The sequence below is a fragment of the Streptomyces sp. GbtcB7 genome (genome assembly GCF_019091445.1).
Classification (GTDB): Bacteria; Actinomycetota; Actinomycetes; order Streptomycetales; family Streptomycetaceae; genus Streptomyces; species Streptomyces mirabilis.
Genome location: NZ_JAGXJM010000004.1, coordinates 16639 through 73151, shown reverse-complemented (window position 1 = coordinate 73151; position 56513 = coordinate 16639). Strand labels below are relative to the sequence as shown.

Genomic DNA, 56513 nt, shown 5'->3' with positions numbered 1-56513 from the left:
TGACCTGTGTGGTGCCGAGGCCGCCCCACATGTCGTAGCCGTAGTCGAAGCTGATGTGGTCGTCGGAGTCGTCGTTGTCCGAGGTGGTGCGGCCGTAGAAGCCGGCCACCTTCCAGGTGCCGGCGTCCGCCGCGTCGTAGAGGTAGTCCTGGGGCGCGACGGCGATCACCTCGGTGCAGGACTGTGTGACCGTCGTGGCGGTCGTGGACTTCGTGGTGCAGCTCGGGGCGTCGTCCGGCCCCATCTCGTTCCGCAGCTTCGAGAGCGACGTTCCGCGGTACAGAGTGATGCCCGCGGCGCTCGTCTCGCCGTCGATGACGAGGTCGACCGGGTGGGTCAGGGTGTACGTGATCGGGACCTTCACCGTGCTGGTGGTGCCGACAACGATCGCCTTGCAAGGGCCGCTGTTGGGGCGAGATGAGACGGCCGCCGGATGTGGCCGAAATGCGGGGGGCATGTGAATGAGATTGATTTCGAGGGCGCGCTCCGGACGCATCACGACTTCGTCACGATCGGCAGATGCGCAGGTGGGAGGGGGTGCGGAGCTTTGAGGTGATCTGCGACGTTGGGGACGGTGATGCGACGCCGAAGGGGGATGGTGGCGGGGTCGATATCCGGTCACCTTCACAGGTTCTTGTTCATAGGATCCGGCCACATGAGAGTGAACCGTTTGGTGCGGGGTGGGGCGGGGCGGGGGCCTCGCTCATGAAGCTCGTGAAGCTGCTGATGGCTTGCTGGCGCGCGGCCGCGGCCAAGTGCGTGTCGCTGGCGCTCACCATGACGTTCATCGACTTTGTGAACGACGGATTCACGTGGGATTCCGTGAGCGGGGAACTGGTCTTCAGTCCTCTGACATGGGGGATCCTCACGTTCGCGGTGGCGGTCGTCGGGGTGCGGTCGTTGCGGCGGCGGGCCGGTGCGGCCGGCATCCCGCTCTCCGTCGAGGCGCTGGACGACCGGCAGACGCACGTACTGCGCCCGGTGCCGGTCTCGGACGGGTGGCAGGAGCGGGTCCGCGAAAAGCTGGCGGCCTCGGAGCGGGCGTTCCTCGTCGCCGAGAAGGGCCGGGAGGAGATCCACTTCCGGTGGCGTCCCGGGCGGGGGAAGCAGTCCGTCTGGGGATCGATGTCCTTCGACGCGCCCTCGGGGGACGTCGTCCTCGATGTCCGGGACGGTGAGGGACTTCTGGGGGTGGCCGGACTGGGCAAGGGGTCCTCGTTCGCCGCCGTGTGTCAGATAGCCGGGGCGACCGGGCTGGAGTCCGGGACCGCCCGTGGATGAGCAGTCGTGGTACGGCGTTCGGTGTATCTTCCGCCATCGCGAACTGGGCGTCTACGAGGAGCGGGTGACGCTGTGGACCGCCGGTTCCCTGGACGAGGCCATCGGCCGCGCGGAGGCCGAGGCGGGTGAGTACTGCGCGGCGCTGGGGGAGACCGAGTACACCGGCTTCGCCGAGGCGTTCCGGATGGACGGGGTGCCGGGCGTGGGGGCGGAGGTCTTCTCCCTCATGCGGGAGAGTGAGCTGCCTTCCGGCGCCTATGTGGGGAAGTTCTTCGCGACGGGGCGTGAGCGGACCGGCTGACGGCTGAGCGCGGGAGGTCGAGCGGCCGGTCGACGAGATCGCCGTACGTGAGTCGATGGCTGATGCCGGAGCTGTGGGCTTGCGCCTACGCGCGAGGGGGCGGCGCCCGGAACACCCGGGTGCCGCCCCCTCGCGCGTACGGCCTGGGCCTACTTCGGTGTGCTCGACGCGGCCGGGGCCGAGGCGGGGGCCGGGATGGGGGCCGTCGCCTCCGACTGGGGGGAGGCGGGGTTGCCGAGGACCGACGGGGCCGACACCGCGGCGGTCGGGTCGACGGGCTCCTCCTCCGGGGGCACCGTGGGGCCCCCGACGATGCGGATGTCCGCGGCGTCGAAGGCGCGCTTGACGCGCCAGCGGAGTTCGCGTTCGACGGAGAGGGACTTGCCGGGCATGGTCTTCGCCGAGAGGCGGACGACCATCGAGTCGAGCAGGACGCTGTCCAGGCCGAGGACCTCGATAGGGCCCCACAGGCGCTCGTTCCAGGGCTCTTCCTTGGTCATAGCCTCGGCGACCTCGTCGAGGGTGCGCTTCACCTTGTCCAGGTCCTCGTTCGAGCGGACCGTGACGTCGACGCCGGCCGTGGCCCAGCCCTGGGAGAGGTTGCCGATGCGCTTGACCTCGCCGTTGCGGACGTACCAGATCTCGCCGTTGTCGCCGCGCAGCTTCGTCACGCGCAGGCCCACCTCTATGACCTCGCCGGAGGCGACCCCCGCGTCGATCGTGTCGCCGACGCCGTACTGGTCCTCAAGGATCATGAAGACGCCGGAGAGGAAGTCCGTGACCAGGTTGCGGGCGCCGAAACCGATCGCCACACCCGCGACACCGGCGGAGGCCAGCAGCGGGGCCAGGTTGATCTGGAACGTGCCCAGGATCATCAGCGCGGCGGTGCCCATGATCAGGAAGGACGCGACCGAGCGGAGGACCGAGCCGATCGCCTGCGAGCGCTGCCGGCGGCGCTCGACGTTCACCAGCAGGCCGCCCAGGGCCGTGCCGTCGACCGCCTGGACCGTGCGGGTCATGCGATCTATCAGCTTGGTGATCGCCCGCCGCACCACCACTCTCAGTACCCCCGCGATCACCAGGATCAACAGGACGCGCAGACCGATCGCCAGCCACGTGGACCAGTTCTGCTCGACCCAGCTGGCGGCGTTGGTCGCGCTCTGCTGGGCGTCCTGAAGCGTGGCGGTCGTCGGGTCCGTCGTCGCCGAGGGGGACGGCGACGGGGTGGACCCCGAAGCCAACAGGGCGGTCAAGAACACGGCAGGTACCTCCAGGCGTAGCGGTCCGCCCGCGGCTCGGGGACATGTGAGGACAGCGGCGGGCAGAACCACCACACTAACGGGGCATCGTGTGTGGATCGTTGCAATGTTCGAGGGAGAGACCCTACTCACCTGGGGATGAAAGAGGGTGTGGTCGAAAACACTCCCAGCCCGTTACCGGGACATGGTGGCGCTTCCACCAGGCAAGAGGGGAGACTGACTGCAGATCGTCCCGGCGCGAGCCACGCGCCGCCGGCGTACAAGGAGGCATCCGTGCCGCACGTCCTGGTCCTCAACGCGTCGTACGAGCCACTCGGCGTCGTACCGCTCCGCCGCGCGCTCGTCCTCGTCCTTGAGAACAAGGCCATCTGCCTCGAGGAATCCGGCGCCTTTATGCACAGCGCAACCGTTACTGTCCCCGCACCCAGCGTGGTCCGGCTGAAGAGGTTCGTACGGGTCCCTTACAGGGGGCCCGTTCCGCTGACCCGTAGGGCACTGTTCGCCCGCGACGGCGGCCGGTGCATGTACTGCGGTGGCGTCGCAACCAGCGTCGACCACGTCATCCCGCGCTCCCGCGGAGGTCAGCACGCCTGGGACAACGTGGTGGCGTCATGCCGCCGCTGCAACCACACCAAGGCCGACCGCCACCTGGTCGAGATCGGCTGGCGCCTGCGCCACAAACCCGCCCCGCCGACGGGGCTCGCCTGGCGCATCATCGGAACGGGGCATAGGGACCCGCGCTGGCTGCCCTACCTGCAGCCGTACGGCGCGGAGGATGCGATGGCCCGGATCGACGGCATTTCCGCCTGACGATCCGGGCCTTTGTGTTCCCTGCGGCTCTCCCGCCGTGTCCCTGTCGTGCCGTTCCGGCTCCCCAGGAGGACCCCCGTGCCTCCCGGGGAGCCGGCCGTGCCCGCGGGGCGGACGCCATGCGGGTCACGTATTTCAGGTGCAGGGCAGCTCAGGTGTGGCGCAGCCCTGGTGGAGCGTGGCTCAGGTGTAGCGCAGCTCCGCCGGGTGCACGGAACGGCGCAGCAGCGGCAGCGACGTGGCCGCGGCGAGCAGACACGCCGCGTAGACGGCTACGGGCACCAGCAGCGGCACGAGCAGCGGTACGGATCCCACGCCCGCGGCGACCGACGCGTACCCGGCGCCGATGCCCAGGCCGCCGACGCCCGCCAGCGCGACCGCCGGGGCCAGCGGCAGGGCCGTCTCCAGGAGCAGCGCCCGGCCCAGTACGGCCGCCGGCACCCCGGCGGCGGCCTGCGCGGCCAGGCCACGGCGGCGGGTGGCCAGGGACTCGGCGGTGCCCACGGCGAGGCCGGAGAGGGTGATCGCGAGGGCGATCAGGACGGCGGCGCCGGTCAGGTTGATGCCGGTGGTGTAGAAGGACATGCTCGCGGCGAGGGAGTCGGGCCCGCGTCCTTCGAGCTCCTGGAGCAGCACCTGACGGATGCCGAGGAAGCCGGTTCCCACGACGGTCACCAGGAGGACGGCGGCGTGGGTGCGGGCGGCGGCCCACGGGTCGTCGCGCAGGCGTTCGGCGGCGATCAGTACCGCCGGGTTCTCGGTACGGGCCGGGAGCCGACGTCCGATGCGCCGGGCCGTGGCGCCGGCCAGCCAGACGGCCCCCATACCGGTGACGATCACCAGGGCGAAGGGCAGCAGCGGGGCCGTACTGAACCCGCCGAAGGTCCTTGGCGCCATCACGATTCCCACGGTCAGCAGGAACAGCGACGCCACCAGGAACGCGCCCCCCGGGCCCGGACCCGTCCGTGGGTGCACGCGGCGCACCCAGCCCAGCGGCGAGGCGACCACGCGGCGCAGGGCGAGCGTGCTCACCAGTGCGCCCAGCACGGGTACGGCGACCGCGATCAGCGCGAACCCGGCCCACACGACGGCGGGCGGACGCTGCCACTGGCTCAGCAGGAGCAGCGCGGAGAAGACCGTGGCGACCGCCGAGCCCACGAGAGCGGCGAGCCCGGCCTCCAGCGCGGCGATCCGCCGCACCTGGGCCGCGGTGGCCCCCGCCAGCCGCAGCCCGGCCAGCCGTCGGTCGCGGTGCACGGCACCGATGCGGGCGCACTGCCCGAGGAAGCCCAGCACCGGGACCAGCAGGAGCAACAGCGCGAGGACGATGCCCGAGCGTTCGCCGGGCTGGTCCAGCAGGCCGTTGCCGAGGGACACACTGTGCTGCCCGTCGAGCGAGGCGACCGCGGCGGCGGCCAGGCCGAAGCCCGTGGCGAGCCCCGCGCCCACCGCCGTGAGCGTGACCCGCCACCACTCCCGCCGGTCGGAACCGCGGGTCAGCAGCAGCGCGAGCCGCAGTTCGGTCCTCACCGGGACACCTCCACGGAGGTCCCGGCGGCGAAGGCTCGCGCCGCGTCGTCGACCACGAGCCCGTCGCGCAGCGCCACCTCGCGGTCCGCGTACGCGGCGACCCGGGCGTCATGGGTGATCAGCAGGACGGCGGTGCCGGACTCCCGGGCGGTGTGGGCGAGGGCGGTCATGACCTGCTCGCCGGCGAGCGAGTCGAGCGCGCCGGTCGGCTCGTCCGCGAAGACGATCCGCGGGCCGGTGACGAGCGCCCGCGCCAGCGACACCCGCTGGGCCTGGCCGCCGCTCATCTCGCCGGGCCGCAACGCCTCCTGCCCCCGTACGCCGAACCGCTCCAGCCACTCACCGGCCTGCTCCCGCGCCGCCGTACGCGCGGTGCCCGCGAGCAGCAGGGGCAGCGCCACGTTGTCGAGGGCGGTCAGCTCCGGGATCAGCTGCCCGAACTGGAAGACCACCCCGAAGTCGGTACGGCGCAGTTCGCTGAGCCGGCTCTCGGGGAGCCGGTCGAGGCGTTCACCGGCGTACTCCACGGTGCCCTCGTCGGGGCGGACGATCCCCGCCAGGCAGTGCAGCAGCGTGGACTTGCCACTGCCGCTGGCCCCGGTGACGGCCAGGATCTCGCCGGTCCGCAGTTCCAGCGTGGCGCCGCGCAGTGCCGGGGTGGAGCCGTGCGTCTTGACGAGGCCTCGGGCCGCCAGCAGTGGAGTGTCCCTGTTGTTGCTCGTACTGCTGCTCATGCTGCGTCGACCTCCGCGGTCAAAGTGGTGAGCCGGGCCGCCGTGGTGTCCATCCAGCGGAGATCGGCGTCGAGGTGGGTGAGGGCGTAGTCGGCGGAGAGCACGGTCGCGAGATCGGCGCCCGGGCTCGTCTTCACCGCGGTCAGCTCGCGCATCCGCGCCATGTGCGCGGCACGCTGCGCCCGCAGATAGCCGGCGGCGTCCGTCGAGGCGAGGATCCCGACGACGACCTTGGCGAAGATCTCGTTCGTCACGAAGGGCGCGGGCGGGGCGATCTCCCCGGCCCAGTGGGCCAGTTCACGGGTCCCGTCCTCGGTGGAGCGGTACATGGTGCGCTCCGGGCCGCCGTCCGAGTCGGTCCCGTCGAGCTCGGCGAGTCCGTCGCGGACCAGGCGCTGCAGGGTCGTGTAGACCTGCCCGTAGGCCAGCGGGCGGGCCTGCGGGAAGCGTTCGTCGTGCCGTCGCTTGAGGTCGTAGCCATGGCTCGGGCCTCCGGCGAGCAGACCCAACAGGATGTGGCGGGTGCTCATGGAGATCAGTATGCACTCGATATATGTACTGAGTGAATAGTGATCGCCGAAAAGTTCTCGGGAGGTACATGGGCTCGGGGGAGCTAGGGAGCTCGGGAGCTCGGGGGCTAAGGGGACTCGAGGAGCTCGGGGAGGTCGGCGGAGTAGCGGCTCCACTCGAACAGAATGTGACCAGACGCACGTTGTCCGTCCGCATACGTCTGCCCCGGCGCCCGCTGGGTAGAGCTGCGGTAACCCGCTTCCCGCCGTACGACGACAAGGAGGCCCCCGTGGCCGCATCGGCACACCTTCTGCTCTCGGCCCTCTCCAAACGCCCGACGGAGCCCTCCGTCGAGCCCCACGTGTGCGTCTTCAGCGCCGAGGGCGCCTCCGTCGAACCGCCGCTGACCAGCGAACCTCCCCTCCCCGACGCCGAGCCGCTGACCAGCGAACCGCCGCTGGCCGATGCCGCGCACCTGACCAGCGAGCCCGTCTCCACCGGCGCCGCCACGGACCTCTCGGGGGTATAGATGGCGCCTCGCCCGCCCGCGGACTCCTCGCCCGTCGGCTCCTCGCCGGCCGGCCCTCCCGACCCGCACGCACCGCTGGCGCGGCTCGCCGCACTGCACGGCGTCGCCACCTCCTACAGCCCCTCCCCGGACCGTACGGTCGCGGCCACGGACACCGCGGTCGTCGCGGCCCTGGCGGCGCTCGGCGTCGACGCGAGCGCCCCGGACGCCGTCCGCGCGGCCCTCGCCGCCCGGGAGGCCGAGACACGGGAGCGGCTGCTGCCGCCGACGGTGGTGTGCTGGGGCGGCAGCCCGCCCGCCGCGCTCGCCGGACTGCCGACCGGCACCCGCCTGCGCGTCACCACCGAACAGGGCGAGACCCGCGCCGCCGCCGAGCAACTCCCGCCCGGCGTCCACACCCTGCACGCCACCGCCCCCGACGGCCGCACCGCCGAGGCCCACCTCGTCGCCGCCCCCGCCCGGCTGCCCGCGCCGCCCGGACGCACGTACGGACTCCTCGTCCAGCTCTACTCCCTCCTCTCCCGGCGCTCCTGGGGCATGGGCGACCTCGGCGACCTCGCCGAGCTCACCGCCTGGGCCGGCCGGGCGCTCGGCGCCGGATTCGTGCAGGTCAACCCCCTGCACGCGGCCGTACCCGGCACCCCCACCGACCCCTCCCCGTACCGGCCCTCCTCCCGCCGCTTCCCCGACCCGGTCCATCTGCGGGTCGAGGACATCCCCGAGTTCGCCTACGTCGACGACCCGGGCCGGGTAGGGGCGCTGCTGGAGCGTGCCGAGCGACTGCGCGAATCCGTGCTCCACAAGGGCGCGTTGATCGACCGCGACGCCGTGTGGGAGCTCAAGCGCGAAGCGCTGGAACTGGTGCACGAAGTGCCGCTCGGGCCCGGCCGACGCGCCGCCTACGTCGACTTCCTCGCCGAGGAGGGCGAGGCGCTGGAGGACCACGCCACCTGGTGCGCGCTCGCCGAGGCGTACGGCCCCGAGTGGCAGCGGTGGCCGGTGGGCCTGCGTGACCCGCGCTCACCCGCGACGGCCCGCGCCCGCGGCGAGTTGATGGACCGCGTCGACTTCCACAGCCGCCTCGCCTGGCTCACCGACGCCCAGCTCGCCACCGCCCAGCGCTCCGCGCGCGACGCCGGGATGGCGGTGGGCCTCGTGCACGACCTCGCGGTCGGAGTGCATCCCGGCGGAGCCGACGCCTGGGCGCAGCAGGAGTACTTCGCGGCGGGCATGTCCGTCGGCGCGCCACCGGACGCCTTCAACGCACGCGGCCAGGACTGGGGCCTGCCGCCCTGGCGCCCGGACCGCCTCGCCGCCTCGGGCTACGCCCCGTACCGCCGCCTCCTGCGCGCCCTCCTCCGGCACACGGGCGCCCTGCGCATCGACCATGTGATGGGCCTGTTCCGGCTCTGGTGGGTGCCGCAGGGACAGCCGCCCACCGAGGGCACGTACGTCCGCTACGACGCCGAGGCGATGCTCGCGATCCTGACCCTGGAGGCCTCGCGGGCCGGGGCCCTGGTGATCGGCGAGGACCTCGGCACGGTCGAACCCGGCGTACGCGAGACGCTGCACGAGCGCGGGGTGCTCGGCACCTCGGTGCTGTGGTTCGAACGGGACTGGGACGGCGACGGGAAGCCCCTGCCCCCCGAGCGCTGGCGCCCCGACTGCCTGGCCACCGCCACCACCCACGACCTGCCGCCCACCGCCTCCCGGCTCACCGGCGACCACGTCGAACTCCGCGACCGGCTCGGCCTGCTCACCGGCTCACTGGAGGACGAGCGGACCGCGGCCGCGGCGGACACGGGGGAGTGGCTGGCGCTGCTCGCCCGACTCGGGCTGCTGCACGGGGCGGGCGACGCGGGTTCGGCGGTGTCGGAGGAGGCCGAGATCCAGGCCGTGCACCGCTTCCTGTTGCGCACCCCGGCCCGCATGATCGGCGTGTGGCTCCCGGACACGGTCGGCGACCGGCGACCGCAGAACCTGCCGGGCACGTGGGACCAGTACCCGAACTGGCGGCTGCCCATCGCCGACGCGGAAGGCCGCCCGGTGACCCTGGAGGAACTGGCGGCCTCGCCCCGGCTGTACGCGCTGATCGACGTGCTGCGGGGACGGTCCGGGCATCGCGGTGGACGTGATGACCGCGGGAGCGATGACCGCTGGAGCGATGACCGGGGTGAGGGTGCGCGTGGGCGTGAGGGTGGGAGTGCGCGTGGGCGTGACGGAGGCGGGTGAGCGGGCGTGACCGAGGCGTGTCAGCGGGGCGTCCGGGCGGGGGTGCGGCCTCCGTACGGCACCCCGGGCGCGCGACTCATTCAGGTGTTCGCTACGTTTGCACCGTGGACAAGAAGAACGCCCTGCGCGCCGGCGCCCTGGCTTCCGGTACGACGCTGATGATGCTGCTCATGTCGTCCCCCGCGCTCGCGCTGACCCGCGACGACGGTGACGACCCCGGCAAGGGCCTGAGCGTGATCGAAACGCTCGGCCTCTACGTCGTGACGCCGATCGTCCTGTTCCTGGTCATCGCGGGCCTCGTGATGGTCCTGGACAAGTCCGACAAGCAGCCGAAGCGGACCTGATTCCGGCTCGCTTCCTGGAGCCCCGGCCACGCGCCGAGGCCTGGATCCTTCTCGATCGAGGGAGTCCGCGCACCCACCGGGTGCGGGGACTCCCTCGACGTGTTTTCGGAGTCCCTCGACGTGTTTTCGGGGAAGCCTTTTCGGGGCCCGTCACGGATGCGGCGCCGTGAGATACCGCTGCACCGTCGGCGCCAGCCACGCCACGACCTCCTCGCGGGGCAGCGCGACGGCGGGCGGGAACCGCAGGACGTAGCGGGCCATCGCCATGCCCAGCACCTGTGAGGCGGTCAGCGCGGCCCGTGCCGGCGCCTGCTCCGGGTCGGGGCACACGCGCAGCGCGACCGGCATGAGCTGGTCCCGGAAGATGCCCTGCATGCGCGCGGCGCCGTCCGGATTGGTCACGCCGACCCGGAGCAGCACGGTGAGGACCTCGTTCTCCTCCCAGAGGTCGAGGAAGTGGCCCACCAGGACGCGGCCCACCTCGTGCGGGTCCAGCCCGTCCGGGCCCGGCAGCCGCAGGTCGACGTCGAGGACCGCGGCGAACAGTCCTTCCTTCGAGCCGTAGTACCGCATCACCATCGACGGGTCGATCCGTGCGTCCTTGGCGATCGAGCGGATCGTGGCGCGCTCGTAGCCGTCGGCGGCGAAGCGTTCGCGCGCGGCGGTGAGGATGGCGGTGCGGGTGGTGTCCGAGCGGCGGGCCGCGGGGGACGCGGCGGGTGCGGGGAGTTCCTTGTCGGGCATGCCAACAACCGTAGGCCAACAGTTGTTGACAGTCCAGAGCGGGCTCTCTATGTTGGTGAACAAGCGTTGGCCAACAAACGTTGACCAACGGGCGTTGGCATCAGGAGGCCGCCATGAACAAGACGAACGGCAAGGTGAACGGCACCACCGCGTCCCGGAACGTGATCGTCGTCGGCTCCGGCCCCACCGGCCTCCTGCTGGCTGGGGACCTCGCCGCCGCCGGTGTCCCCGTGACCCTCGTCGAGAAGCGCCCGCACGGGATCAGCAACCTCTCCCGCGCCTTCGTCCTGCACGCCCGCACCCTGGAGCAGCTCGACGCCCGCGGTCTCGCCGACGAGCTGGAGAGTCACGGCCGGACCGTCGACCGCATCCGCCTCTTCGGCCGGCTCTCCGTCGCCCTCGACACGCTCCCCTCCCGCTTCAACCACCTGCTCGTGATCCCGCAGTACGAGGTGGAGCGGGCGTTGGAGCGGCGGGCGGTCGAGGCCGGGGTGCGGTTCGTGTACGAGACCGAGGTGACCGGACTGCGCCAGGACGCGGCGGGCGTCACGCTCGAAGTCCGGGGCGCGGACGGGGCGGCGCGGGAACTGGCGGCCGCGTACGTCGTCGGGGCGGACGGGATGCGCAGCGCGGTGCGTGAGGCGGTGGGGCTGCCGTTCCCCGGGAAGTCGGTCATCCGGTCCGTCGTCCTCGCCGACGTCCTGCTCGCCGAGGAGCCGGAGTCGATCCTCACCGCCAACGCCGTCGGCGACGCCTTCGCCTTCATGGTGCCCTTCGGCGACGGCTACTACCGCGTGATCGGCTGGCACCGCGGCCGCGACGTCCCCGACAGCGCGCCGCTCGAACTCGACGAGGTCAAGGAGATCGTCCGGCTCTCCCTCGGCCATGACTACGGCATGCACGACGCCCGCTGGATGTCCCGCTTCCACAGTGACGAGCGCCAGGCACCCGCGTACCGGGTCGGGCGGGTCTTCCTCGCCGGTGACGCCGCCCATGTCCACACCCCGGCCGGCGGGCAGGGCATGAACACCGGCCTCCAGGACGCGGCGAACCTCAGTTGGAAGCTCGCGCTGGTCGTCAACGGCCACGCGGGCACGGACCTGTTGGACACCTACCAGGCCGAGCGCCACCCCGTCGGCAAGGCGGTGCTGCGCAGCAGCGGCGGGATCGTCCGGCTCGCGATGGCCAAGCACCCCTGGACGCTGGCGCTGCGCTCCGCGCTCACCACGGTCCTCAACGGCGTCGGTCCCGTGCGCCGGAAGGCGGCGGGCCAGATCACCGGCATCGGCTTCGCCTACCGGGCCCCGCGCGGCTCTCACGCCCTCGTCGGCACCCGGGTCCCCGATCTCGCCCTGAAGGGCGGCCGCCTCTACGAGGCCCTGCGCGGCGGCCGGTTCGTCCTCGTCGCACCGCCGGCGACCGTCCGGGCGTACGGCCTGGACGACCTCAAGGGCCGCAAGGACCGTCTCACCGTGGAGAGCTGGGCGAGCGACCGGCGTACGACCCTGCTGGTGCGGCCCGACGGGTACGTGGCCTGGGCCGCCGAATCCCCCGACGCGGCGGCCGTCGAGCGGGCGTTGGCGGCGGCGCTGGGCGAGGATCCGTCTTCGAACTGATCCTGCCTGGAGCGGGAATGACGGGAGGGTGACCGGCGCTTCGTGGAAGCGCCGGCATCTCAACACCGCGTCGGGTGCGGTATGTCACCGCGTGCGACGTTGAGTTGAACATGACCGATGGTAACGGTTTATGGTGATTGCGACCACGCGTTTGACACGTACGCAACACGAGGGTGGCCCGACCGCCCGGGGGGAAGCGCGGACCCGCGCCGTCGAACGACGCCTTGGGGTCCGCGCCCTGAGGAACACATGTACCTGCACGTAAAACAGAAGATCGTCACGCTCGCGACCGCACCGGGGACGGTGGGCCGACGCCCGCGACCTCAACTCCGGTGACACCCTCCGCGCCCCCGACGGCACCGGGGTCCGGATCGACAAGGTCACGCACTGGAAGGAGCCGCGGGGCGCCTACAACCTGACCGTCAACGACCTTCACACCTACTACGTGCTGGCGGGTACGACTCCCGTCCTCGTCCACAACGCGTCGTGTGATTTCATCCGGGGGAGAGCTCCCCGACGCTGCGGCCATCGATCGCGGCTCCCTGGTCAAGATCAAGGAGAAGCAGCTCGAAAAGGCGCTGAAGAGCGTCGGCGAGGACCCGCACGCCTTCAAGGCCGACTGGGTGGGGAAGAACAACGTGTCGCGGTTCGACGCGATGCGCGACGGCGAGGGCAGGGTCGTCCTCGTGAGCAAGGACGGGAAGGTCTTGGTTCCGACGAATTACAGGAACCGGCCGTGAGCGCGTTCCGGATGTACCTGAGAGTGGTCAGCGAGTCCCTGCAACCGGAGGAGATCTCCGCGCGGCTGGGGACCGGGCCCGACGAAGCGACCGCGATCGGCAGCCGCAGGCGCCCCCAGTCGCCGCCGCGCGCGCATGCGACCTGGATCCGGCACGCCTCGGCCGCGGGCGGGCCCGGGCGGCCGGAGGATCTCGAACCGGTGGTCCTCGGCTGGGGGCCGGAGTTCGCCGCGGCCCTGGGGCGGCTGGCCGGCTCCGGGGACGCCGACGTCTCCCTGGTGATCGTCCAGGAGCTCACCGATCCCGAGGACCCGCGGCAGAAGGGCATCTTCCTGGGCGCGGCCCTGCTGGCCTGGCTGGCCCAGGCCGGGGCGTCGCTGGACATCGATCAGTACGTGTACTACGACTGCGACGACCAGCGGGGCGACGGCGACCCCGGCCAGTAGCGCTTCGTCAGGTTTCCTACTGGTCGGCGTCTGGGCATTCGGGTCGATCTCAACCCGTGGGTTGAGGCGGAAACCCACCCTCGGCTCCACCCTGGAGCCGAGGTGGTTCCGCGTCGTGAAGCGCAAGCTCATGGGCATGACGACGACCGACTACGTGATCTCCGCGTCCCTCATCCTCCTCGTGATCCCGCAGATCCGAGGCGTCCGGCAGACGCTGCACCACACGCTGCTGCCGCTCGTGGCCGTCGCCGCCGCGGCCGCCTACTACCTCAAGTCCTTCCCGACCCAGGGGCACGACCTCGGACTCGACATCGCCGGTGTCGTCGCCGGCGCGGTCCTGGGCGTCGCCTGCGGCGCGGCCACCCGGCTGAGCCGCGCCTCGGACGGGATCGCGTTCGCCCGCGCCGGGGCACTCGCCGCGCTCCTGTGGATCGTCGGCATGGCCTCGCGCGCCGGATTCGAGTACTGGGCCACTCATGGCGGTTCCGGGAGCCTGGTGCGGTTCAGCCAGGACAATCTGATCACCGGTTCCGCCGCCTGGACCGCCGCGCTGCTGCTGATGGCACTGGCTCAGGTCCTGGGCCGGCTCGCCGTGATACGCGTCAGGTCGAGCCGGGTCGCCACGGCGGGCTGAGGCCCTCAGGGCCGGGCTCGGTCGGCCCGGCCGAGACCCTAGGCGCCGGTGCCGATCAGCAACTCGCGCAACAGGGCGGCCAGTTGACCGGATCGTTCCTCGTCGAGGTGGGCCAGGGCCTCCGTCTGGACGGCGAGCCCCGCGCCGACGGCCTCGTCGATGAGCCGCAGCCCCTTGTCCGTGAGCGTCACCTGGAGTCCGCGCCGGTCGTGCGGGTCGGGGGAGCGCCGTAGCAGCCCCGCGCGTTCCAGCTTGTCCAGGCGCCCGGTCATTCCGCCGGTGGTGAGCATGAGCGTCGCCGAGAGCTGCCGGGGCGAGAGGGTGTACGGGGCGTCCGAGCGACGCAGGGTCGCGAGCACGTCGAACTCCCCGCGCGAGATCCCGTAGGGCGCGTACGCCTTCTCCATCCGGTCGCCCATCGTGCGGGCGAGCCGGAAGACGCGGCCGAAGACCTCCATCGCGGCGGTGTCGAGGTCCGGCCGGGCGGTGGCCCACTGCTCGATGATCGCGTCGACCGGGTCCTGGGGCGTCTTCATGGGGGCGAGTATCCGCCGAGGGGTCGATTGCCCGCAAGAAAGTAGCTGACGAGGAAGTAGCTGGCAAGGGAGTTGCTTGGTGGTGAGTTGCTTGAAGATGAGTTGTTCAGTGCAAAGTAGCTTGACCCGAAGTCGCTTAGAGCTAAGCTGCTTTTCACTGACCTACTTCGGAATCGGGTGCCACCATGGCCGCGAACGCGAACCGTCCCGCCCTCATAGCCCTGACCGCGCTGGCCCCCATCGCCTGGGGCAGCACCTACGCCGTCACCACGGAGTTCCTCCCCGCCGACCGCCCCCTGTTCACCGGGGTGATGCGAGCCCTGCCCGCCGGGCTGCTGCTCCTCGCGTCGGCCCGGGTGCTGCCGCGCGGCGCCTGGTGGGGGAAGGCTGTGGTACTGGGCGCGCTGAACATCGGCGCCTTCTTTCCGCTGCTGTTCCTCTCCGCGTATCGGCTGCCCGGCGGCATGGCGGCGGTCGTCGGCTCGGTCGGGCCGCTGTTCGTCGCGGGCCTCGCGGCGCTGCTGCTCGGTGACCGCCCGACCCTTCGGACGCTCCTCACCGGTGTCGCCGCGGCCCTCGGTGTCAGCCTCGTCGTGCTGAAGGCGGCGGGCGCGCTGGACGCGGTGGGGGTCCTCGCGGCGCTCGCCGCGACCGCGTCGATGTCCACCGGCACGGTGCTCACCAAGCGGTGGGGCCGGCCGGACGGGGTCGGTCCGTTGGCGCTCACCGCCTGGCAGTTGACGGCGGGCGGGCTGCTGATCGTCCCGGTCGCCCTCCTGGTCGAGGGCGCGCCGCCCGCGCTGGACGGCCGGGCGGTCGGCGGATACCTCTACCTCGCGCTGGCGAACACGGCGGTGGCGTACTGGCTCTGGTTCCGGGGCATCGGCCGGCTCAGCGCCACCCAGGTCACCTTCCTCGGCCCGCTGTCGCCGCTGACCGCGGCCGTCATCGGCTGGGCGGCGCTCGGGCAGTCGCTGACGCCGGTGCAAGTGGCGGGGATGGTACTGGCGTTCGGGGCGACGGTGTTCGGTCAGGTCGGGCCGCGTGGCGGGCGGCCGGCTCCCGCCGGAGGCTTTGCGGGAGGCGGCTGCGGGGCTGGGGGAGCGGCGATAACGTCACGTCGTCCGCGCGTGACGTAATTCCCCGATCCCCCGATCCCCCGATCCCCCGGTCCCCCGATTCCCCGATTCCTGGAGGTTCCTGTGGTCGACGGTGTGTGTCCTGGGTGCGGGAAGCCGCTGGCCGGGCGGACCGGGCGCAAGGGGCGGAGTTCCGTGTACTGCTCGGCCGCCTGTCGGCAGAGGGCGTACCGGGAGCGGCGGGCGGCGCCCTCGGACACCGTCCAGGGGCTCATCGAGGAGGTCGGGCGGCAGGTTCGTGAGCTGGTCCCGGCGCCGCCCGCCGTCTTCTACTCCGGGGTGAGCGAGCTGGCCACCTCCGTGGGGCGGTTGCGGCGCATCGCCCGGACGGCCCGCGACACGGCAGGCCCCGGTACGGCGGACCCCGTCACGGAGGAGCCCGTCATGGGCGAGCCCGGCGCGGTGGATCCCGTCACGACCGGCCCCGTTACGGAAGTGGCCCTCGCGGAGAGCGACTTCGCCGCGCTCGTCGAGTCCTACCGGCGCGAACTGCGCGTGCACTGCTACCGGATGTCGGGCTCGTACGACGATGCCGAGGACCTCGTGCAGGAGACGTTCCTGCGGGCCTGGCGGGCCCGGGACGGGTTCGCGGGGCGGGCGAGCGTACGGACGTGGCTGTACCGGATCGCCACCAACGCCTGCCTGGACTTCCAGCGGCGCACGGCGCGCCGCCCACAGCGGTACGAGCCGCTGCCCGGGATGAACCACGGCGGCGCCGAGCCTCCGGCCCGCATCACCTGGCTCCAGCCCTACCCCGACGACGACCTGCCCTCGACCGAAGAGCAGCCCGACGCGCTCGCCGTCTCCCGGGAGACCCTGGAGCTCGTCTTCCTCGCCGCGATCCAGCATCTGCCGCCCCGCCAGCGCGCCGTCCTCGTCCTGCGCGACGTCCTGGGGCTGGCCGCCGCGGAGACCGCCGCGGTACTGGAGATGACCGTCGCCTCGGTCAACAGCGCGCTGCAACGGGCCCGGCCCACCCTGCGCGGCCACCTGCCCCGCCGCCGCGCCGAGTGGACCGCGGAGGCGGACGTCCGTGAGCGCGAGATCCTGGCGCGTTACATGGCCGCCGCCGAACGCCTCGACCTCACCGAGGTCGCCACCCTGCTCAGCGAGGACATCACGCTCACCATGCCGCCGAACCCGTTCTGGTTCGTCGGCCGCGAGGCGCTCGTGGAGTTCCTGTCCGTCAGCCTCGACCCCGCCTCCCCGATGTTCCTCGGTCACTGGCGCCACCTGCCCGCCCGCGCCAACGGACAGCTCGCGGCCGGGGGGTACGTCCGGCGCCCGGGTACGACCGTCTACCGCGCGCAGGTCCTCGACGTCCTCCGTGTCGAGGGCGATCGCATCGTGGAGATCACCTCCTTCGAGCCGCATCTCTTCCCGGTGTTCGGACTGCCGCTGCGGCTGCCCGCCGACCGATGAGTGAGAGACGGCGCGTACGTCTGCATGACCGACTCGTACGGGCCGCTCTTACGACCCACCTCACGGAGGTTCACCATGCTGCTCACCGACAAGACCGCGGTCATCTACGGCGCCGGCGGATCCATCGGCGGCGCCGTCGCCCGTACCTTCGCCCGCGAGGGTGCCCACGTGCACCTCGTGGGGCGTACGGCGGCGACGCTCGACGCGGTGGCCAAGGACATCGAGGCGGAGGGCGGCCACGCCGGGACGGCGGTCGTCGACGCGCTCGACGAGGCGGCGGTCGAGGCGCACATCGCGTCGCTGGACGCCGTCGACATCTCCTTCAACCTCGTCACCCGGGGTGATGTGCAGGGTGCCTCGCTGCTCGACATGCCTGTCGACGACTTCGTACGTCCGGTCGTCACCGGTATCCGCGCCAACGTCGTCACCGCCCGCGCCGCCGCCCGCCGCATGGCCGAGCGGGGCTCCGGCGTGGTCCTCACGCTCAACAGCGGTTCGGCGCACGGCAGTCCGATGATGGGCGGAACGGGCCCGGCCGACGCGGCGATCGACACGCTGGTACGCAACCTGGCGATGGAACTGGGGCCGCGCGGGGTGCGGGCCGTGGGCCTGTGGGCGGCCGGTGTGCCCGAGACGCTGACCCGCGAGAAGCTCGCCGCGGTCGACAGCGCCATGGCCCTCGACGAGAACGCCCTCCAGGGCCTGCTCGCGAACCTGGCCGGAATGCGCATGACCCGCCGCAACCCCACCCTCCCCGAGATCGCCGCGACCGCCGCCTTCCTCGCCTCCGACCACGCGGGCGGCATCACCGGCACCTTCGTCAACGTCACCGGCGGGATGTTCCCGGGCTAGGACGACCGGCTGGCACGACCGGCTAGGACGACCGGCCGGCACGACCGGCTAGGACGACCGACGGCCGCGGCGGTCGCGCCACCACGTGCGGGCCCACAGCACATGCACCCCGCCGAGCGCGACCACGACGGCCGTCGCGTCGAGGCGCACGGCGGGGGAGTGGCCGGGGCCCAGGTGCGCCACCGCGCGGGCGAACAGCGTGATGTCCGCGGGCAGGGTGACGGTCGCGAGGAACGCGAGACACAGCGTGGTGCCGACGACGAGCACCACGCTGTACGCGCGCACCGCCCGCCGTTCGTGGGCGGGGAGTTCGAGGCTGGGATCCGGGGCGGTGGTACGGCGCAGCGCCCGCCGTGCCGCGTACTTCGTGTACGCCACCCCGTCCCCGTACAGATCGCGGCAGCGCGTCAGGTCCTGGAGTACGAAGTACACGTCCGTACGCATGAAGACCATGAGCTGGAAGGGGAGGGGGAGCAGCGCGAGCAGGGCGACGGCGGCCAGGATCCGACGGGGGGTGCCGTGCGTGGCGCCCGCGGCGAGGGCGGCCAGGGAGGCGGCGGTGAGGTTGGTCGCGATCCCGGCGAGGTAGGCGGTCAACCGGTGGCGGCGCGGGGCGAGTTCGATGCCGCTGATGTCCGTCTGCATGACCAGGAACTGCAGGCGCGTGCCGAGGCGCATCCGGCCGGGCACGCCGGTCGCCCGGGCGGTCACCAGGTGCGCGCACTCGTGGAGCAGCAGGAGCGTCCAGCCGAAGCCCGCGCCGAGCGCGATCACCGCGCTGCCGTGCGGGCTCCAGAGGAGGGTGTGGTAGTTGAGGGGAACGGGTGGGCGGGTGAGCAGGGTGGTGGTGATCAGCAGGGCGATGAGGACGGGCAGGGCCGGGCTGAGCACCCAGCGCACATGGCGGGGACTGATCCGGGCGAGCGTCGGCTTCGGCGGGGGCGGCGAGGCCACTTCCCGTCCGTCCACCTCGGCCACGAACCCCAGGTCCACCAGCGCCTCGACGAAATCGGGTACGTCGATGTCGTCGCCGGTGGTCTCCCGCAGCCGTTCCCCGACCTCGGTGGTGCTCAGCCCCTGCCCGAGCAGGTCCAGCGCCTGCTTGCCGACCTCGGGCAGCGCGACGAACCGGCCCGTCGCCAGCCGGCCGACGATCCATTCGTCGCCGTCGGGGCGGGAGTCGAGGGCGTGCAGGCGCACGTGGTTCACGCGCGCTCCCCGGCCGCGCCGGTGGCTCCGCCCGTGCCGGTGGCCCCGTCGGCGGGTCTGTCGCCGCACGCCGGGCAGTCGGGCCGCCGGGGGAATCTCTGCAGCACCGGGTCGCCCGGCAGCATCAGGTTCATCCCGAAACGGAAGCCGGGGTCGAGCGCCGGGACACCGGTCAGCAGGGCCAGGGCCGCGTGGGCGAGCAGTCCGCCGGACAGGCCCGCGGTGACCGCGGTCGCGGGGTTCCACGGCAGGTGCGGGGAGGCGACCCCGTCGTCCTGGCCGGGCGCCAGGCGCAGCTCGCGGCGGGCCACCTCACCGGCCCGCAGACACTCCCAGCAGGCACCCCGGCCGGGTACGTGGACCCCGGCCGTCACCAGGGGGCCGCGGTAGCCGGCGTCGACCCAGGGCAGGTCCGCGGCCAGACAGACCCGGTTCGCCCAGCGGCGGATGTCGTCGGGACGGTCGGCGGCGAGGACGAGAAGGTCGTACGAGCTCCGCGACGAGTACGGGAGTTCGGGTGCCCCGGCCTGTTTCGGTTCGCTCGGGGCTTGGGGCGTCCCGGCCTGTTTCGGTTCGCTCGGGGCTTGGGGCGTCCCGGCCCGTTTCGGTTCGCTCGGGACGTCGGGTGCCCCGGTCCGTATCAGCTCCGCCAGGTCCGCCGGATGTCGTATCTCCCGGCGCTCCCCGGTCACCGTCACGTCCGAGTTCAGCGCCCGCAGGGTGGCGAGCGCGGCCGTCACCTTCGGGCGGCCGAGGTCGGACTCGCGGAAGAGGGGCTGGCGGTTGAGGTTGGACAGCTCCACCACGTCCGGGTCCACGCAGTGCAGACGGCCGACCCCGGAGGCGACCAGGCTCTGCGCGGCGTACCCGCCCGTGCCGCCGACGCCGACCAGCAGCACCCGGGCCCGGCGCAGCCGGAGCTGGGCGTCCCAGGGACTCGTCCGGGGGCCGAGGTCCATCCAGCGCAGCAGCGGCACCCCCCGGCTGTAGCGCAGCCGTTCCCGCTCGGACACCGGCACGGGCGCCGCCGCGTCCTCCACGAACCCGGCGTCGAGCAGGTCCGCCATCGCCTGCCGGGCGTCCTCGGGCGTGAGGTCGGGAAGTTCGGGATGCGCCCTCAGTACCTCGCCGACCACCGCAGACGGCTCCCGCGTTCCGTCCATCGTCTCGACCAGCGTCCAGACCCAGCCCTGCGGGTCCTCGATCTCGGCGCCGATGCCGTGGATGACGCTGCCGATGCGGACGTTGCCGTCGATCGTGCGGTACGGCCGGTGCTCGGGCTTGATCCGGGGCCTGCGGAGCGTGTCGACCGGCACCGTCACCAGGACCCCTTCCCGTTACAGGTACATGCCTTGACACTCTGGTCCCCCGAGTCGAGCCTTGACAAGACGCGGTCGGCGATCGCGCCCGCAACGCTCAACGTCCCTACTGACGAGAGGAGTTGGGGTGCCCACCAAGATTGTGATCCGCCCGTTGGACAAGAAGGAGACCACGGGCGACAGCAGCGGAGGCAACGGCGGCTGATCCGTTTCGCCGGACAGGCACTCGGCCACCGCAGAGCCCACACAGAGAGGGGGCCACATGGCCGCCAAGATCGTGATCCGTCCGCTGGACAAGAAGGAGACCACCGGGGACAGCAACGCGAACGGCACCTGACCGGAGCGCGGCATGCGGGGAACCCCGTATCCCACCCTCGGTGAGCTGCTGCGACGCGCTCGCGCAACGGTGGCGGCACGGCCCGGTGCACTGCGGTTGCGTGCCGTCGGGACCTCGCGTGCCGGCCGGCCGCTGTGGCTGCTGTCGGCCGGACACGGCCCCCGGCACATCCTCACGGTCGCCGGCGCGCACGCCAACGAACCGGTGGGCGGGGTCACCTCGCTCTCCCTGGCCGAGAGGTTCGCGCGGGAGCCCGCGCTGCTCCAGGAGTCCGGCTGCACCTGGAACTTCCTGCTCTGCCTCGACCCCGACGGCGCGAGCCTCGCCGGGCGATGGCTGACCGGGCGGCCCGGCGAGGGGCTGCCCGGCGAGGGACGGGCGGCCGAGGCCTCGCCGACCCTCCGGGGTTACTACCGGCGCTTCTACCGGCCCGCCTTCGCCGCGCAGCCCGAGTTTCCGCCCGTCGCGAGTGACCCGCGTCCGGTGATGCCGGAGTCCGAGGCGCTGGTCCGGCTCATCGACGAACTGCGCCCGGTCGTGCAGTTCTCGCTCCACGGCGTCGAAGTGGGCGGATCCTTTCTGCAGTTGACTCGCGCGGTGCCGGGGGCGGCGGCCGCCTACCGTCGGATCGCGGCGGACCTCGGCATTCCCCTGGAACACCGGCCGTTCGACGGCATGGGATGGCTGGCCGAGAGCCCGGGGGTGCTCGTCCTGCCGGACAGCAGCCCCACCGAGGAACGGGACCCGTCCGGCTTCACCTCACAGGCGACCTGGCTGTACGCGATGCGGCACGGAACCGTGTCGGCGGTCGTCGAGGCGCCCTTCTGGAGCGTGGCGGGCGTCAGCGAGCCACGGCCCGTCGACGAGCCCCGGCGCGAGGTCGCGGAGGCGAGCGAGATCCTGCTCGGCCGGGCCAAGCAACTGGAGGCGGTGGTGGGGGAGCTGGGGCCCAGGTCACCGGAGACCCCCGAGGAGATCGCCCACTTCACCGCCGCCCGCGAGCTCATGGACATCGGCCCCGGAGTCGTTGACACCTGGAACTCCGCCGAACTCGCCACCACCGTGGGCAACGCCGTCTCGCTCGGCGTCGCCGCCCGGCGCATCCCGCTGCGCGCGGCGGCCATGATGCGGCAGGCCCTGGGCGGCGCCCCCGCGCTGGACACCCTCGTGGAGGCCTGGGCACGTGAGCTGGCGAGCACCTTCGACGCCCGCTGGGTCCCCGTGGCCGACCAGACCGAGCTCCAGATCCGCACGATGCTCGCACTCGCCCGCGCCCTGGTGTGACCCCGGGCGCCCCCGCGCACCCACACGCACCCACACGCGCGCTCATGAGAAAGGGGGCTCCCGGCACGACGCCGGGAGCCCCCACTTACGTACGACCGACTACGCGGACGCCGCCGCCGCGTCCGCCGCCTGGGCCTTCAGCGCGCGCTCGACCCCGGAGCGGGACTCCGAGATCAGGCGCCGCAGGGCCGGGGTGGGCTCGGCCGCGGCCAGCCACGCGTCCGTCTTGGCGAGGGTCTCCTCGGAGACCTGGACGGACGGGTAGAGACCGACCACGATCTGCTGGGCGATCTCGTGCGAACGGGCGTCCCAGATGTCCTTCACCACGGAGAAGTACTTGTCCGTGTACGGGGCGAGCAGTTCGCGCTGGTCGGTCTGCGCGAAGCCGCCGATCACCGCTTCCTGCACGGCGTTCGGGAGCTTGTCGGACTCGACGACCGCGGCCCAGGCCTCCGCCTTCGCCTCCTCGGTGGGACGCGAGGCCCGGGCCGTCTCCGCGTGCCGCTCACCGGCCGCCGTCTTGTCGCGCTCCGCCTCGGCGCCGATCTCCGCCTCGTCGTAGCGCCCGACCGCCGCGAGCCGCTGGACGAACGCCCAGCGCAGCTCGGTGTCGACGGCGAGGCCCTCGATGCTCTCCCGGTCCTCCAGCAGGCCCTCCAGGAGGTCCAGCTGCTCCGGCGTACGGGCGGTCGCCGCGAAGGCACGCGCCCAGGCGAGCTGGTGGTCGCTGCCGGGCTCGGCGGCGCGCAGGTGTGCGAGCGTCGCGTCCGTCCAGCGGGTCAGCAGCGCCTCGCGGGCCGTCGGGTCGGCGTACAGCTCGATCGCCAGCTTCACCTGGCGCTGCAGCGACTGCACGACACCGATGTCGGACTCCTTGCCGATGCCCGACAGGACCAGGGACAGGTAGTCGCGGGTGGCGAGCTCACCGTCGCGGGTCATGTCCCAGGCCGAGGCCCAGCACAGGGCGCGGGGCAGGGACGACTCGAAGTCGCCGAGGTGCTCGGTGACGAAGGCGAGCGAGTCCTCGTCGAGGCGGACCTTGGCGTACGACAGGTCGTCGTCGTTGAGCAGGAAGACCGCCGGGCGGCGCTTCCCGACCAGCTCCGGTACGGCCGTCAGCTCGCCGTCGACGTCCAGCTCGACGCGCTGGTCGCGCACCAGCCTGCCGCTGTCGTCGTCGAGGTTGTAGAGGCCGATCGCGATGCGGTGCGGGCGGAGGGTCGGCTCAGCCTTGGCACCCTCCGGGAGCGCCGGAGCCTCCTGACGGATCGCGAAGGAGGTGATGACCCCGTTCGCGTCCGTCTCGACCTCCGGCCGCAGGATGTTGATGCCGGCGGTCTGGAGCCACTTCTCCGACCAGGTCTTCAGGTCGCGCCCGGAGGTCTCCTCCAGGGCGCCCAGCAGATCGCTGAGGCGCGTGTTGCCGTAGGCGTGCCGCTTGAAGTACGCCTGCACGCCCTTGAAGAACTCGTCCATGCCGACGTAGGCGACGAGCTGCTTCAGGACGCTCGCCCCCTTCGCGTAAGTGATGCCGTCGAAGTTGACGAGGACGTCGTCCAGGTCGTTGATCTCGGCCATGATCGGGTGGGTGGAGGGCAGCTGGTCCTGCCGGTACGCCCACGTCTTCATGGAGTTGGCGAAGGTCGTCCAGGAGTGCGGCCAGCGCGACTGGGGGGCGTAGGCCTGGCAGGCCGCCTCGGCGTAGGTGGCGAACGACTCGTTCAGCCACAGGTCGTTCCACCACTCCATGGTGACCAGGTCGCCGAACCACATGTGGGCCAGCTCGTGCAGGATCGTGGCGGCCCGCACCTCGTACGAGGCGTCGGTCACCTTGGACCGGAACACGTACTGGTCGCGGATCGTCACCGCGCCCGCGTTCTCCATCGCGCCGGCGTTGAACTCCGGCACGAAGAGCTGGTCGTACTTCTTGAACGGGTACGCGTAGTCGAACTTCTCCTGGAACCATTCGAAGCCCTGCCGGGTGACCTCGAAGATCGCGTCCGAGTCGAGGAACTCGGCGAGCGAGGGCCGACAGTAGATGCCGAGCGGCACGCTCTGTCCGTCCTTCTCGTACACGCTGTGCACGGAGTGGTACGGCCCGACGATCAGCGCGGTGATGTACGTGGAGATCCGCGGCGTCGGCTCGAAGACCCAGATGTCGTCCTTGGGCTCGGGCGTCGGGGAGTTGGAGATCACGGTCCAGCCGGTGGGCGCCTTCACGGTGAACTGGAAGGTGGCCTTCAGATCGGGCTGCTCGAAGCTCGCGAACACCCGGCGCGCGTCCGGGACCTCGAACTGGGTGTAGAGGTACGCCTGCTGGTCGACGGGGTCGACGAAGCGGTGCAGGCCCTCACCGGTGTTGGTGTACGCGCAGTCGGCCACGACACGCAGGACGTTGCGGCCCTCCAGGAGCCCCGGAAGCGCGATCCGCGAGTCCTCGAAGACCTCGGCGGGGTCGAGAGGGTCCCCGTTCAGGGTCACCTCCTGAACGGCGGGAGCCACCAGGTCGATGAAGGTCTCCGAGCCGCTCTCCTCGACGTCGAAGCGCACCGTGGTAACGGACCGGTAGGTGCCGCCCTCCTGCGCGCCCGAGAGGTCGAGATCGATCTCGTACGAGTCAACGGTGAGCAGCTTCGCGCGCTGCTGCGCCTCTTCGCGGGTCAGGTTTGTGCCAGGCACGCGGTCATCTCCTCGTTATGTGACGGTTGCGCCATCCTTCCATGGGACCTGCACGGATGCGATGTCCGTTTCCCGCCGGTGCCCGGCACGCGCGGGCGCGAGCCTGGAGCCATGACGACGCACACGACGACGGACGCGACGACGGACATGACGACATACGCGACGACGTACACGGCACGTCCCATCGACCCGGCGGTCCTGAAGGATCTCCGCACAGCTGACGATGCGGACCGTCCGATGGTTCCCTTCGCGGACGAGGAGGGCGGCGCGCCGCTGCGCTGCTGTCTGCGGCGCAGCGAACCGGGGGAGCGGATCGCCCTGGTCTCCTACGCGCCGCTGCGCCGCTGGGCCGCCGGGACAGGCGTCGATCCGGGCGCGTACGACGAACAGGGCCCGGTCTTCGTCCACGCCGACGACTGCCCGGGCCCCGACCTGCGCGGCCACCCCTTTCCGGGCGCTCACCGCACGGTCCGCCGCTACTCCGCCGAGGGCCACATCCTGGGCGGCCGTCTGGTCGAGAACCCCGAGGGCTTCGACGAGGCCTTCGCGGAGGCCTTCGCCGACCCGGAGGTGGCGCTCGTCCACGTAAGGGCCGTGGAGTACGGGTGCTTCCTCTACGAGGTGCGGCGGGCGTGAGAAGGGGCGGTCACCGTGCGGTGACCGCCCCCGGGGCACGTGGTGCGGGCGTCAGCCCTTGAGCTCCGCCGCCACCAGCTCCGCGATCTGGACCGCGTTCAGTGCGGCGCCCTTGCGGAGGTTGTCGTTGGAGACGAAGAGGGCGAGACCGTGCTCGGCCGTCTCGTCGGCGCGGATGCGGCCCACGTAGGACGCGTCCTTGCCGGCGGCCTCGAGCGGGTTCGGGATCTCGGAGAGGGTGACGCCCGGGGCGCCGGCCAGCAGCTCGGTCGCGCGCTCCACGCTCAGCGGACGCGCGAAGCGGGCGTTCACCTGGAGGGAGTGGCCGCTGAACACCGGGACGCGGACACAGGTGCCGGAGACCTTGAGGGCGGGGATCTCCAGGATCTTGCGGGACTCGTTGCGGAGCTTCTGCTCCTCGTCCGTCTCGTGCAGACCGTCGTCGACGATCGACCCCGCGAGCGGGAGCACGTTGAAGGCGATGGGGCGCTTGTAGACCCCGGGCTCGGGGAAGTCGACCGCGCCGCCGTCATGGGTCAGCTTGTCGGCGTCCGCGGCGACCTTCAGTACCTGGCCGTGCAGCTCGGCCACGCCCGCGAGGCCGGAACCGGACACCGCCTGGTACGTCGCGACGACCAGCGCCTCGAGCCCCGCCTCCTCGTGCAGCGGCTTCAGGACCGGCATCGCGGCCATCGTCGTGCAGTTCGGGTTGGCGATGATGCCCTTGGGGCGGTCGGCGATCGCGTGCGGGTTCACCTCGGAGACCACGAGGGGCACCTGCGGGTCCTTGCGCCACGCCGAGGAGTTGTCGATCACGACCGCGCCCTGCGCGGCGACCTTCTCGGCCAGCGCCTTGGAAGTTGCGCCGCCCGCGGAGAACAGCACGATGTCCAGGCCGGAGTAGTCCGCCGTCGCCGCGTCCTCCACCGTCACACCGTCGAGCACGGTCCCGGCCGAACGCGCCGAGGCGAACAGCCGCAGCTCCTCGACCGGGAACTTCCGCTCGACGAGGATCCTGCGCATGACTGTGCCGACCTGACCGGTGGCTCCGACGATTCCGACCCTCACGGCGACTCCTTTAGCGTGCGTTTCACGTGGTCCAGCGCTTCCATCATGCGTCTGACCCGTCCCCACGTGTCCAATCCTTTGCCCGTGCCGCCCGAGGAATGGGACACGTCCGCCCTTCGGCATTCCTGCGGCATCCGAAAGAAAACCGTCCGTCGGCCGCCGGGAACCGCAAGCCGTACGGCGTGGGCGTCCTCACCGGCCCCGGCCCGGTGTGACGTACGACTCCTTCGCGTGCGGCCGAACGTTTTGGCCCGCACCGGCGTCGTAGAGGAAACGCGGGAGGGGAGGGGCGGAGTGCTGCGCAGAAAGGCACGCCGGGTCCAGGGGGCGGACGATCCCCTGGACGCGGCCCAGGAACGCCGGGTGCGGGCGGTGCTCGCGCTCGGTGGCGTACCGCAGGCGGACCTGCCGGACGGGGTGCAGCAGGTCCGCCTGCGGTTGCTGGAACGCGCGGCGAAGGGGGACGAGGCGCCGCGTGACGTGTCCGCGTGGGCGGCGGTCGTCGCCTCGAACCTGGCGATGGACTGGCACCGGGCCAAGCGGCGCCAGGAGCGGCTCGGCGAGCGGCTGGCCTCGCTGCGGCAGCCCGCGGACGCCCGTGACGAGGACTCCAGCGTGCTCTCGCTCGCCGTGGCACAGGGTTTGGACGAGCTGCCCGACGCCCAGCGCCAGGTCCTCGTCCTGCGCTTCTACGCCGATCTGTCCGTGCGCGGGATCGCCGAGGAGCTCGGCGTCCCGGAGGGCACGGTCAAGAGCAGGCTGCACTCGGCGGTCCGCGCCCTGCGCGCCCGCCTGCACGAGGACGAGGTGGTGTGACGTGGCCGAGTATGAGGGAGTGGACGCGCTGCTGGCCGCGATCACTGACGAGGCTCTGCCCGAAGGGGCCGGCGACGACCCGGAGTTCATGGCCGAGCACCGGTCGGCGGTGGCCGACGTGGCGCTGCTGCGGGAGCAGTTGGCGGTCATCGGGGACGCGCTGGCGGACCGTGCGGAGGAAGCGAAGCCGGTCCCGGTACGAGCCCCCAGAAAGCGCAGCCGCCGCCCCGAAGGCGCCCCCAGAAATCGCGGGCGCCGTCCCCTAGCCCTCGTCGTGGGCACCCTCGTCGTGGCCACCGTGGCCGCGATGGTCGTCGGCATGGGCTGGATCCTCGCGCACAACGGGGGCGGGGCGATGAGCACGTCGGACAGCAGCGGGGCCAAGGCGGCCGACAGCGGGAGCGCGGGCGACGGGGCCTCGCTCAGCGCCCCCGGCTATCTGGCCTGCGCCCGGCTCGTCGCGGAGGGCACGGTCGCCGACGTCGAGCCGCTCCCCGGCACAGCGGAGAACCGGATCACCCTCCACGTGGACCGCTACTACAAGCCGGAGAAGGGGAAGGCCGAGGTCGTCCTCGTACTGGACGAGGAGGTGGCTCCCCGGCCGCGCGAGGGCGAGCGGGTACTCGTCGCCCTCCAGGCCGATCCGGCGACACCGGCCGGCTGGACGACAGGGGAGAAGGCCATCGCCGACGAACGGGCGTGGATCGTGAAGGCGCTGCCCGAGTCCCGTACCCTCACGTGCCCGTGAAGAAGGCACGTGCCCGTGAAGAAGGGCGGGCGCCCGTTTCCGGACGCCCGCCCCTCGTATGTCAGCCGGTTGCTACGGCGTGACCTTCTCGATCTTCACGCTGCCGAGGCCGGCGGCCGTGCCGCGGGCGTTCACCAGCTGGACCTGGCCGAAGAACTCGCGTCCCTCGGGGGCCGGCGCGGCCGCGGTGACCTCGCCGGACACCGTCGCCGTACCGCCCGTGGCGAGCTTCACCGGCGCCGACTCGTCGACCTTGACCGAGCCGAGCGCGGAGGAGAAGAACACGTCACGGTAGTCGTACGCGGTCGAGCCCGACGGGACCGAGTAGCCCACGACCTCGATGGTGTACGTACCGGCGGCGGGGTTGGGGATGGAGACCGCCTCCTCCGAGTCGCCGTCCGCGGACTGCGCGACCTGCTTGCCTGCGGAGTCGTACACCGTCAGGTCCAGGTCGGCGGCCGTGTCCGAGACGTTGCCGATGGCGACGTCGAGCGACGCGGCGCCGGCCGGCACCTCGACCGTGCTGGTCTGGGTGGCGCCGCCCGCGATGCTCGGCCGGGCCGTCTTCGAGGAGCCGAGCGGGCCGCCCTTCAGGGTGCCGTCGAGCGCCGCGAAACCGTTCGTCACCTTCCAGGAGGCGGTGACCGGCGTGCCGACCTTGGCCTCGGGGACCGTCACCACGGCCGGGTCGAAGGCCGCGCCGAGCACGGTGGCCTCCAGCTTGTACGGGTTGTCGAGCAGCGGCGAGGTACGGCGCGCCTCGACCTCGACCTCCCAGACACCGGGCTGCGGGTCCGCGTACGAACGCACGTCGGGCTTGCAGCCGTTGGTGTTCGGGTAGTTGCTGTAGCAGTACGGCGTGCCGGTGTCCTCGACCGGGACACCGTAGGGGTGGATGGAGATGAACCGGGTCTGGCTCAGGTCCTTCAGCCCGCCGATCGCGACCTCCAGCGCCTTCGCGCCCTCGGGCACGGTCAGGAAGTACGACCGCGTGCTGTTGCGCTGCACCGAACTCGACGCGGAGTAGCTGTACTTGAGCGGCGTGGAGGCCACGACCGTCGTCAGGATCTGCTTGTCGAGGCCCTCGGTCCGCGGGTCGTCGACCTCGAGGATGGCGCTCTTGATGCCGGCCGAGGAGGCCTTCGCGGCGACCTTGACGGTGACCGGCTTGTTCAGTTCGAGCTTGACCTCGTCGGAGCCGACGATCCGGAAGGTGTCACCGGCGTTGTTCTCGAAGTGCAGCTCGTGGCGGATCGCCTTGTCCGGGCCGGACGTACGCGTGATGGTGATGTCGTACGACTTCTTCACGCCGACCTTGAGGCCGCCTTCGCGGTCGTAGAGGCCGGTGCCGAAGCCCGGGGTCTTCAGGGCGTAGTCGATCGCGGTGTCGACGGGGGCCTTGACGGTGTAGTCGTGGGCGGTCACGTCGTCCTTGATCGACTTCCACGCGTCCACGATGTTGATGAGGCCCGCGCCCTCCTCGTACGCCTGCACACCCTTGATGTGGTCGGCGGTCGAGGTGAGGGCCGTGCGCAGCTTGGCGGGCGTCAGGGCGATGCCCTTCTGCTTGGCGGCGCTCAGCAGCAGCGCGGACGCGCCGGCGGCCTGCGGGGAGGCCATCGAGGTGCCCTGGAGCATCGAGTAGCCGGCCGGCAGGGAGTAGCCGGCCTGGGCGACCGGGGAGCCCGGCAGCCAGGTCTGCGTGGTGTTGATCGCGGCGCCGGGCGCGGTCAGCGTCGGCGTGAAGCCGCCGTCCTCACGCGGACCGCGCGAGGAGAACGGCATCATCGCGTACTTCTTCTCCACGACGGAGCCGTAGTTGGCGGCCCAGGTGTCCTTGGAGATGGACGCGCCGACCGAGATGACCTTGTCGGCCAGGCCGGGGTCGCCGATGGTGTTGGCGCCGGGGCCGGAGTTGCCCGCGGAGATCACCAGCTGGACACCGTAGGTGTCGATGAGACGCGTGTAGAGCTCGGAGCGCGCGTTGTTGCCGTCGTTCAGCGCGGGCAGACCGCCGATGGACATGTTCACGATGTCGACGCCGTGGTTGACGACGAGGTCGATCATGCCCTCGGTGAGCGCGACGTTGGTGCAGCTCGGGCCGAACACGCAGGCGCGCGACGAGACGATCTTCGCGCCGGGGGCGGCGCCGTTCATCTTGCCGCCGAACAGGCCGTTCGCGGAGGTGATGCCGGCGACGTGCGTGCCGTGCTCGCTCGCGATCAGACCGATGTTGACGAAGTCGGCCTTCTTGCCGACCCAGTCGCCCCCGTAGGGGTCCATCGGCACGTCCTTGCGGATCTGCACGACGAACGGCTGGCTCTCGACGACGTCGGTGGCCGGGTTGTCGGTCCCGAAGTGACCGATCTGGTAGCCGTCCTTGTACGGCTTCATCGCGGTGTCGTCGCTGAAGTCGTGGTTGTTGTTCACGTCGACGGTGACGGTGCCGGCCGCCGGGTCGTACAGGACGCCCCACGCGTCGGTGGTGTCGCCGTCACGGTTCACGTCGCCCGCGGCGTCGCCGCCCGCGGTCGCGGACTCCCGGAACGTGCTGATCTCGTACGAGCCCGCCGGGGACGTCCAACTCTGGCCGCCGTAGGTGAAGGTGGGCCCGGAGACCGCGCTGACCATGGGCCGCCAGCTCAGGTCGTTGTCGAGGATCGGGTCGGTCGAGGTGACCCAGTCGACGATCTTGCGCTCGCCGGTGGTGGTCTTCTGCAGCGCCGGGTGGCTCAGGTCCACACCGGAGTCGAGGATGCCGATGGTGACGCCCCGGCCGTCCGCCTTCGGGTTCTTCTTCACGAAGTCGACGGCGCCCGTCTCGAAGGACGGGTTGTACGGGTTCTCGGCGGGGGTGTTCTTGTCGGGCGCGGCGTAGGTCTTCGTGGCCTTCGAAGAGGCGCCCTTGACCGTGTCGGCGCTCGGCGTCGGGTCGTCGAGCGCGATGTCCTGGCGCAGGTCGATGCCGTGCACCGAGGTCAGCTTGGTGGCGGCGGCGATGGCCGCGTCGGCCTTGGCGGTCGGGACCGTGGCCCGGACGTAACCGACCTTGTCGTACGTCTGGCCGACGGAGCCGCCCTTGACCGCGTCCATCTCCTGGGCGACCTGCTCGGTCTGCCCGGGAGCGGTGGCGATCATCATCGTGACGTTCTTGGCGCCGTCGGCCTTGGCCTCGGCGAGGAGGTCCGCGTCGTCCGAACCGAGCTTGGCGCTCGCGGACTTGGTGCCCGGGTCGGGCGTGGCGGGTGCGTGGTCCGCGGAGAAGGCCATGGGTATCGGCCCGGCCGCGGAGAGCGCGGCCACCAGGCCTGCGGCCACGGCGATGCGGGCCACGCGTCTCGCGCCCGATATCGGTGCGCGCTGAGGATCGGTCATCAGCATCCCTTGTAGGTAAAGGAACGAGCGTGGAGTGACCGGTCCCGACGTTCCCACGGGACTCGATCACATCAGTCCGGTATGTGGACCCGGATGACCGCTCAGCTTTACCTAAGGGGCAGTTGTTTGGGGAGAGTTGACCGGGGCGGGATGGAACCATGGCGTACTTCCGCCATGCGTCACGACGGTCAAAGTGCAATATGGCGGGACATGGTCAACCGATCCTCGACCGTCCGCCGCCCGCTCCCGGCCGCTCAGGCCTCCCGCGTGCGCGCGTAGTGGCGGGACGCCTTCGCGCGGTTACCGCAGGCCGCCATCGAGCACCAGCGGCGGGTGCCGTTCCGCGAGGTGTCGAAGAAATGCAGGATGCAGGCGTCGTGGGCGCAGCGGCGGATGCGGTCGGGGGCGGTGGTGAGCAGTCCGAGGTAGTCGCGGGCGGCGAGCCAGGCGGGCCCCCAGGACGGGTCGGCGAACTCCGCTTCCTCGCCGGGCCCCTGGCCGGTCAGCGTCAGGCGGACACGGCCGTGCGTGAGGACGGCGTCGATCCGGGCGGCGGCTTCCTCCAGGGTGCCGTCGACGGCCGAGCGCAGGGCGTCACGGGCTTCCCGGGCGTGCAGCAGCACGGCGTCGTCGGCCGGGAAGTCCAGTCCGTTCGCCGCCAGCCACACCGCCAGGCCCTCGGTGTCCGTGAGCAGGTCCTGCGTCACTCCCTCGCGGTTCCAGCGGGTGTTGAGCAGGTCGAGCGAGACGGGCTCCCCGGTGAGTGGGCGGGGATCGGCGGTGGTGGACATGAGGAGCTCCCTTCGGCGCTAACCGCTCAAGAGTAAGTCACTGGTTGACGCTCCCCAATCTAACCCCTAATCTCGATGACAGGGGTTAGCCCTTCCGTGGGGCGGCCAACGACAGACGGGACCGTCATGACCTTGCGCACCGGCCACATCGGCCTGAACGTCACCGACCTCGACCGCTCGCTCGCCTTCTACCGCGACGTCCTCGGTTTCGGAGTGATCGCCGAGGGCAAGGAGGAGGAACGGCGGTACGCGTTCCTCGGCTCCCTCGCCGGAGACGGCCGCCCGGTGCTCACCCTCTGGCAGCAGGCACAGGGGTCGTACGACAAGGTCCGCGCCGGCCTGCACCACCTCGCCCTCGAAGTGGACTCGGTCGACCAGGTCAGGGAGTACGAGACGGCCCTGCGGGACTACGGCGTCGACTTCGCGTACGAGGGCGTGGTCGCCCACCGTGAGGGCTCGGCGTCCGGCGGCATCTTCTTCCACGACCCCGACGGCACCCGCCTCGAGATCTACGCGCCGAGCGGGGCGGAGGGGGCCCCGGTGCCGTCCGCCACCGCTCCCACCTGCGGTTTCTTCTAGGGGCTGTGGAGAGCGGGGCGCGTCATGACGTATCACTCCGGCTCACGGGCCGTACAGGAGCGGGTGGGTGTGCGCGAGGTCGCCGACCATGTGGGGCGGTCCGTCGGACAGGGCATCCGCCCCGTGGCCGCCGCCTTCCTCGAACTCCAGCCGATGCTGGTGGTGGGCGCGGCCGATCCGGTGGGCGGCGCGGTGTGGGCCTCGCTGCTCACCGGCGAGCCCGGGTTCGTACGGGCGACGGGTGTCCGGCAGATCTCGGTCACGGGCGGCGGTCTGCGCGAGAGCGACCCACTGGCGCGGGCGCTCGCCACCCCGGGCACCTCCGTCGGCACGATCGCGCTCGACCCGCGCACCCGCCGCCGCATGCGCCTCAACGGCCGGGCCCGTCCGACCCCCCGCGGCTTCGTCGTCGAGGCCGACCAGGTCTTCTCCAACTGCCCGAAGTACCTGCAGAAGAGGGAGTCGTACGAGAAGGCCGAGCGTCCGCCCGGCACGCCCCGCCGGTCCGCCGGACTCTCCCCCGGGCAGCGGCGGTTCGTCGAGTCCGCCGACACCTTCTTCCTGGCCACCGTCCACTCGCACGGCGCCGACGCCAGCCACCGGGGCGGCAACCCCGGTTTCGTCCACGTCACCTCACCGAATGAACTGCACTGGCGCGACTACCCGGGCAACTCCATGTTCCTGACCCTCGGCAACCTGGAGACGGACCCGCGGGCGGGGCTGCTCTTCCTGGACTGGGCGGCGGGGACGGTGCTGCAACTGACGGGCACGGCGCGCACGGAGTACGCGGCCGACGGAGAGCGCACGGTCGGCTTCACCGTCACCGAGGTCGTTCAGACATCTGCCGCCAGCCCGATCCGCTGGTCGCCGCCGGAGTACTCGCCGGCCAACCCGTCCCTGCCGTAGGCGACTTGTCCTGCCCCCGTGCCGTAACGTCTGGGCATGCCGAAGCAGTTGAGGGTGGCGGCCTACGCCGTATGCGTGCGGGACGGGCGAATGCTGCTGGCCCGCTGGGTCGCGGGTGACGGAAGCAGGCGGTGGACCCTGCCCGGCGGCGGCATGGACCACGGCGAGGACCCCTACGACACCGTCATCCGCGAGGCCGAGGAAGAGACGGGCTACGCCGTCGAGCCCCTCGCGCTGCTCGGCGTCGACTCCGTACTGCGTTCGCACCCGCGCCGACTCGGCTCACCCAACGACTTCCACGCCCTGCGGATCGTCTACGAGGCCCGCGTCACCGGCGGCGAGCTGCGCCACGAGACGAACGGCTCCACCGACATGGCGGCCTGGCACCCGCTCGACGAGGTACCCGCCCTCGACCGGGTCGCGCTGGTCGACGTGGGACTGCGGCTGTGGCGGGAACGACCGCCCCTCGGCCGCGTCGGCTCCGAAGGGGCGGGGAAGTAGCCGCAGCGGAGCAGTGGCGGGGAACTGGTCCCCTACCCCGGAAAATGAACACGGAGTGACCGTGTCCCGGCCGTTCGGAGAGGGGTCGTGGACGCGCAGGGTGTTCCAAGATCCACGTACGGTGATCGGCGTCGGCCGTTGCCGCCTCGTTAACGTCCAGGTCACCCCCGGTGCCAACGATCCAGTATGAGCGGGGAGTTACCGCAACGAGCCCCCCGCGACCACTGCCGACGCGTTCGCACTCGGGGAGATCGCGCCATGTCGCGCATACGCTCTGTCGCCACTTCCGCCGCCATGAACCGCCGTACCCTGCTCGCCGCCACCGGAGCGGTGACCCTCTCCGCGGGCATCGGCTACGCCCTGCGGCCCGACTCCGAGGCGCACGCCGCCACCACCGGCACCGGTGAGTCCGCCGTCGCCGTGTCCCTCCCCCACTCTCGGCTTCGCTCGAGCGGGGGGACCCCCATGGCGCCCGCCGCCCCCCTCGCTCCCTACGAGCGCGGCACCACCCTGGAGAGCGTGGCCGCGCCGCGCTCCGGCTCGGGCGGCTACCGGCGGCTCGGTGACGGCCCCGCCTGGAAGCGGGTCGTACGCGGCGACCTGGCCGCGGCCAAGTCGGGCCGGGCCGACCGGCGCACCGCGCTCGCCGCGTTCGTGCAGTTCACCGACCTGCACCTGATCGACGTCCAGCACCCGCTGCGGCTCGAGTACCTGCGCACCGGCGCCGCGAACGCCTGGCGTCCGCACGAGTCGCTGACCGTGGCCGGCGCCGTGTCGCTCGTCGAGCGGGTCAACGCGCTGCGGGGTGCCCCCGTCACCGGCTCCCCACTGCACTTCGTCATGACCACCGGGGACAACACGGACAACAACTCCAAGACGGAGCTGGACTGGTTCCTGAAGGTCATGAGCGGCGGCCGGATCAGCCCCAACAGCGGCGACCCGCGCCACTACGAGGGCGTCCAGAACAGCGGCCTCAAGCTGTACTGGCAGCCGGACGCGGCCCTGCGCGACGCCGACAAGCAGCGCGGCTTCCCGCACCTGCACGGCTTCCTCGCGGCCGCCATCCGCGAGCTGCGCAGCCCCGGCCTCGGCCTGCCCTGGTACTCCACGGTCGGCAACCACGACGCGCTGCCGCTGGGCTGCTACCGGCACGGCGACTCCTTCCTCGCCGAGTTCGCCGTCGGCGGCAAGAAGCTGATGACGCTGCCCGCCTCGGCGAGCGTCGCCCTGCGCGCCGCCATCAAGAACGACAAGGACCCCAAGGGCACCCAGCTCAGGGACCTCCTCAAAACGCACGCGCGGCAGCTGCGCTCGGTCACCCCGGACGAGTCGCGCGCCCCCTTCACGCCCGCCGATTACCTCAAGGCGCACCTCGACCCCGCGCACACCGGCCCCGGCCCGATCGGCCACGGCTACTCACAGGCCAACCTCGCCGCGGGCACCCAGTACTACGCCTTCCGCATCTCCGACGACATCATCGGCATCAGCATCGACACCACCGACCCGGGCGGCCACTACATGGGCTCCATCGGGACGACCCAGCTGCGCTGGCTGGACAAGACGCTGAGCGACAACAAGGACTCGTACGCCATCGTCTTCAGCCACCACACCAGCAAGTCGATGACCAACCGCCGCACCGACCCCGCGCACCCGAGCGACAAGCGCCACGGCGGCGAGGACGTGGTCGCCACGCTCGCCAAGCACCGCAACGTGCTGGCCTGGGTGAACGGCCACACCCACAAGAACGAGATCATCGCGCACTCCGCGCCGAACCACGGCTCCTTCTGGGAGATCAACACCGCCTCCCACGTCGACTTCCCGCACCTCGCCCGCATCATCGAGGTCGTCGACAACAAGGACGGCACGCTCTCCCTCTTCACCACCCTCATCGAGTCCGCGGCCCCGCACCGCACGGACTTCTCCGACCTCAGCCAGACCGGCCTCGCGGCCCTGTACCGCGAGCTCGCCTTCAACGCCCCGGGTCGCAGCACCGAACTGGCCGGCGCCTCGCGGGACCGCAACACGGAGCTCGTACTGAAGAAGGCCTGAGGAAACCCGAAGAACGGCCGAAATCCACTCAACTGGCGTACAGGCGGGCAACCTTCACTTCGGCCCGCCGAGTCCCTCCCCCCGACCAGGGTTCACCGGTGAAGGGGGAACGACATGTCAGTGCGTACGGGACTGGTGGCGGCGACGGCGGTGGCGCTTGCGGCCGCTCTGGCGGGGCCCGCGGTGGCGGCTCCCGCCGGGGCCGGCCACCACGCCGGAACCCGCGCCGCCATGGACGCCGCGGTGAAGGCCGGGGTGCCGGGCGTGACGGCGACGGCGCGGGACGCCGGCGGCACGTGGTCGGCCACGGCGGGCGTGGGCGACGTGCGGACGCTCGCGCCCCGCGGCACGGCCGACCACTACCGCGTGGGCAGCATCACGAAGACGTTCGTGTCGACGGTGCTGTTGCAGCTGGAGGCGGAGCGGCGGCTGTCGCTGGACGACAGGGTGGAGAAGTGGCTCCCGGGCGTGGTCCGGGGCCATGGCCACGACGGACGCCGGATCACCGTCCGTCAGCTCCTCAACCACACCAGCGGCATCTTCAACTACACGGCGGACGACGACTTCGCCCGCACGTACTTCCTGAAGGACGGCTTCCTCGAACACCGCTACGACACGAAGACACCCGAGCAGCTCGTGGCGATAGCGATGACCCACGAACCGCTCTTCGCGCCGGGCACGTCCTGGAGCTACTCCAACACCAACTACGTGCTGGCCGGGATGGTGATCGAGAAGGTCACCGGCCACTCCTACGCCACGGAGATCCGCCGCCGCGTCATCGAACCGCTCGGCCTGCGCGCCACGTCCGTCCCCGGCACCAGGACGACGCTCCCACGGCCCAGCAGCCACGCGTACTCGAAACTGTCCCGGGCGACGACGGGCCCGACGTACGACGTCACGCGGCTCAACCCCTCCCTGGCCTCCTCCGCCGGGGAGATGATCTCCGACTCCGCCGACCTGAACCGCTTCTACGCGGCCCTGCTGGGCGGCCGGCTCCTTCCGCCGAAGCAGCTGAAGGAGATGAGGACCACGGTGAAGGTCGACGAGATCCCGGGCGCCCGCTACGGCCTGGGTCTCATCGACCGCAAGCTCAGCTGCGGGGTCCATGTGTGGGGCCACGACGGCGGCATCCACGGCTCGACGTCCTCCGCCGTGACGACGGCGGACGGCCGCCACTCCCTGGCCTTCAACTTCAACGGGGACTGGTCGGGGGACAGCGATGCGGTGATCGAGGGGGAGTTCTGCGGCAAATAGGCCCTGAACGGCCCCCTGACGCAGGTCCGAGCCCGAGGTTCCCCGCGGGCGCACGCACGAGGAGGGGCCGCCGGATCACCGACAGCCCCTCCTCTCCCCTCCTGGCACCGCCCCGGTCCGTCACTACCGGGGCAGGACCACGACATACGCCGCCGGATCCCGGTCGTTCGCCGCCATCAGCGCGGTGCGGACCACCGCCGCCTGCTGCTCCATCGCGACGCGCAGCTTCCGCGGGGTGACATGGACGACCGTGATGCCGAGCCGCTCCAGGTGCTCGCGCTTGCGGGCGTACTCCGACCAGAGGGCGTCGTCATCCTGCCGATGTCCCGGCCCGGGCGCCCGGGTGTCCAGCTCCAGGGCCACCGCCTGCTCGGGCCAGTACGCGTCGAGGCCGCCCAGGTGGGGCCCGCCCGGCAGACGCAGGTCGACGTTCCAGACCGGATCGGGCAGGCCGTACTCCCGCACCATCCGATACAGCCGGTCCTCCGCGATCGCCCGGCCCTCCGCCAGCAACGAGTCCACCGCGTCCACCACGTGCGGCCGGCTCAGCAGCCGCGCCTGCGTCAACTCACGCACCACCGTGGCCGGTTCGCAGTGCCCGGCGCGCACCGCCTCCGTCAGCAGCCGCCGTACCGCGCCCGCGTCCGACAACTCCGCCACCGCGTCGGCGAGGGCGCGCGGCACCGGGGCGACCGGGACACCCGTGAGGTACGAGGGGGCGGGCAGCGAAGGCGTACGGACGATGTGGGCGCAGCCGTGCGAGCGCAGCCGGCGCAGCCGGGGGACCAGGACGTCGATCTTGTCGAGGGCGGTCAGCGGGGGCGACGAGGTGAACCCGTGCAGGGTCAGCGCCGCCAGGCCCGTGATCAGCGCGTCCGCGTACGGCCGCGGGGCGTGCGGTTCCTCGGCGCCCGGCTGGACGGGGATGCCCGGCGCCGACTCGCCTGCGGGGGTGCGAGCCGCGAACAGCAGGACGGCGTGCAGGCGTTCCTCGGAGGTGGGCGGCCCCGGGTGGAGGAGGAAGACGCCCGGGAGGATCTGCTGCCAGGGGCCGCCCGGCCGGCACTGCTCGGTGGTGTCGGCGGCCGTGATGCCGTGGGCGCGCAGCTGAGCGGCGGTCAGGACCCGCCGCTGCGTGCGGGACAGGTGACGGAGGGGGCGGGGGGAGAGTGGGGTGTTGTGGTTCATGACCGGGGGTTTCCCGCGTCCGATCCGTCCCCTAACCGCTGTTACACGCCCGTCGACAAATCCGGACAAGCTCGTCCTAAAGTACGGGCGTTCGACTGCCGAAAGACGCTGGTCCGGATCGGGGTTACGGGGCCCGGTGCGCGGGTTCGGTAACGGGGCTCCGGGCGGCCGCATGGGCGACCCGGGGCCCCGTCACTTCCCGGCCGTTGTCGCTACGAGCCCGCCGCCGTGTCGCACGCCTGCCCGCGCAGGGTGCGCGCCAGGTCGTCCCGTGCCTCCAGGACCAGACGGCGCAGGGCCGGTGCCGCGTCCTCGTGGGCGGTGAGCCAGGCGTCCGTCGCGTCCAGGGTCTCCTGGGAGTCCCGCAGGGACGGGAACAGGCCCTTGACCACGTCCATGCCGATCTGGATGGACCGCTCGGCCCAGACGCGCTCGATGGCCGCGAAGTACTTCGCGGCGTAGGGAGCCAGCAGCTCCCGCTGGGAGGGCTGCGTGAAGCCCGCGATGGTCGCCTCGACCAGCGCGTTGGACAGCGCGTCCGACTCGACGACCTGGGCCCAGGCCTGGGCCTTGACCGCCGCCGAGGGGCGGGCGGCGAGGCAGCGGACCTGGTGACGCTTGCCGGAGGCCGTGTCGTCGCGGGCCAGTTCTGCCGCGAGGAGGGACTCGTCGGCGACGCCGTGCGCGGCCAGCGGTTCCAGGAACGCCCAGCGCAGCTCCTGGTCGACGTCCAGGCCGTCGACCTTGGCGGTGCCCTCGAGGAGGTGCAGCAGCAGGTGCAGATCGGCCTGGTCGGAGGCGACCGTCGCGAAGAAACGGGCCCAGGTCAGCTGGTGCTGGCTGCCGGGCTCGGCGAGCCGCAGCTCCTTCAGGGCGCCCTGGGCGAGCAGCCGGCCGCCCTCCGCACGCCAGTCGGGGGCCGCGTAGTGGACGAGCGCCGAGTGCGCCCAGGCGTGCAGCATCTGCAGGACGCCGATGTCGGACTCGCGGCCCGCGAAGCGCAGCACCAGGCCCACGAAGTCCCGGGCCGGCATCAGCGCGTCCCGGGTGAGGTTCCACAGCGCCGACCAGCACAGCGCGCGGGCGAGCGGGTCGGTGATGTCGCCGAGCCTCTCGCGCAGCGTGGCCAGCGAGTTCTCGTCGAAGCGGATCTTGCAGTACGTGAGGTCGTCGTCGTTGACGAGGACCAGCTCGGGGGCGTCCGCGCCGACCAGCTCATCGACCACCGTACGGGGGCCGACGACGTCGACCTCGGCGCGCGCGTACCGCACCAGGGACCCATCGGCGTCCTCACGCCGGTACAGGCCCACCGCGACGCGGTGCGGGCGCAGTTCGGGGTGCGACTCGGGGGCCTCCTGGAGCACGGCCAGCTCCGTGACGCGGCCCTCGGCGCTCAGGATCACCTGCGGGGTGAGGGAGTTCACCCCGGCCGTCTGGAGCCAAGCCCGCGACCAGGTGGCCAGATCGCGCCCGCTGGTCTCCTCCAGCGCCGACAGCAGATCGCCGAGGCGCGTGTTGCCGTACGCGTTCCGCTTGAAGTAGCGGCGCGCGCCCTCCAGGAACGCGTCCTGGCCGACGTAGGCGACGAGCTGCTTGAGCACGCTCGCGCCCTTCGCGTACGTGATCCCGTCGAAGTTGAGCTTGGCGTCCTGGAGGTCGCGGATGTCGGCCGTGATGGGGTGGGTGGAGGGCAGCTGGTCGGCGCGGTACGCCCAGGCCTTGCGGCGGTTGGCGAAGGTGATCCAGCCGTTCTCGAAGCGGGTCGCCCCGACCAGCGCGAACGCGCCCATGAAGTCGGCGAAGGACTCCTTGAGCCACAGGTCGTCCCACCACTCCATGGTGACGAGGTCGCCGAACCACATGTGCGCCATCTCGTGCAGGATGACGTTGGCCCGGCCCTCGTACGACGCCTGCGTCACCTTGCCGCGGAAGATGAACTCCTCGCGGAAGGTGACGAGCCCCGGGTTCTCCATCGCGCCGAGGTTGTACTCGGGCACGAACGCCTGGTCGTACTTCCCGAACGGGTAGGGGAAGTCGAAGTGGTCGTGGAAGAAGTCGAGCCCCTGCTTGGTCACCAGGAACACGTCGTCGGAGTCGAAGTGGGGCGCAAGACCCTTGCGGCACATCGCGCCGAGCGGGATCTCCAGCGTCGTACCGTCGTCGAAGGTGCGCGCGTAGCTGTCCGTGACGTAGTGGTACGGGCCCGCCGCGAACGCGGTGATGTACGTGGAGATCGGCTTGGTCTCGGCGAACCTCCACACACCGTCGACGAGTTCACCGACGCCGTTGCTCCAGACCGTCCATCCTTCCGGGGCCCGCACCTCGCAGCGGAAGGGGGCCTTGAGGTCCGGCTGCTCGAAGTTCGCGAAGACGCGCCGGGAGTCGGCGGGCTCGTACTGGGTGTAGAGGTAGACCTCGCCGTCCTCGGGGTCGACGAAGCGGTGCATGCCCTCGCCGGTGCGGGAGTAGGCGCACTGCGCGTCGACGACCAGCTCGTTGTCGGCCCGGAGGTCCTCCAGCCGGATGCGGGAGCCGTCGAAGACCTCGCCGGGGTCCAGGTCCTTGCCGTTGAGCGACACGGCGGTGACGCTCGGTGCGAGCAGATCGGCGAAGCTCGCGGCGCCGGGCTCCGCGCAGCGGAAGCGGATCGTGGTCACCGAGCGGAACGTGCGCGGCTCGGCCTCGATGTCGCCCAGGGCGGAGCGCAGGTCGAGGGAGACCTCGTACCCGTCCACGGACAGCAGCGCTGCCCGCTCCTGGGCCTCGTCGCGGGTCAGATTCTCACCGGGCACGGGCGGCACTCCCTCGGGGCGTCATGTAATGGGCATGGATACTGCGAAACGGACAGGAGCGATCCTGCCATGTGCCCCTGACGCGGGACACCCGGGAATGAGGCGTGGCACCCGGGAATGAGGCGAGCGGCCTCCGGTGTTGCTGCGGGAAACACCGCTTTCCGAGGAGAACCATGCCCGAGACCGCCTCCACCAAGACCCCCGTCGACTTCTGGTTCGACCCGCTGTGCCCCTGGGCCTGGATGACCTCGCGCTGGGTGCTGGAAGTGGAGAAGGTCCGGGACATCGAGGTCCGCTGGCACATCATGAGCCTCGCGGTCCTCAACGAGGAGAAGCTGGACCAGCTGCCCGAGGAGTACCGGGACATGCTCGCCACCAAGGCCTGGAAGCCGATCCGGGTGGTCACCGCCGCCTGGCAGAAGCACGGCGAGGACGTCCTCGGCCCGCTCTACACCGCGCTCGGCACCCGTATCCACAACCAGGGCGAGGGCGCGACCATCGAGGCGATCGCGGGCGCGCTCGAGGACGTCGGCCTCCCGGCCTCCCTGCTCGACTACGCCGACCAGGAGGACTTCGAGTTCGACGCCGAGCTGCGCGCCTCCCACAAGGAGGGCATCGAGAAGGTCGGCCAGGAGGTCGGCACCCCGGTGATCGCGCTCCCCGGCGACGACGGCGAGCAGATCGCCTTCTTCGGCCCGGTTGTCACGCCCACCCCGCAGGGCGAGGCCGCGGCCAGGCTGTGGGACGGCACGCTGCTGGTCGCCTCGACCCCCGGCTTCTACGAGATCAAGCGGACCCGCACGAAGGGCCCGGACTTCAGCAACCTGTAAGGGCCACCAGGAGTCATTCCGGATTGGGCATCTTCTGGGGCGGGTCGAACGGCTTGACCCTCGACGCCGTACGGATGTTGCGGCAGTCGAAGTCGGTTCGCCCGCAGATCCAGTAGTCGTCCACATACGCGTTCGGCTTCTGGAGGTTCGCCAGCTTGCGGATGATGTCCCGCTCCCGGTCGTCCCGGGGCTGGCGGTGCGGCTGGTAGGAACCACACGTGTAGCAGGGGTACGTCATTTCCCTCGGCATCCCGCAACGATGCCCCGGAAGCCCGCGTACCGTAAGGCCCCGTGAGGCTTCTCTTCGCTCCTCACGGGGCCTTCGTGGTACCGCCGAACAGACCCGGACGGTGGGCTTCCGCCGGAGCGCACCCGCGAGCGCGCCCCGACCGGAATACTGGCGGGTCATGAGTACGACGAGCATGACCCACAGCGCCGTGAGTCCCGCAGCCTCAGTGAGCACGACCCTGCTGCTCGCCCGGCACGGCCGGACCGTCTGGCATGCCGAGAACCGCTACGCCGGAGTGAGCGACGTCCCCCTCGCCGACGAGGGCCACGCCCAGGCCGAGGCGCTCGGCCGCTGGGCCGCCGCGCACCCCGTGGACGCCGTCTGGACGTCGACCCTCTCGCGCGCCGTCGCCACGGCCGAGCCCGCCTGCCGCGCCCTCGGTCTCACCGCGCACCGCGAACCCGCCCTGCGCGAATGCGACTTCGGGGTGGTGGAGGGCCATACCCTCGCCGAGTTCGAGGCCGAGAACCCGGCCCGGGCGAAGGCGTTCCGGGTCGACCCGGTGTCGTACCCCTTCCCGGAGGCGGAGGACCCGCGCACCGCCGCGGCCCGCGGGGCGGCCGTCCTGCGCCGCATCGCGGCCGCGCACCACGGCGAACGCGTCCTGGTCGTCGCCCACAACACCCTGCTCCGGCTGGTGCTCTGCTCGCTGCTGTCCATCCCCCTGGGCGAGTACCGCAGGGTCCTCCCGCGGCTGCGCAACGCCGCGATCACCGAACTCCGCATGACGGACGGGGCCGCCGCGCTGCTGTCGCTCAACGTGCCCTGCGGGTGACGCGGGCCGTGTACACAGGAGGGCCCCCGCGAGTCACGTCCTCGCGGGGGCCCTCCGTTTCTCCGCCTGCCACGTGAAAGGTGAGAAGACGATCACGAGCAGGACGTTTCATACCCGCCTCAGGGGGTCTGCAGCAACACGTTCGCGCGGGACCTGGCCGCCTCGTATCGCCGGGCCACGTCCTGCCAGTCGACGACCTGCCACATCGCGTCGATGAAGTCGACCTTCTGGTTCTTGTACTGGAGGTAGAAGGCGTGCTCCCAGGCGTCGAACACCAGGATCGGCACCGAGCCCTGCCCCACGTTGCCCTGGTGGTCGTAGATCTGCTCGACGACGAGGCGACCGCTGAGCGGCTCGTGGGCGAGGACGCCCCAGCCGGAGCCCTGGGTGGTCGCGGCGGCCTTCGTCAGCTGCGCCTTGAACCCCGCGAAAGAGCCGAACGACTCGGTGATCGCGTCCGCGAGCTCTCCCACACCGTCCACGGCGAGGGGCTCACCGCCGCCGTTCCCGCTCATGTTCGTCCAGTAGATGCTGTGCAGGATGTGGCCGGAGAGATGGAAGGCCAGGTTCTTCTCCAGACCGTTGACCGCTCCCCACGACTCCTCGTCACGCGCCTCCGCGAGTTGCTCCAGCGCGTCGTTGGCCCCCTTCACATACGCCGCGTGGTGCTTGTCGTGGTGCAGCTCGATGATCTCGGGGCTGATCACGGGTGCGAGCGCGGCGTAGTCGTACGGCAGCTCAGGGAGTGTGTAGACGGGCATGGCGGGGTCCCCTCCGGCCTCGTAAGACCTTATTGCACATAGCTTGCAACTGCACGCTAGCAACAAAAAGGCCCTCGTGTGGATCACACGAGGGCCTTTCGGGGGAGTGGGAACGGTCAAAACGGCCGGCCGGCCGGAACGGTCAAACGGTCAGCGGGCCGCGCGTGCCCGCTGCCAGGCGTATCCGACGGCCGCCAGGAACAGCGTCATCCCGCCCGTCGAGTACAGCTGCACCCGGGTGTCGGGCTGCCGGGCCATCAGGACGAAGATCGCGGCCATGCCGGCCAGCGCCACCCAGGTCAGCGCCGGGAACAGCCACATCCGCACGACCAGCTTCTCCGGTGCCTCGCGCTCCACCCGGCGCCGCAGCAGCAGCTGCGAGACCGCGATGAAGATCCACACGACCAGGATCACCGCGCCGATCATGTTCAGCAGCCAGGGGAAGACGTCGTCCGGCCGCCAGTAGCTCAGCAGTACGCACACGAAGCCGAAGACGCAGGAGACGAGCACCGCGACGCGCGGGACCCCGGCCGAGACCCTGCCGAGGGCCTTCGGGCCCTGGCCGCGCTCCACCAGCGAGTAGGCGATGCGCGAGGAGCCGTAGATGTTGGCGTTCATCGCCGAGAGCAGCGCGACGAACACGACCACGTTCATCAGCTGACCGGCGCCGGGGATACCCAGGTGGTCGAGGGCGGCGACGTACGGGCCCTTCTCGACGACCTCCTTCGAGTCCCAGGGGACCAGCGTGACGATGACCGCCATGGAGCCGATGTAGAAGAGCGCGATGCGCCACATCGCCGTACGGACGGCGCGCGCCACGCCCTGGACGGGGTTCTGCGACTCGGCCGCCGCGATGGTGACCGTCTCCAGACCGCCGTACGCGAAGACCGACGCGAGCAGACCGACGACCAGCCCCTCGCTGCCGTGCGGGAGGAAGCCGCCCTGGCCGGTGAGGTTCGAGGCGCCGGGGGAGTCCGTGCCGGGGAGCACGCCCGCGACGGCCAGTACGCCAAGGACCAGGAACAGGCTGATCGCGCCGACCTTCAGCGCGGCGAACCAGAACTCGAACTCGCCGAAGTTCTTCACGGCGGCGAGGTTCGCGACACAGAAGACCACCATGAACAGGGCGACCCAGGCCCACTCGGGCGTACCCGGCAGCCAGCCGGTGACGATCTTCGCCGCCCCGATCCCCTCCAGCCCCACGGCCGTGCAGAGCAGCACCCAGAAGGACCACCCCGCGGTGAAGCCCGCCCACGGTCCGATCGCCCGCTCGGCGTGCGCCGAGAACGAGCCCGAGGACGGATACGCGGCAGACATCTCGCCGAGCATCCGCATCACCAGCATGACCAGCAGACCGGAGACCGCGTACGCGATCACGATCGACGGTCCGGCGGCGGCGATCCCCGCGCCGGACCCCACGAACAGACCGGCGCCGATCACACCGCCGAGGGCGATCATCGACAGATGGCGCTGCTTGAGGCCGTGGGACAGCGGGGCGTGTGCGTCGGGAGCGGTGGGTGGGGTGTCGAGGGTGGTGCGGGACATGAGAGCGGGTGGTCCCTTACGTGCGAGTGGGCAAAAACGCCCACAGTCTGGGCAGCCTCTCCGCTCAGGGGGAGAGGCTGCCCACTATGCGGACACCCGCGGTACGGAGCGTGAGATTTCCTTTACTCGGCTCCTTCACTCGGCCGCGGACGTGCAGTGCGTGTTACTCGGCCACGGACGTGTAGTGCGAGGCGTCGCCCTCGATCGAGTAGCTCTCCTTGCCCTCGATGCCGACCGGCACGTCACCGGCGACGGTCACCCGGTGCAGGCGGCGCGGCCGGCCGTCGTAGTTGTCGACCGCGTAGTGCTGGGTGATCCGGTTGTCGAACAGGACCAGCTGGTTCGGGGACCAGCGCCAGCGCAGGATGTTCTCCGGCCGGGTGACGTACGACTGGAACAGGTCGAGCAGCTTGCGGGACTCGCCCACCGACAGCCCGACGATCCGCTGCGCGAACCCGCCGATGAACAGCCCGCGCTCACCGGTCAGCGGGTGGACCCGGACGACGGGATGGGCGGTACGGAACTTGATGGATGTGAACTGGGCCCGCTGGGCGGCCTGTTCCTCGTCGATCTGCTCGTCCGGCACCGCGTAGTCGTAGTCGTTGGTGTGCTCGGCCCACAGGGTGTCGGCGAGCGCGCGCAGCGGGGCGGGCAGGTCCCGGTAGGCGGCCGCCGAACTGGCGATCAGGGTCTCGCCGCCGTACGGCGGGATCGTGATGCTGCGCAGGGTGCTGGCCTGGGGCGGGTTGAGGACGAAGGTCACGTCGGTGTGCCAGTGGTTGGCGCGCCCGCGCTCGCTGTCGACGGGGAGCACGTTCGGGGCCCCGTCGACGGCGGCCACGGTCGGGTGGGCGGTGGTGAGGTCGCCGAAGTGGCGGGCGAAGGCCTGCTGGCCCTCGTCGTCGAGGTGCACGTCGTCGAAGGCCAGGGCCTTGTGGACGTTGAGGGCCTCGCGGATCGCGGTGACCTGTTCCTCGTCGAGCGGCTTGGAGATGTCTACGCCGGAGACCCGGGCGCCTATGTTCGCGGTGACCTTGCTGATCTCGATGGACATGCGGGGTCCTTTCAGACGAGCGCGGGCTGGAGGTACTGGTTGGCGGGGCGGGGGAGGCCGTAGCGCTCCCGTAGGGTCCGGCGCGGTCCGTACTCCGTGCGGAGCAGGCCGCGGGCGCGCAGGATCGGGACGACGTGGTCGACGAACAGACCGAGGCCGGAGGGAAGTACGGCGGGCATGATGTTGAAGCCGTCGGCGGCGCCGCGCGTGAACCACTCCTCGATCGCGTCGGCGACCTGCTCCGGCGTGCCGGCGAAGGTGAGGTGCCCGCGCCCGCCGCCGAGCCGTCCGATCAGCTGCCGTACGGTGAGCCGTTCGCGGCGGGCGAGTTCGACGACGAGGGTGTAGCGGCTCTTGGCGCCCTCGATGACGTCCTCGGGAGGCAGGTCCGCGGGCAGCTGGGCGTCCAATTCCAGGGTTCCGGGCTCCAGTTGCAGCAGGTGCTCCAAGCGGTCCACGCCGTGCGTGTACACGATGTGGTCCTCCAGGACCTGCTCGTTCGCCCGCGCCTCGGCCTCCGTCGAGCCGAGCACCGGGACGATGCCGGGCAGCACCTTGATGTGCTCGAGGTCCCGGCCGGCCGCCGCCGTACGGGACTTGAGGTCCGCGTAGAAGGCCTGGGCGTCGGCGAGGGTCTGCTGCGCGGTGAACACCGCCTCCGCGTAGCGCGCCGCGAACGTCTTGCCGTCCTCGCTCGACCCCGCCTGCACGAGCAGTGGGTAACCCTGCGGTGAGCGGGGCACGTTGAGGGCGCCCTCGACCCGGAAGTACGTCCCCTGGTGGCGCGGCGGGTGGATCTTGGCGTCGTCACCCCACACGCCGGCCGCCTTGTCGGCGACGATCGCGTCGTCCTCCCAGCTGTCCCAGAGCTTGAGCGAGACGTCCAGGAACTCGGCGGCGCGCGCGTACCGTTCGGCGTGCGCGGGCTCGGCGTCGAGGCCGAAGTTGCGGGCGGCCTCCGCACCGGACGTGGTGACGATGTTCCAGCCCGCCCGACCGCCGCTGATGATGTCGAGGGAGGCGAACTTGCGGGCCAGGTTGTAGGGGGAGTTGTAGGACGTGGACGCCGTGGCGATCAGGCCGATGTGCTCGGTGGCCGTCGCCAGCGCGGTGAGCAGGGTGAGCGGTTCCAGGGCGCCGGCCGGGCGTTGGGCCAGGTTGCTCCACAGCTGCGGTCCGTCGGCCAGGAAGAGGGAGTCGAAGGTGCCGCGTTCGGCGATCCGGGCCAGCTCGACGTAGTGGGCGAGTTCGACGTGGGCGTACGGGTCGCTCTCCGGCAGCCGCCACGATGCCTCGTGATGGCCGGTGTTCATCAAAAAGGCGTTGAGGTGGAGTCGGCGGGTCATGCGTGGTCCTCCGTCACACCGAGGGCGGCAAGGAGGCGCTCCCGGTATTCACCCAGTACCGGCTCCCGGTAGGAGCGCGGATGGGGGCGGTCGATGGTCAGGTCGAGGCCGATCCGGCCCCGGTCGAGCACCAGGACGCGGTCGGCGAGCACGATCGCCTCGTCCACGTCGTGGGTGACGAGCAGCACGGAGGGCCGGTGGCGCTCCCACAGCTCGCGCAGCAGGACATGCATCCGGATCCGGGTCAGCGCGTCCAGCGCGCCGAACGGCTCGTCGGCCAGCAGGAGTTCGGGCTCACGGACGAGCGAGCGGGCCAGGGCGGCGCGCTGGGCCTCGCCGCCGGACAGCTCGTTGGGCCAGGCGCGTGCCCGGCCTTTCAGGCCCACCTCGGCGAGGGCTTCGCGGCCCTTGTCGGCCGCTTCCTTGCCGTTCGTGCCGAGCAGCACGTTGTCGAGGACCCGCCGCCAGGGCAGCAGCCGGGAGTCCTGGAAGACGACCGACACCCGCTCCGGGGCGCTGAGCCGGCCGCTTCCGACGACCTCGTGGTCCAGGCCCGCGATGGCCCGCAGCAGTGTGCTCTTGCCGGAACCGCTGTGCCCGAGCAGGGCCGTGAACTGTCCGGCGGGCAGGTCGAGGTCGATGCCGTCGAGGACGGTGCGGCCGTCGAACGACCTGGTGAGGCCTCGTAGTTGGACGGCCGGGGCTGCGGTCAGCTGCTGAGTGTGCGGCGCCATGACAGCACCCTCCGTTCGACGAGACGGACCGCGCTGTCGGAGACCAGGCCGAAGACGCCGTAGATCAGCAGGCCGACCAGGATGACGTCCGACTGGCCGTAGTTCTGGGCCTGGAACATCATGTAGCCGAGGCCGCTGGTGGCGTTGATCTGCTCCAGGACCACCAGGCTCAGCCAGGAGCCGGTCACCCCGAGGCGCAGTCCGACGAAGAAGCCGGGCAACGCGCCGGGGATCACGATCTGGCGGACGAACTGGAGCCGCGACAGGCCCTGGACCTCCGCGAGTTCGACGTAACGGTGGTCGATACCGGACAGCGCGGCGTGCAGGTTGAGGTAGATCGGGATGTAGACGACGATCGCGATGATGGCGATCTTGAAGGTCTCGCCGATGCCCAGCCAGAGGATGAACAGCGGGATGAGGCCCAGGGTCGGGATCGCCCGGTTGAGCTGCACGGTCCCGTCGATCAGCGCCTCGCCGATCCGACTGAGCCCGGCCGCCAGCGCGAGGACCACACCGGCGGTCAGGCCCAGCGCGAAGCCGTATCCCGCGCGTTCCAGGGAGGTGCGGACGTCGGTGGGGAGGGTGCCGTCCGTCCACAGGTGACCGGCGGTCTTCAGGACCGTCCAGGGCGCCGGGATCGCACCCGGGTCCAGCTGTCCGGCGGCGGAGGCCGCCGCCCACAGGGCGAGGAAGAGGGCGGGGCCGATGAGCCGGGAGGCGGGCAGGCGCTTTCCGGGCGCGAGGCCGCGGCGCCGCCTGCGCCGTACGGCAGGCGGGTCCTCGGCGGCGGTCACCGGCACGGTGGTCGTCGTTGTGGTTGTCGTCATGGCCGTCACTTCCGGTACTCCGCCGGGACGGCCTTCGCCGCGATGCCCTCGAAGCGCCGGTCGAAGAGCGAGCCGACCTTGAACGCCTTCACGAAGCCGCCCTCGGCCAGCAGATCGGCGGTCTCCTGCTCCCACTTCACCGCCTCGTCCCAGCTCGGCGGGAACAGCGGCTTGTTGGCGAGCTCGGTGATCGACCGGGCCTGTGCGAGCGTGAGGTTCTGCGTCTTGACGTAGAACTCCTCGTTCCAGGCGTCCGGGTGTTCGTACGCCCACACCTGCCCCTGCGCCCAGCGCGGGATGTACGCGGCGACGGCCGCCGCCTTCGCCGGGTCGGCCAGCACGGAGGTGGGCGCCCACAGCAGGTTGAGGAGGTCCACGACATCGGTGGTGATGGTGTGGGCGCCCTTGGACCCGTACTGCTTGAGGTAGGCCGGGGCCTGCTGGTTGGCGAGCGGGGCGATGTCCACCTGGCCCGCCTGGAGCGCGGTGAGGAACTGGTTGCTGGTCAGCGGCACCAGGTCGACGTCGTCGTACTTGATCCCGGCCTGCTTCAGGGCGCGCACCAGTACGACCCCCTGCGCCTGGCCCTGGGAGAACGCCAGCTTCTTGCCCTTGAAGTCCGCGACGGTGTGGATGTCGCTGCCGGGCTTGGTCGCGAAGAGGTAGTTGGGCTTGCGGGTGACGTTGATCGCGACGATCTTGGCGTCATAGCCCTGGTAGTGCGCCTGGATGGGCGGGATGCCCGCGTTGTTGGCGAGGTCCAGGGACTTGGCGCGGAAGGCGTTGATGACATCGGGCCCGGCACCGATGTTCACCCAGCTGGAGACGGTGAACGGCAGGTCGGTGAGGCCCGCGAGCTTGAACTGGAGCTGCTGGACGTTCTGGTACGAGGCGATCTTGAGGCTCGTGCCGGAGGGGACCTTGGCGGACAGCGGGGCGGACAGGGACCCCTTGGACTCGCTGTCGGCGGCAGTGGCCCCCGCGCAACCGCTCAGTCCGGCCGCGGCGGCCACGCCGAGCAGGGAGGACAGGAACAGCCGGCGGTCCACACCGGGCGCGAAAGGGGACGACGAAGGAGACAGTGGTGGCATGGGAGGACTCCGGGGATCCAAGTGGCGGAAATGCGCGCGGAATTCCGGGCAGGGGGAATTCACCAGGGGAAGGAAGTGAAAGAAGCGAAATACGCGCGCGTGAGGAGACGGGAGGCGCACGCCGGGGGCGCGGCAGAAGAAACCGGGTGATCGTCAACGCGTCGATGCGTCAACGCGTCAGCAGGTCAAGGCGCCGACGCGGCAGTGACCCGGCGTCAGCAACAACGCGTGCGTGCGACCCGCATAAGGTCGACGACGCGGCACTTGGTCAGCGGAACCTGCACCCGCGAGCTGCTCATGAGGAGGATGCTCCTGTCCTCGTACGACCGCTGTCAACATTCCGAGTTTCTGAATTAATTCGTCCCCGGTGACAGGCTCAGCGGATCCCGGTACACCACGTCGAGTGCCACCGATCCACCCGCCACGGCGAGTACGGATTCCGGGAAACTGGTCGGCAGGACGGAAGCCGCCCGGTCCGCGCCCACTTCCGCGCGCAGCGCCCCGAGGCAGTCCTCCCGATGCACGGTCCCGACCTCCGCGACGACGACCGTGTCCGGGTTGAGCACGTCCAGCAGCAGCCGGGCCGCCCGCCCGACCGTCCGGGCCCGCTCCAGCAGCAGACGTACGGCGACGGGGTCTCCGTCGGCCGCGGCGCCGACCACGTGCATCGGGTCGGCGGTGGTGATGACCCCCGCCTCCCGTGCCCGCCGACACAGCGTCCGCTCGCTCAACTCGGCCTGAAGGCAGCCGGTCCGGCCGCAGTCGCACCGCTCCGAGCCGCCCGGCAACGGCAGATGGGCGATCGCCCCGGCCTGGGAGCGGGGACCGTGGTGCACCTCGTCGTGGGTGGCGAAGGCGGCGTCCACCACGTTGCCGACGAACAGGTGCAGCACGCTGCGGCTGCCGCGCGCCCGCCCGAACAGCCGCTCTCCGTTGACCAACGCCCGTGCGTGCCCGTCCACATGGACCGGCAGCCCGGTCCGCGTGCCGAGCGCGCCCCGCACGTCGACGTCACGCCAGCCGAGCAGCGCGTGCTCCACGATCGTCCCGGAGTCGCGGTCCACCCAGCCGCCGGTCGCGACGCCGACGCCGAGGGGGGTGCGGCCGGGGTGGTCGGTGAGCAGGGCGGCCAGCCAGGCGGCGGCGTTCGCGAGTACGCGGTCGGGCTCCGTGCCGTCGTCGTGGGCGAGCCGTCGCTCCGTGACGACCCGGCCGCGCAGGTCGAGCAGGGCGACGGTGGTGTACGGGACGGCCACGTGGACCCCGCCGACCACGAACCGGGAGTCGTCCAGATGGATGGGGACGTGGGGACGTCCGACGCCGTTCGACTGCCGGGGCGTCGGAGCCTCCCGGATCAGGCCGAGCGCGGTGAACCGGGCGCAGTAGTCGGTCACCGAGGCAGGGGAGAGGCCGGTCAGCCGGGCGACGGTGCTGCGGGCGACCGGGCCGTGTTCCAGGACGGAGCGCAGGATGACGCTGGCGCTGGTGCGGCGGCGGTCGTCGGTGGTGGCGCGGTGGGGTGTCGTGGGAGGGGAGGGGGCCAGGGAGGTACGAGGCATGGCGCTTCCTAGCGAGCGTGTCCGAAACGGTCGCGTCTCGGCGAGCCGGATGCGCTCCGCCCGCCCTACCCGGGGCGACAGGTGGCGGTGCCCTGGCGTCGCAGGTCGACATAGCGACGCGACGCGAAGTTCTCAGCCTGGGCAACCATGCCCTGAAGAGTAGGTCTTACCCCCGATTCCGGCCAGAGGCGCCGTTCTTCGGCCGCCGGCCGACCCGGGGCTTTCAGGGGCGCGGGGAACTGCGCGAACGGCCCCCACCGGGCCGCAGCCGAACGAAGAAGCCCGACGGGGTCCGGGGCGGAGCCCCGGGGGATGGGACGGGTAGGGGCGGCGGGGGCGAATTGGCGGGATCCTACAGGCCGCGCTCGAACCTTCCCGTTGACAAAACCATCCCACCTCAGTGACCAGCATCACGCCCCGATAGGTGTACACGGCCCCCTTTGTAAGGGCTCCACCAAGTCCCGGATCCCCGCTTTGTCGATCGCACACGGTGATCCACCCGCCCCCCTGGGATAGCGTCACCGTGTCCCGACCCGCCCGTCACCCGCCGGAGTCCCCATGAGCACCGCTGCCGCCACCCCCCGCCAAGGCATCCGCCCCGGCGAGGTCCTCGCCGACCTGCTCCCGGCCTCCCGCGTCAGGGACATCGCCCTCGTACTCGGCGGAGCCGCCCTCACCGGTCTCGCCGCCCAGATCTCCCTGCCCGTACCGGGCTCTCCGGTCCCGGTGACCGGCCAGACCTTCGCCGCCCTCCTCGTCGGCACGGCCCTCGGCGCGGGCCGCGGCTTCCTCTCGCTCGCGCTCTACGCCCTCGTCGGCATGGCCGGCATGCCGTGGTTTGCCGACGGCGGCTCCGGCACCGCCGCCCCGTCCCTCGGCTACATCCTCGGCATGATGTTGGCCGCCGCCGCCGTGGGCGCCCTCGCCCGCCGCGGCGCCGACCGCTCGTTCCTGCGCACTGCGGGCACGATGCTGCTGGGCGAGGCGATCATCTACGCGGTCGGCCTCCCGTACCTGGCCGCCGCCACCGGCATGTCGCTGAGCGCGACCCTCGCGGCGGGGTTCACCCCGTTCCTGATCGGCGACGCCCTGAAGGCGGCGCTGGCCATGGGCGTCCTGCCGACCGCCTGGAAGTTCCTCAACCGCTGAGGCCGTAGTCCCCTCGGAAGAGGTTCGCAGTCCCCTCGCAAGAGGCTCGCCGGGTCGTACTCCGACTACGACCCGGCGAGCCTCTTCCGCGTTCCGGGCCCGTACAGCCCCACCGCACTGTCCCCGCAGTACGTGTGCGTGCGCAGAAGCAGAAGCAGAAGCAGAAGGTGGGCCGGGACGCCGCGCACACGGCGTCCCGGCCCACCCGGTCACGACTGCGGCTGCCGGCGGGGCCGCCGCTGGGCCCACCACATTCCCGCCGCCCCGACGGAGACGAGCGCCGCCCCCGCCACGCCGAGCGGCAGCAGGTCGCTCCCGGCGCCGGTCTTCGGCAACTGGTCGCCGCCGGGTGTCACCGGCTTGTTCTCGGTGTCGAGCAGCAGCGGAGTGGCCGGGGCGTTCGGCGACGGGTTCGTCGTACCGAACGGCACCGGGCCCTGCTGCCAGAACGTCTTCTTTCCGTCGCTGTCCTGCACCGGTAGGCAGATCTTTCCGGTCTTGCTGAGATCGAACGTCGCGGCGACGGCGTACGACTGCGACTTTCCGGCCGCGAGATTGCCGACATCGCACACGAATCCACTGTTCGAACCCTTGGGCAGATCCTTGTCCGCCATGGCGGAACAGCCCTTGACGCTCTTGACCTGTAGGCCGTCGAATCCGACCACCAAAAGCCGGATCTTTCCGCTGTCCTTGGTTCCCTCATTCTTCACCGTGGCGGTCAGCGCCGTTTCGTGCGAGCTGTTGTCCACCGAGATCTTCTCGGGCAGCAACGTGGTCAGCTTCACGCCTGCCGGCGCCGGGTCCATGGCCTTTCCCCCCTTGCTGCTCCCCGGTCCCTGGTCGTCCGCGACGGCGGTGAAGGAAAGGATCATCACGGCCGAGAAAGATGCCGTGAGCAGCGATCCCGCGATGGTCGTCGTGTGACGAGAACTCATGTTCGCCCCCCTTGGCTGCGCCTGAATTCGCAGTACTTGAAGAGGTACCACAAGATTTCTCCGCACTATGCTGGTACGGCATGAAGTGTGACTATTGTGTTTCTGCTGTGGCGGACGATTGTGGCGGGTGTTGAGGGGGTGCAGGGGATTGACGGGGAATACGAGTGGCGGTGTTCCGGGATTATTGGTGACGGGTCGATATCGGCTGGCCGAGAGTATTGGCCAGGGGGGAATGGGACGGGTGTGGCGAGCCACCGACGAAATGCTCGACCGGCAGGTCGCCGTCAAGGAAATGCGGATCGACGGACTCGACCCGGAGGACACCCGAACCCGCCGCGAACGCACCCTGCGCGAAGCCAGGGCCACGGCCCGGATCGACCATCCCAATGTCGTGCGCATCTACGACGTCGTGGACCAGGGCGAGCGACTGTGGATCGTCATGGAACTCGTCGCCGGCCGCTCCCTCGAACAACTCGTGGTCGAGGACGGACCGCTCGACCCGCCCACCGCGGCCCGTATCGGGCTCGAACTGGTCGCGGCCCTGCGCCAGGTGCACGCCGGGGGAGTACTCCACCGGGACATCAAGCCGGGCAACGTCCTGGTCGAACGGCGCGGACACCGTGTCGTCCTCACCGACTTCGGCATCGCCGCGCTTCAGGACGCGGAGGCGCTCACCATGGTCGGGATGCTGGTCGGCTCCCCGGACTACATGGCACCCGAGCGTGTCTCCGGACGCCCCCAGGGCCCGCCGTCCGACGTCTGGTCCCTGGGGGCGACGCTCTGTGCGGCCCTCGGCGGCCGCTCCCCGTTCTCCCGTTCGACCACCCTGGCGACGTTGCACGCGGTCCTGTACGAGGAGCCCGAACTGCCGTCCACGGCTGGTGACCTGGGGGAGATTCTGGCCGCCCTGCTGGAGAAGGAACCGTCGACCCGACCGGGTCTGGCGGAGCTCGAGACGGCGTTGCGCCCGATCGCATTCCCCCGACCGGAGGAGACCGAGTCCCCGGAAGCGGGGCTCGTACCCGAACCAGCGGCGGAATCACCGGAATCACCGGAATCACCGGAAGCGGCAGGGACACGGGAACCATCGGAAGCGGCAGAGGCACGGGAGATACCGGAGGCACCGGAGACATCCAAGGCGTCAGAGGCATCCGAGACGTCAGAGGCATCCGAGATGTCAGAGGTGGGAGGGACATCAGGGGTGGGAGGGACGGCTGAGGCTCCGGATGTACCGGGGATGCCGGAGACACCGGAAGCCGCGCCGCCCCCCGTCCCCCCGTTCCACCAGGAGTCGCCCACGCGCGCGCTCCTGGACGTGAGCCTCATACGCGCGGCGCAACACCTCCCGTCCCAGCGGGCCCCCGAACCGACCCCCGAGCCAGCCTCCGAGCCGGACCCCATACAGGACGCCATCCCGGAGCCCGACCCCACACCCGATCCAACCCCCGACCCCTCACCTCCACCCGCGCCCGCCCCTGTACCCACACCCACACCCACACCAGCCCCCACCCCCAAACCAGCCCCCGAGCCCAGCGCACCCCCGCCGCTTCCCGAACCCCCCTCCCTCGCCACGCACACCACGGTCTCCCGCGCGGTGGTCATGCCGCCGGGCGAACTCCCCGGCCCCGCCGTGCCCTCCGTCCCACGGCGGGGCCGGCGCCGGATGGGCCTGGCCGCCGCCGGTGGCGTGGTGATCGTGGGAACCGTCGTCGGGCTCGTCATGACGCAGACGGGCGGCTCCTCCCACGACACGACCGGCGCGTCCACTTCGACCTCGACCTCGACCTCGACCTCGACCTCGCCATCGGCCTCGTCGACATCGCCGAACTCCGCGCAGACCTCATCCACCGACCCCTCCTCCCCACCCCCCACCGTCGACGGCACGTCACGCCCGCCGAGCCTGCCGGCGGGCGCCCGGAAGGAGGCCGGACTGTACGCGTGGGTGCCGCCGCAGGGCTGGCAGCGGGTGGCGCAGAGCGGTTCCGAGGTGCACTACACCTCGCCCGACCGCGCGCAGGAGATCGTGGCCAACGCGACCCCGGCCCGGGGTGACCTGCTCGCGCAGTGGCAGCAGGCGGAGGTGGGCACCAGCAAGGGCCTGAACTACCACCGGATCCGCCTGGAGCGCACCACGTTCCGCGGCGCGCCCGCGGTCGTCTGGGAGTACACCGTCACGGCCAGGGGCCGGCTCTGGCACGTCCGACTGCTCGGCTTCCGCGCCGGCGGCACGTCGTACGAGATCAGCACCTGGTACCACCCCGACATCGAGGCGACCGCGCTCCCCGTCTACGACGCGGTCAAGAAGAGCTTCACGCCCCTGTGAACGGGGAGGGGCATGGCGGGGGCTGCCGCCCGGCCCCCCCCCCCTACCCCCTCCCCCCGGATCCGCGTCCCCGTGGTCCGGGCCCCGCCCGGGGGGGGGCCCCGC

51 protein-coding genes and 1 pseudogene (1 of these 52 running past the window's edge) are annotated in these 56513 nt (G+C 71.3%); 27 read left to right on the top strand and 25 right to left on the bottom strand.

What is annotated here, in order from left to right; translation table 11 throughout:
- A protein-coding gene (locus KVT44_RS08280) for a hypothetical protein (protein ID WP_217566555.1) crosses the window boundary here: on the bottom strand, window positions 1-364 show its 5' portion. It extends 320 nt beyond the left edge of the window; 364 of the gene's 684 nt are visible here — the first part of the coding sequence; the start codon lies at window positions 362-364; the stop codon falls past the left edge of the window.
- Between the two features lie 341 nt (window positions 365-705).
- Between KVT44_RS08280 and KVT44_RS08275 the strand changes: the two genes are divergently transcribed.
- Both KVT44_RS08275 and KVT44_RS08270 read left to right on the top strand, forming a co-directional pair.
- Window positions 706-1281, top strand: a complete 576-nt coding sequence (locus KVT44_RS08275) for a hypothetical protein (protein WP_099922617.1) — start codon at window positions 706-708, stop codon at window positions 1279-1281.
- Window positions 1274-1582: a DUF4288 domain-containing protein gene (locus KVT44_RS08270; RefSeq protein ID WP_217566554.1), complete on the top strand. Its 309-nt coding sequence runs from the start codon at window positions 1274-1276 to the stop codon at window positions 1580-1582. Before KVT44_RS08275 ends, KVT44_RS08270 begins: the two co-directional genes overlap by 8 nt.
- 149 nt (window positions 1583-1731) lie before the next feature.
- Here KVT44_RS08270 and KVT44_RS08265 read toward each other — a convergent pair whose 3' ends face one another.
- Entirely contained in the window at window positions 1732-2841 is a 1110-nt protein-coding gene (locus KVT44_RS08265; RefSeq protein WP_099922619.1) for a mechanosensitive ion channel family protein, read from the bottom strand.
- 273 nt (window positions 2842-3114) lie between these two features.
- Here KVT44_RS08265 and KVT44_RS08260 point away from each other — a divergent pair, with 273 nt between their 5' ends.
- Window positions 3115-3651, top strand: coding sequence for an HNH endonuclease (locus tag KVT44_RS08260; protein ID WP_067370302.1), 537 nt, complete (start codon window positions 3115-3117; stop codon window positions 3649-3651).
- Between the two features lie 183 nt (window positions 3652-3834).
- Here the strand turns inward: KVT44_RS08260 and KVT44_RS08255 are convergent, their stop codons facing one another.
- Genes KVT44_RS08255 through KVT44_RS08245 form a run of 3 tightly spaced genes read right to left on the bottom strand, consistent with a single transcriptional unit; the run spans window position 3835 to window position 6445 of the window.
- Window positions 3835-5181: an FtsX-like permease family protein gene (locus tag KVT44_RS08255; protein WP_217566553.1), complete on the bottom strand. Its 1347-nt coding sequence runs from the start codon at window positions 5179-5181 to the stop codon at window positions 3835-3837.
- Complete coding sequence (locus tag KVT44_RS08250; protein ID WP_217566552.1) at window positions 5178-5915, bottom strand: ABC transporter ATP-binding protein; 738 nt, start codon at window positions 5913-5915, stop codon at window positions 5178-5180. Before KVT44_RS08250 ends, KVT44_RS08255 begins: the two co-directional genes overlap by 4 nt.
- Window positions 5912-6445, bottom strand: a complete 534-nt coding sequence (locus KVT44_RS08245) for a PadR family transcriptional regulator (protein ID WP_190168912.1) — start codon at window positions 6443-6445, stop codon at window positions 5912-5914. The genes KVT44_RS08250 and KVT44_RS08245 overlap by 4 nt, the downstream gene beginning before the upstream one ends.
- A 269-nt stretch (window positions 6446-6714) precedes the next feature.
- On the opposite strand from KVT44_RS08245, the gene KVT44_RS08240 reads away from it, so the two are divergent.
- The 3 genes from KVT44_RS08240 to KVT44_RS08230 all read left to right on the top strand — a co-directional run bounded on the left by KVT44_RS08240 (window position 6715) and on the right by KVT44_RS08230 (window position 9530).
- Entirely contained in the window at window positions 6715-6954 is a 240-nt protein-coding gene (locus tag KVT44_RS08240) for a hypothetical protein (protein WP_190168911.1), read from the top strand.
- Window positions 6955-9186, top strand: coding sequence for a 4-alpha-glucanotransferase (gene malQ / locus KVT44_RS08235; protein ID WP_217566551.1), 2232 nt, complete (start codon window positions 6955-6957; stop codon window positions 9184-9186).
- Between the two features lie 104 nt (window positions 9187-9290).
- Complete coding sequence (locus KVT44_RS08230; protein ID WP_054231770.1) at window positions 9291-9530, top strand: hypothetical protein; 240 nt, start codon at window positions 9291-9293, stop codon at window positions 9528-9530.
- A 150-nt stretch (window positions 9531-9680) separates the two neighbouring features.
- Here KVT44_RS08230 and KVT44_RS08225 read toward each other — a convergent pair whose 3' ends face one another.
- Window positions 9681-10274 (bottom strand): TetR family transcriptional regulator, encoded by a 594-nt coding sequence (locus tag KVT44_RS08225; protein WP_099922624.1) that lies wholly within the window; start codon window positions 10272-10274, stop codon window positions 9681-9683.
- 113 nt (window positions 10275-10387) lie between these two features.
- Here KVT44_RS08225 and KVT44_RS08220 point away from each other — a divergent pair, with 113 nt between their 5' ends.
- From KVT44_RS08220 to KVT44_RS08200, 5 genes and pseudogenes are all read left to right on the top strand, one after another.
- Window positions 10388-11890 carry an FAD-dependent monooxygenase gene (locus tag KVT44_RS08220; protein WP_217566550.1) on the top strand — a complete coding sequence of 501 codons (1503 nt, stop codon included), beginning with the start codon at window positions 10388-10390 and terminating at the stop codon, window positions 11888-11890.
- A gap of 307 nt (window positions 11891-12197) precedes the next feature.
- Window positions 12198-12362: pseudogene (locus tag KVT44_RS59970) on the top strand (polymorphic toxin-type HINT domain-containing protein); the annotation flags it as partial.
- Window positions 12363-12378: 16 nt separating this feature from the next.
- On the top strand, window positions 12379-12630 hold the full coding sequence (locus KVT44_RS08210) for a hypothetical protein (RefSeq protein WP_217566549.1): 252 nt from the start codon (window positions 12379-12381) through the stop codon (window positions 12628-12630).
- Complete coding sequence (locus KVT44_RS08205) at window positions 12627-13076, top strand: DUF4279 domain-containing protein (protein ID WP_099922626.1); 450 nt, start codon at window positions 12627-12629, stop codon at window positions 13074-13076. The genes KVT44_RS08210 and KVT44_RS08205 overlap by 4 nt, the downstream gene beginning before the upstream one ends.
- A gap of 115 nt (window positions 13077-13191) precedes the next feature.
- The gene (locus KVT44_RS08200; protein WP_308313931.1) at window positions 13192-13710 is read left to right on the top strand and encodes a hypothetical protein; all 519 of its coding nucleotides are present in this window, start codon (window positions 13192-13194) and stop codon (window positions 13708-13710) included.
- Window positions 13711-13748: 38 nt separating this feature from the next.
- Here KVT44_RS08200 and KVT44_RS08195 read toward each other — a convergent pair whose 3' ends face one another.
- The gene (locus tag KVT44_RS08195) at window positions 13749-14246 is read right to left on the bottom strand and encodes a MarR family winged helix-turn-helix transcriptional regulator (RefSeq protein ID WP_217566548.1); all 498 of its coding nucleotides are present in this window, start codon (window positions 14244-14246) and stop codon (window positions 13749-13751) included.
- Between the two features lie 185 nt (window positions 14247-14431).
- Between KVT44_RS08195 and KVT44_RS08190 the strand changes: the two genes are divergently transcribed.
- The 3 genes from KVT44_RS08190 (at window position 14432) to KVT44_RS08180 (ending at window position 17659) form a co-directional block, all read left to right on the top strand.
- On the top strand, window positions 14432-15385 hold the full coding sequence (locus KVT44_RS08190; protein ID WP_254649129.1) for an EamA family transporter: 954 nt from the start codon (window positions 14432-14434) through the stop codon (window positions 15383-15385).
- Between the two features lie 63 nt (window positions 15386-15448).
- Window positions 15449-16807 (top strand): sigma-70 family RNA polymerase sigma factor, encoded by a 1359-nt coding sequence (locus KVT44_RS08185; protein ID WP_217566547.1) that lies wholly within the window; start codon window positions 15449-15451, stop codon window positions 16805-16807.
- 75 nt (window positions 16808-16882) lie between these two features.
- Window positions 16883-17659 (top strand): SDR family NAD(P)-dependent oxidoreductase, encoded by a 777-nt coding sequence (locus tag KVT44_RS08180; protein ID WP_067370267.1) that lies wholly within the window; start codon window positions 16883-16885, stop codon window positions 17657-17659.
- Between the two features lie 48 nt (window positions 17660-17707).
- On the opposite strand, the gene KVT44_RS08175 is transcribed toward KVT44_RS08180, so the two are convergent.
- Both KVT44_RS08175 and KVT44_RS08170 read right to left on the bottom strand, forming a co-directional pair.
- Complete coding sequence (locus KVT44_RS08175; RefSeq protein ID WP_217566546.1) at window positions 17708-18868, bottom strand: hypothetical protein; 1161 nt, start codon at window positions 18866-18868, stop codon at window positions 17708-17710.
- Window positions 18865-20184 (bottom strand): ThiF family adenylyltransferase, encoded by a 1320-nt coding sequence (locus KVT44_RS08170; RefSeq protein WP_308313947.1) that lies wholly within the window; start codon window positions 20182-20184, stop codon window positions 18865-18867. The genes KVT44_RS08175 and KVT44_RS08170 overlap by 4 nt, the downstream gene beginning before the upstream one ends.
- Before the next feature lie 352 nt (window positions 20185-20536).
- Between KVT44_RS08170 and KVT44_RS08165 the strand changes: the two genes are divergently transcribed.
- A complete protein-coding gene (locus tag KVT44_RS08165) occupies window positions 20537-21808 on the top strand; it encodes a M14 family zinc carboxypeptidase (RefSeq protein WP_217566545.1) in 1272 nt (423 codons plus the stop codon).
- A gap of 99 nt (window positions 21809-21907) precedes the next feature.
- Here KVT44_RS08165 and pepN (KVT44_RS08160) read toward each other — a convergent pair whose 3' ends face one another.
- Window positions 21908-24487, bottom strand: a complete 2580-nt coding sequence (pepN, locus tag KVT44_RS08160; RefSeq protein WP_217566544.1) for an aminopeptidase N — start codon at window positions 24485-24487, stop codon at window positions 21908-21910.
- A gap of 111 nt (window positions 24488-24598) precedes the next feature.
- Between pepN (KVT44_RS08160) and KVT44_RS08155 the strand changes: the two genes are divergently transcribed.
- Window positions 24599-25123 carry a DUF1203 domain-containing protein gene (locus KVT44_RS08155; protein WP_180292996.1) on the top strand — a complete coding sequence of 175 codons (525 nt, stop codon included), beginning with the start codon at window positions 24599-24601 and terminating at the stop codon, window positions 25121-25123.
- Window positions 25124-25174: 51 nt separating this feature from the next.
- Here the strand turns inward: KVT44_RS08155 and KVT44_RS08150 are convergent, their stop codons facing one another.
- The gene (locus KVT44_RS08150) at window positions 25175-26191 is read right to left on the bottom strand and encodes an aspartate-semialdehyde dehydrogenase (protein WP_099922633.1); all 1017 of its coding nucleotides are present in this window, start codon (window positions 26189-26191) and stop codon (window positions 25175-25177) included.
- Window positions 26192-26485: 294 nt separating this feature from the next.
- On the opposite strand from KVT44_RS08150, the gene KVT44_RS08145 reads away from it, so the two are divergent.
- Together KVT44_RS08145 and KVT44_RS08140 are read left to right on the top strand one after the other, a co-directional pair.
- Window positions 26486-27007 carry a sigma-70 family RNA polymerase sigma factor gene (locus KVT44_RS08145; RefSeq protein WP_099922634.1) on the top strand — a complete coding sequence of 174 codons (522 nt, stop codon included), beginning with the start codon at window positions 26486-26488 and terminating at the stop codon, window positions 27005-27007.
- 1 nt (window position 27008) lies between these two features.
- Complete coding sequence (locus tag KVT44_RS08140; RefSeq protein WP_217566543.1) at window positions 27009-27755, top strand: hypothetical protein; 747 nt, start codon at window positions 27009-27011, stop codon at window positions 27753-27755.
- 72 nt (window positions 27756-27827) lie between these two features.
- Here KVT44_RS08140 and KVT44_RS08135 read toward each other — a convergent pair whose 3' ends face one another.
- Both KVT44_RS08135 and KVT44_RS08130 read right to left on the bottom strand, forming a co-directional pair.
- Entirely contained in the window at window positions 27828-31130 is a 3303-nt protein-coding gene (locus KVT44_RS08135; protein ID WP_254649128.1) for a S8 family serine peptidase, read from the bottom strand.
- 254 nt (window positions 31131-31384) lie between these two features.
- Window positions 31385-31921 (bottom strand): CGNR zinc finger domain-containing protein, encoded by a 537-nt coding sequence (locus KVT44_RS08130; protein ID WP_217566541.1) that lies wholly within the window; start codon window positions 31919-31921, stop codon window positions 31385-31387.
- A gap of 126 nt (window positions 31922-32047) precedes the next feature.
- Here KVT44_RS08130 and KVT44_RS08125 point away from each other — a divergent pair, with 126 nt between their 5' ends.
- The 5 genes from KVT44_RS08125 to KVT44_RS08105 all read left to right on the top strand — a co-directional run bounded on the left by KVT44_RS08125 (window position 32048) and on the right by KVT44_RS08105 (window position 37210).
- Window positions 32048-32500, top strand: a complete 453-nt coding sequence (locus KVT44_RS08125) for a VOC family protein (RefSeq protein WP_099922638.1) — start codon at window positions 32048-32050, stop codon at window positions 32498-32500.
- Window positions 32501-32524: 24 nt separating this feature from the next.
- On the top strand, window positions 32525-33406 hold the full coding sequence (locus KVT44_RS08120; protein WP_217566540.1) for a pyridoxamine 5'-phosphate oxidase family protein: 882 nt from the start codon (window positions 32525-32527) through the stop codon (window positions 33404-33406).
- 36 nt (window positions 33407-33442) lie between these two features.
- Window positions 33443-33907: an NUDIX hydrolase gene (locus KVT44_RS08115; RefSeq protein WP_099922640.1), complete on the top strand. Its 465-nt coding sequence runs from the start codon at window positions 33443-33445 to the stop codon at window positions 33905-33907.
- A gap of 258 nt (window positions 33908-34165) precedes the next feature.
- Complete coding sequence (locus KVT44_RS08110; protein WP_217566539.1) at window positions 34166-35956, top strand: TIGR03767 family metallophosphoesterase; 1791 nt, start codon at window positions 34166-34168, stop codon at window positions 35954-35956.
- Window positions 35957-36070: 114 nt separating this feature from the next.
- Window positions 36071-37210, top strand: a complete 1140-nt coding sequence (locus tag KVT44_RS08105; RefSeq protein WP_217566538.1) for a serine hydrolase — start codon at window positions 36071-36073, stop codon at window positions 37208-37210.
- Between the two features lie 123 nt (window positions 37211-37333).
- Here KVT44_RS08105 and KVT44_RS08100 read toward each other — a convergent pair whose 3' ends face one another.
- On the bottom strand, window positions 37334-38398 hold the full coding sequence (locus tag KVT44_RS08100; protein WP_217566537.1) for a hypothetical protein: 1065 nt from the start codon (window positions 38396-38398) through the stop codon (window positions 37334-37336).
- 212 nt (window positions 38399-38610) lie between these two features.
- Complete coding sequence (gene pepN / locus KVT44_RS08095) at window positions 38611-41190, bottom strand: aminopeptidase N (RefSeq protein WP_217566536.1); 2580 nt, start codon at window positions 41188-41190, stop codon at window positions 38611-38613.
- A 173-nt stretch (window positions 41191-41363) separates the two neighbouring features.
- On the opposite strand from pepN (KVT44_RS08095), the gene KVT44_RS08090 reads away from it, so the two are divergent.
- Window positions 41364-42020, top strand: a complete 657-nt coding sequence (locus KVT44_RS08090; RefSeq protein ID WP_217566535.1) for a DsbA family protein — start codon at window positions 41364-41366, stop codon at window positions 42018-42020.
- A gap of 13 nt (window positions 42021-42033) precedes the next feature.
- On the opposite strand, the gene KVT44_RS08085 is transcribed toward KVT44_RS08090, so the two are convergent.
- Entirely contained in the window at window positions 42034-42270 is a 237-nt protein-coding gene (locus tag KVT44_RS08085; RefSeq protein WP_143669736.1) for a hypothetical protein, read from the bottom strand.
- Between the two features lie 157 nt (window positions 42271-42427).
- Here KVT44_RS08085 and KVT44_RS08080 point away from each other — a divergent pair, with 157 nt between their 5' ends.
- Window positions 42428-43084: a histidine phosphatase family protein gene (locus tag KVT44_RS08080; protein WP_229888803.1), complete on the top strand. Its 657-nt coding sequence runs from the start codon at window positions 42428-42430 to the stop codon at window positions 43082-43084.
- A 119-nt stretch (window positions 43085-43203) separates the two neighbouring features.
- Here KVT44_RS08080 and KVT44_RS08075 read toward each other — a convergent pair whose 3' ends face one another.
- The 8 genes from KVT44_RS08075 to KVT44_RS08040 form a co-directional block, all read right to left on the bottom strand.
- Complete coding sequence (locus KVT44_RS08075; RefSeq protein ID WP_217566534.1) at window positions 43204-43845, bottom strand: superoxide dismutase; 642 nt, start codon at window positions 43843-43845, stop codon at window positions 43204-43206.
- A gap of 150 nt (window positions 43846-43995) precedes the next feature.
- Complete coding sequence (locus tag KVT44_RS08070; protein ID WP_099922646.1) at window positions 43996-45390, bottom strand: amino acid permease; 1395 nt, start codon at window positions 45388-45390, stop codon at window positions 43996-43998.
- Between the two features lie 163 nt (window positions 45391-45553).
- Window positions 45554-46444 (bottom strand): TauD/TfdA family dioxygenase, encoded by an 891-nt coding sequence (locus KVT44_RS08065; RefSeq protein ID WP_099922647.1) that lies wholly within the window; start codon window positions 46442-46444, stop codon window positions 45554-45556.
- 11 nt (window positions 46445-46455) lie between these two features.
- Window positions 46456-47790 (bottom strand): LLM class flavin-dependent oxidoreductase, encoded by a 1335-nt coding sequence (locus KVT44_RS08060; RefSeq protein WP_217566533.1) that lies wholly within the window; start codon window positions 47788-47790, stop codon window positions 46456-46458.
- Window positions 47787-48524 (bottom strand): ABC transporter ATP-binding protein, encoded by a 738-nt coding sequence (locus KVT44_RS08055; protein ID WP_217566532.1) that lies wholly within the window; start codon window positions 48522-48524, stop codon window positions 47787-47789. Before KVT44_RS08055 ends, KVT44_RS08060 begins: the two co-directional genes overlap by 4 nt.
- Window positions 48500-49351: an ABC transporter permease gene (locus KVT44_RS08050; protein ID WP_099925673.1), complete on the bottom strand. Its 852-nt coding sequence runs from the start codon at window positions 49349-49351 to the stop codon at window positions 48500-48502. The genes KVT44_RS08055 and KVT44_RS08050 overlap by 25 nt, the downstream gene beginning before the upstream one ends.
- A gap of 5 nt (window positions 49352-49356) precedes the next feature.
- Window positions 49357-50442, bottom strand: coding sequence for an ABC transporter substrate-binding protein (locus KVT44_RS08045; RefSeq protein ID WP_217566531.1), 1086 nt, complete (start codon window positions 50440-50442; stop codon window positions 49357-49359).
- A 353-nt stretch (window positions 50443-50795) separates the two neighbouring features.
- Window positions 50796-52001 (bottom strand): ROK family transcriptional regulator, encoded by a 1206-nt coding sequence (locus tag KVT44_RS08040; RefSeq protein ID WP_217566530.1) that lies wholly within the window; start codon window positions 51999-52001, stop codon window positions 50796-50798.
- Window positions 52002-52559: 558 nt separating this feature from the next.
- On the opposite strand from KVT44_RS08040, the gene KVT44_RS08035 reads away from it, so the two are divergent.
- On the top strand, window positions 52560-53150 hold the full coding sequence (locus KVT44_RS08035; protein ID WP_217566529.1) for a biotin transporter BioY: 591 nt from the start codon (window positions 52560-52562) through the stop codon (window positions 53148-53150).
- Window positions 53151-53359: 209 nt separating this feature from the next.
- On the opposite strand, the gene KVT44_RS08030 is transcribed toward KVT44_RS08035, so the two are convergent.
- Window positions 53360-54085: an LPXTG cell wall anchor domain-containing protein gene (locus tag KVT44_RS08030; protein WP_217566528.1), complete on the bottom strand. Its 726-nt coding sequence runs from the start codon at window positions 54083-54085 to the stop codon at window positions 53360-53362.
- Window positions 54086-54269: 184 nt separating this feature from the next.
- On the opposite strand from KVT44_RS08030, the gene KVT44_RS08025 reads away from it, so the two are divergent.
- Window positions 54270-56408: a serine/threonine-protein kinase gene (locus tag KVT44_RS08025; protein ID WP_217566527.1), complete on the top strand. Its 2139-nt coding sequence runs from the start codon at window positions 54270-54272 to the stop codon at window positions 56406-56408.
- Window positions 56409-56513: the final 105 nt, after the last annotated feature.

What these genes read in the sequence shown, in the direction of transcription:
- KVT44_RS08275 (WP_099922617.1), top strand. Translation starts at nt 706, where the DNA reads ATGAAGCTCGTGAAGCTGCTGATGGCTTGCTGGCGCGCGGCCGCGGCC.
- KVT44_RS08250 (WP_217566552.1), bottom strand. Translation starts at nt 5,915, where the DNA reads ATGAGCAGCAGTACGAGCAACAACAGGGACACTCCACTGCTGGCGGCC.
- KVT44_RS08245 (WP_190168912.1), bottom strand. Translation starts at nt 6,445, where the DNA reads ATGAGCACCCGCCACATCCTGTTGGGTCTGCTCGCCGGAGGCCCGAGC.
- malQ (WP_217566551.1), top strand. Translation starts at nt 6,955, where the DNA reads ATGGCGCCTCGCCCGCCCGCGGACTCCTCGCCCGTCGGCTCCTCGCCG.
- KVT44_RS08225 (WP_099922624.1), bottom strand. Translation starts at nt 10,274, where the DNA reads ATGCCCGACAAGGAACTCCCCGCACCCGCCGCGTCCCCCGCGGCCCGC.
- KVT44_RS08220 (WP_217566550.1), top strand. Translation starts at nt 10,388, where the DNA reads ATGAACAAGACGAACGGCAAGGTGAACGGCACCACCGCGTCCCGGAAC.
- KVT44_RS08195 (WP_217566548.1), bottom strand. Translation starts at nt 14,246, where the DNA reads ATGAAGACGCCCCAGGACCCGGTCGACGCGATCATCGAGCAGTGGGCC.
- KVT44_RS08190 (WP_254649129.1), top strand. Translation starts at nt 14,432, where the DNA reads ATGGCCGCGAACGCGAACCGTCCCGCCCTCATAGCCCTGACCGCGCTG.
- KVT44_RS08180 (WP_067370267.1), top strand. Translation starts at nt 16,883, where the DNA reads ATGCTGCTCACCGACAAGACCGCGGTCATCTACGGCGCCGGCGGATCC.
- KVT44_RS08165 (WP_217566545.1), top strand. Translation starts at nt 20,537, where the DNA reads ATGCGGGGAACCCCGTATCCCACCCTCGGTGAGCTGCTGCGACGCGCT.
- KVT44_RS08155 (WP_180292996.1), top strand. Translation starts at nt 24,599, where the DNA reads ATGACGACGCACACGACGACGGACGCGACGACGGACATGACGACATAC.
- KVT44_RS08135 (WP_254649128.1), bottom strand. Translation starts at nt 31,130, where the DNA reads ATGACCGATCCTCAGCGCGCACCGATATCGGGCGCGAGACGCGTGGCC.
- KVT44_RS08130 (WP_217566541.1), bottom strand. Translation starts at nt 31,921, where the DNA reads ATGTCCACCACCGCCGATCCCCGCCCACTCACCGGGGAGCCCGTCTCG.
- KVT44_RS08125 (WP_099922638.1), top strand. Translation starts at nt 32,048, where the DNA reads ATGACCTTGCGCACCGGCCACATCGGCCTGAACGTCACCGACCTCGAC.
- KVT44_RS08120 (WP_217566540.1), top strand. Translation starts at nt 32,525, where the DNA reads ATGACGTATCACTCCGGCTCACGGGCCGTACAGGAGCGGGTGGGTGTG.
- KVT44_RS08115 (WP_099922640.1), top strand. Translation starts at nt 33,443, where the DNA reads ATGCCGAAGCAGTTGAGGGTGGCGGCCTACGCCGTATGCGTGCGGGAC.
- KVT44_RS08110 (WP_217566539.1), top strand. Translation starts at nt 34,166, where the DNA reads ATGTCGCGCATACGCTCTGTCGCCACTTCCGCCGCCATGAACCGCCGT.
- KVT44_RS08105 (WP_217566538.1), top strand. Translation starts at nt 36,071, where the DNA reads ATGTCAGTGCGTACGGGACTGGTGGCGGCGACGGCGGTGGCGCTTGCG.
- KVT44_RS08100 (WP_217566537.1), bottom strand. Translation starts at nt 38,398, where the DNA reads ATGAACCACAACACCCCACTCTCCCCCCGCCCCCTCCGTCACCTGTCC.
- KVT44_RS08090 (WP_217566535.1), top strand. Translation starts at nt 41,364, where the DNA reads ATGCCCGAGACCGCCTCCACCAAGACCCCCGTCGACTTCTGGTTCGAC.
- KVT44_RS08085 (WP_143669736.1), bottom strand. Translation starts at nt 42,270, where the DNA reads ATGCCGAGGGAAATGACGTACCCCTGCTACACGTGTGGTTCCTACCAG.
- KVT44_RS08080 (WP_229888803.1), top strand. Translation starts at nt 42,428, where the DNA reads ATGAGTACGACGAGCATGACCCACAGCGCCGTGAGTCCCGCAGCCTCA.
- KVT44_RS08075 (WP_217566534.1), bottom strand. Translation starts at nt 43,845, where the DNA reads ATGCCCGTCTACACACTCCCTGAGCTGCCGTACGACTACGCCGCGCTC.
- KVT44_RS08070 (WP_099922646.1), bottom strand. Translation starts at nt 45,390, where the DNA reads ATGTCCCGCACCACCCTCGACACCCCACCCACCGCTCCCGACGCACAC.
- KVT44_RS08065 (WP_099922647.1), bottom strand. Translation starts at nt 46,444, where the DNA reads ATGTCCATCGAGATCAGCAAGGTCACCGCGAACATAGGCGCCCGGGTC.
- KVT44_RS08060 (WP_217566533.1), bottom strand. Translation starts at nt 47,790, where the DNA reads ATGACCCGCCGACTCCACCTCAACGCCTTTTTGATGAACACCGGCCAT.
- KVT44_RS08055 (WP_217566532.1), bottom strand. Translation starts at nt 48,524, where the DNA reads ATGGCGCCGCACACTCAGCAGCTGACCGCAGCCCCGGCCGTCCAACTA.
- KVT44_RS08050 (WP_099925673.1), bottom strand. Translation starts at nt 49,351, where the DNA reads ATGACGACAACCACAACGACGACCACCGTGCCGGTGACCGCCGCCGAG.
- KVT44_RS08045 (WP_217566531.1), bottom strand. Translation starts at nt 50,442, where the DNA reads ATGCCACCACTGTCTCCTTCGTCGTCCCCTTTCGCGCCCGGTGTGGAC.
- KVT44_RS08040 (WP_217566530.1), bottom strand. Translation starts at nt 52,001, where the DNA reads ATGCCTCGTACCTCCCTGGCCCCCTCCCCTCCCACGACACCCCACCGC.
- KVT44_RS08035 (WP_217566529.1), top strand. Translation starts at nt 52,560, where the DNA reads ATGAGCACCGCTGCCGCCACCCCCCGCCAAGGCATCCGCCCCGGCGAG.
- KVT44_RS08030 (WP_217566528.1), bottom strand. Translation starts at nt 54,085, where the DNA reads ATGAGTTCTCGTCACACGACGACCATCGCGGGATCGCTGCTCACGGCA.